This window comes from Brevibacterium aurantiacum (assembly GCF_007558825.1).
Lineage (GTDB): Bacteria > Actinomycetota > Actinomycetes > Actinomycetales > Brevibacteriaceae > Brevibacterium > Brevibacterium aurantiacum_A.
Genome location: NZ_VLTK01000001.1, coordinates 228,160 through 285,830 on the forward strand (window position 1 = coordinate 228,160; position 57,671 = coordinate 285,830).

General features: G+C 63.6%; 50 protein-coding genes and 1 tRNA gene (2 of these 51 only partly in view). 19 read left to right on the plus strand and 32 right to left on the minus strand.

Annotated elements, in window-relative coordinates:
* From FO013_RS01130 to FO013_RS01195, 14 genes are all read right to left on the minus strand, one after another.
* On the minus strand, nt 1-137 hold the 5' portion of the coding sequence (locus tag FO013_RS01130; protein ID WP_143920638.1) for an ATP-binding cassette domain-containing protein. It extends 1,519 nt beyond the left edge of the window; 137 of the gene's 1,656 nt are visible here — the first part of the coding sequence; the start codon lies at nt 135-137; its stop codon lies beyond the left edge, outside the window.
* Complete coding sequence (locus tag FO013_RS01135) at nt 137-1,108, minus strand: ABC transporter permease (RefSeq protein ID WP_260847903.1); 972 nt, start codon at nt 1,106-1,108, stop codon at nt 137-139. Before FO013_RS01135 ends, FO013_RS01130 begins: the two co-directional genes overlap by 1 nt.
* On the minus strand, nt 1,108-2,187 hold the full coding sequence (locus FO013_RS01140) for an ABC transporter permease (RefSeq protein ID WP_143920639.1): 1,080 nt from the start codon (nt 2,185-2,187) through the stop codon (nt 1,108-1,110). The genes FO013_RS01135 and FO013_RS01140 overlap by 1 nt, the downstream gene beginning before the upstream one ends.
* Before the next feature lie 132 nt (nt 2,188-2,319).
* Nucleotides 2,320-4,143: an ABC transporter substrate-binding protein gene (locus FO013_RS01145; protein ID WP_143920640.1), complete on the minus strand. Its 1,824-nt coding sequence runs from the start codon at nt 4,141-4,143 to the stop codon at nt 2,320-2,322.
* Nucleotides 4,144-4,332: 189 nt separating this feature from the next.
* Nucleotides 4,333-5,973: an N-acyl-D-amino-acid deacylase family protein gene (locus tag FO013_RS01150; RefSeq protein ID WP_143920641.1), complete on the minus strand. Its 1,641-nt coding sequence runs from the start codon at nt 5,971-5,973 to the stop codon at nt 4,333-4,335.
* Nucleotides 5,974-5,976: 3 nt separating this feature from the next.
* The gene (locus FO013_RS01155) at nt 5,977-7,437 is read right to left on the minus strand and encodes a Na+/H+ antiporter NhaC family protein (protein WP_143920642.1); all 1,461 of its coding nucleotides are present in this window, start codon (nt 7,435-7,437) and stop codon (nt 5,977-5,979) included.
* The gene (locus FO013_RS01160; protein WP_143920643.1) at nt 7,437-8,867 is read right to left on the minus strand and encodes a type III PLP-dependent enzyme domain-containing protein; all 1,431 of its coding nucleotides are present in this window, start codon (nt 8,865-8,867) and stop codon (nt 7,437-7,439) included. Before FO013_RS01160 ends, FO013_RS01155 begins: the two co-directional genes overlap by 1 nt.
* 166 nt (nt 8,868-9,033) lie before the next feature.
* Nucleotides 9,034-10,704: a PucR family transcriptional regulator gene (locus FO013_RS01165; RefSeq protein ID WP_143920645.1), complete on the minus strand. Its 1,671-nt coding sequence runs from the start codon at nt 10,702-10,704 to the stop codon at nt 9,034-9,036.
* A gap of 201 nt (nt 10,705-10,905) precedes the next feature.
* Nucleotides 10,906-11,601 (minus strand): response regulator, encoded by a 696-nt coding sequence (locus tag FO013_RS01170; RefSeq protein ID WP_143920647.1) that lies wholly within the window; start codon nt 11,599-11,601, stop codon nt 10,906-10,908.
* Entirely contained in the window at nt 11,598-12,896 is a 1,299-nt protein-coding gene (locus FO013_RS01175; RefSeq protein ID WP_143920649.1) for a sensor histidine kinase, read from the minus strand. Before FO013_RS01175 ends, FO013_RS01170 begins: the two co-directional genes overlap by 4 nt.
* A gap of 375 nt (nt 12,897-13,271) precedes the next feature.
* The gene (gabT, locus tag FO013_RS01180) at nt 13,272-14,636 is read right to left on the minus strand and encodes a 4-aminobutyrate--2-oxoglutarate transaminase (protein WP_143920651.1); all 1,365 of its coding nucleotides are present in this window, start codon (nt 14,634-14,636) and stop codon (nt 13,272-13,274) included.
* A 229-nt stretch (nt 14,637-14,865) separates the two neighbouring features.
* Nucleotides 14,866-16,002: a CAF17-like 4Fe-4S cluster assembly/insertion protein YgfZ gene (ygfZ, locus tag FO013_RS01185; protein WP_143920653.1), complete on the minus strand. Its 1,137-nt coding sequence runs from the start codon at nt 16,000-16,002 to the stop codon at nt 14,866-14,868.
* A 1-nt stretch (nt 16,003) separates the two neighbouring features.
* A complete protein-coding gene (locus FO013_RS01190; protein WP_143920655.1) occupies nt 16,004-16,603 on the minus strand; it encodes a nitrobindin family protein in 600 nt (199 codons plus the stop codon).
* 250 nt (nt 16,604-16,853) lie between these two features.
* Nucleotides 16,854-17,657, minus strand: a complete 804-nt coding sequence (locus tag FO013_RS01195; protein ID WP_260847904.1) for an ammonia permease — start codon at nt 17,655-17,657, stop codon at nt 16,854-16,856.
* A gap of 187 nt (nt 17,658-17,844) precedes the next feature.
* On the opposite strand from FO013_RS01195, the gene FO013_RS01200 reads away from it, so the two are divergent.
* From FO013_RS01200 to FO013_RS01220, 5 genes are all read left to right on the plus strand, one after another.
* Nucleotides 17,845-18,660: a class I SAM-dependent methyltransferase gene (locus FO013_RS01200; RefSeq protein WP_186292950.1), complete on the plus strand. Its 816-nt coding sequence runs from the start codon at nt 17,845-17,847 to the stop codon at nt 18,658-18,660.
* Between the two features lie 197 nt (nt 18,661-18,857).
* The gene (locus FO013_RS01205) at nt 18,858-19,826 is read left to right on the plus strand and encodes a winged helix-turn-helix domain-containing protein (RefSeq protein ID WP_143920993.1); all 969 of its coding nucleotides are present in this window, start codon (nt 18,858-18,860) and stop codon (nt 19,824-19,826) included.
* Nucleotides 19,823-20,791 carry a mycothiol synthase gene (gene mshD, locus FO013_RS01210; RefSeq protein WP_143920659.1) on the plus strand — a complete coding sequence of 323 codons (969 nt, stop codon included), beginning with the start codon at nt 19,823-19,825 and terminating at the stop codon, nt 20,789-20,791. The genes FO013_RS01205 and mshD overlap by 4 nt, the downstream gene beginning before the upstream one ends.
* 4 nt (nt 20,792-20,795) lie before the next feature.
* Nucleotides 20,796-22,940 carry an RNA degradosome polyphosphate kinase gene (locus FO013_RS01215; protein WP_143920661.1) on the plus strand — a complete coding sequence of 715 codons (2,145 nt, stop codon included), beginning with the start codon at nt 20,796-20,798 and terminating at the stop codon, nt 22,938-22,940.
* On the plus strand, nt 22,937-23,911 hold the full coding sequence (locus FO013_RS01220; RefSeq protein WP_143920662.1) for an NUDIX hydrolase: 975 nt from the start codon (nt 22,937-22,939) through the stop codon (nt 23,909-23,911). Before FO013_RS01215 ends, FO013_RS01220 begins: the two co-directional genes overlap by 4 nt.
* Here FO013_RS01220 and FO013_RS01225 read toward each other — a convergent pair.
* The gene (locus FO013_RS01225) at nt 23,908-24,774 is read right to left on the minus strand and encodes a class I SAM-dependent methyltransferase (RefSeq protein WP_143920663.1); all 867 of its coding nucleotides are present in this window, start codon (nt 24,772-24,774) and stop codon (nt 23,908-23,910) included. The genes FO013_RS01220 and FO013_RS01225 overlap by 4 nt on opposite strands.
* A gap of 380 nt (nt 24,775-25,154) precedes the next feature.
* On the opposite strand from FO013_RS01225, the gene pstS reads away from it, so the two are divergent.
* The 6 genes from pstS (at nt 25,155) to FO013_RS01255 (ending at nt 32,184) form a co-directional block, all read left to right on the plus strand.
* Nucleotides 25,155-26,255: a phosphate ABC transporter substrate-binding protein PstS gene (gene pstS / locus FO013_RS01230; RefSeq protein WP_143920664.1), complete on the plus strand. Its 1,101-nt coding sequence runs from the start codon at nt 25,155-25,157 to the stop codon at nt 26,253-26,255.
* A 236-nt stretch (nt 26,256-26,491) separates the two neighbouring features.
* Nucleotides 26,492-27,382 (plus strand): phosphate ABC transporter permease subunit PstC, encoded by an 891-nt coding sequence (gene pstC, locus FO013_RS01235; protein ID WP_125188734.1) that lies wholly within the window; start codon nt 26,492-26,494, stop codon nt 27,380-27,382.
* Nucleotides 27,383-27,384: 2 nt separating this feature from the next.
* The gene (pstA, locus tag FO013_RS01240) at nt 27,385-28,524 is read left to right on the plus strand and encodes a phosphate ABC transporter permease PstA (RefSeq protein ID WP_143920665.1); all 1,140 of its coding nucleotides are present in this window, start codon (nt 27,385-27,387) and stop codon (nt 28,522-28,524) included.
* A gap of 64 nt (nt 28,525-28,588) precedes the next feature.
* The gene (gene pstB, locus FO013_RS01245) at nt 28,589-29,368 is read left to right on the plus strand and encodes a phosphate ABC transporter ATP-binding protein PstB (RefSeq protein WP_143920666.1); all 780 of its coding nucleotides are present in this window, start codon (nt 28,589-28,591) and stop codon (nt 29,366-29,368) included.
* Between the two features lie 545 nt (nt 29,369-29,913).
* A complete protein-coding gene (locus FO013_RS01250; protein WP_186292951.1) occupies nt 29,914-30,471 on the plus strand; it encodes a PadR family transcriptional regulator in 558 nt (185 codons plus the stop codon).
* 63 nt (nt 30,472-30,534) lie between these two features.
* Entirely contained in the window at nt 30,535-32,184 is a 1,650-nt protein-coding gene (locus FO013_RS01255) for an ABC1 kinase family protein (RefSeq protein WP_143920995.1), read from the plus strand.
* 49 nt (nt 32,185-32,233) lie between these two features.
* Here FO013_RS01255 and FO013_RS01260 read toward each other — a convergent pair whose 3' ends face one another.
* The 3 genes from FO013_RS01260 to FO013_RS01270 form a co-directional block, all read right to left on the minus strand.
* Entirely contained in the window at nt 32,234-33,346 is a 1,113-nt protein-coding gene (locus tag FO013_RS01260) for a hypothetical protein (RefSeq protein WP_143920667.1), read from the minus strand.
* Nucleotides 33,347-33,428: 82 nt separating this feature from the next.
* A complete protein-coding gene (locus tag FO013_RS01265; protein WP_143920668.1) occupies nt 33,429-34,067 on the minus strand; it encodes a response regulator transcription factor in 639 nt (212 codons plus the stop codon).
* Nucleotides 34,064-35,401: a sensor histidine kinase gene (locus tag FO013_RS01270; RefSeq protein ID WP_186292952.1), complete on the minus strand. Its 1,338-nt coding sequence runs from the start codon at nt 35,399-35,401 to the stop codon at nt 34,064-34,066. The genes FO013_RS01265 and FO013_RS01270 overlap by 4 nt, the downstream gene beginning before the upstream one ends.
* A gap of 106 nt (nt 35,402-35,507) precedes the next feature.
* Here FO013_RS01270 and FO013_RS01275 point away from each other — a divergent pair, with 106 nt between their 5' ends.
* Nucleotides 35,508-35,969 carry a DUF4383 domain-containing protein gene (locus FO013_RS01275; RefSeq protein WP_143920671.1) on the plus strand — a complete coding sequence of 154 codons (462 nt, stop codon included), beginning with the start codon at nt 35,508-35,510 and terminating at the stop codon, nt 35,967-35,969.
* 4 nt (nt 35,970-35,973) lie between these two features.
* Here FO013_RS01275 and FO013_RS01280 read toward each other — a convergent pair whose 3' ends face one another.
* From FO013_RS01280 to FO013_RS01290, 3 genes are all read right to left on the minus strand, one after another.
* The gene (locus FO013_RS01280) at nt 35,974-36,984 is read right to left on the minus strand and encodes an inorganic phosphate transporter (RefSeq protein ID WP_143920672.1); all 1,011 of its coding nucleotides are present in this window, start codon (nt 36,982-36,984) and stop codon (nt 35,974-35,976) included.
* A gap of 3 nt (nt 36,985-36,987) precedes the next feature.
* Nucleotides 36,988-37,653: a DUF47 domain-containing protein gene (locus FO013_RS01285; protein ID WP_235344617.1), complete on the minus strand. Its 666-nt coding sequence runs from the start codon at nt 37,651-37,653 to the stop codon at nt 36,988-36,990.
* A gap of 278 nt (nt 37,654-37,931) precedes the next feature.
* A complete protein-coding gene (locus tag FO013_RS01290; RefSeq protein ID WP_260847905.1) occupies nt 37,932-38,447 on the minus strand; it encodes a hypothetical protein in 516 nt (171 codons plus the stop codon).
* 267 nt (nt 38,448-38,714) lie between these two features.
* On the opposite strand from FO013_RS01290, the gene FO013_RS01295 reads away from it, so the two are divergent.
* Entirely contained in the window at nt 38,715-39,653 is a 939-nt protein-coding gene (locus FO013_RS01295; RefSeq protein ID WP_260847906.1) for a hypothetical protein, read from the plus strand.
* Nucleotides 39,654-39,778: 125 nt separating this feature from the next.
* Nucleotides 39,779-39,851, plus strand: a tRNA-Lys gene (locus FO013_RS01300).
* 59 nt (nt 39,852-39,910) lie between these two features.
* On the opposite strand, the gene FO013_RS01305 is transcribed toward FO013_RS01300, so the two are convergent.
* Entirely contained in the window at nt 39,911-40,750 is an 840-nt protein-coding gene (locus FO013_RS01305; protein WP_143920675.1) for a helix-turn-helix transcriptional regulator, read from the minus strand.
* A 101-nt stretch (nt 40,751-40,851) separates the two neighbouring features.
* Here FO013_RS01305 and FO013_RS01310 point away from each other — a divergent pair, with 101 nt between their 5' ends.
* A complete protein-coding gene (locus tag FO013_RS01310; protein WP_222103559.1) occupies nt 40,852-41,853 on the plus strand; it encodes an aldo/keto reductase in 1,002 nt (333 codons plus the stop codon).
* Between the two features lie 310 nt (nt 41,854-42,163).
* On the opposite strand, the gene FO013_RS01315 is transcribed toward FO013_RS01310, so the two are convergent.
* Nucleotides 42,164-42,415 carry a PspC domain-containing protein gene (locus tag FO013_RS01315; protein ID WP_143920677.1) on the minus strand — a complete coding sequence of 84 codons (252 nt, stop codon included), beginning with the start codon at nt 42,413-42,415 and terminating at the stop codon, nt 42,164-42,166.
* Nucleotides 42,416-42,874: 459 nt separating this feature from the next.
* On the opposite strand from FO013_RS01315, the gene FO013_RS01320 reads away from it, so the two are divergent.
* Nucleotides 42,875-44,197, plus strand: a complete 1,323-nt coding sequence (locus FO013_RS01320; protein ID WP_143920679.1) for a PH domain-containing protein — start codon at nt 42,875-42,877, stop codon at nt 44,195-44,197.
* Here the strand turns inward: FO013_RS01320 and FO013_RS01325 are convergent.
* Both FO013_RS01325 and FO013_RS01330 read right to left on the minus strand, forming a co-directional pair.
* Complete coding sequence (locus FO013_RS01325; RefSeq protein ID WP_143920681.1) at nt 44,194-45,489, minus strand: FAD-dependent oxidoreductase; 1,296 nt, start codon at nt 45,487-45,489, stop codon at nt 44,194-44,196. The two genes, FO013_RS01320 and FO013_RS01325, sit on opposite strands and share 4 nt — an antisense overlap.
* Nucleotides 45,490-45,660: 171 nt before the next feature.
* A complete protein-coding gene (locus tag FO013_RS01330; protein ID WP_186292953.1) occupies nt 45,661-47,427 on the minus strand; it encodes a glycosyltransferase family 2 protein in 1,767 nt (588 codons plus the stop codon).
* A gap of 110 nt (nt 47,428-47,537) precedes the next feature.
* Between FO013_RS01330 and FO013_RS01335 the strand changes: the two genes are divergently transcribed.
* The gene (locus tag FO013_RS01335; RefSeq protein ID WP_186292954.1) at nt 47,538-47,993 is read left to right on the plus strand and encodes a GNAT family N-acetyltransferase; all 456 of its coding nucleotides are present in this window, start codon (nt 47,538-47,540) and stop codon (nt 47,991-47,993) included.
* A gap of 74 nt (nt 47,994-48,067) precedes the next feature.
* Here FO013_RS01335 and FO013_RS01340 read toward each other — a convergent pair whose 3' ends face one another.
* Genes FO013_RS01340 through FO013_RS01360 form a run of 5 tightly spaced genes read right to left on the minus strand, consistent with a single transcriptional unit; the run spans nt 48,068 to nt 53,561 of the window.
* A complete protein-coding gene (locus FO013_RS01340; protein ID WP_143920683.1) occupies nt 48,068-49,045 on the minus strand; it encodes a BadF/BadG/BcrA/BcrD ATPase family protein in 978 nt (325 codons plus the stop codon).
* Nucleotides 49,042-50,052: an N-acetylmuramic acid 6-phosphate etherase gene (gene murQ / locus FO013_RS01345; protein ID WP_143920685.1), complete on the minus strand. Its 1,011-nt coding sequence runs from the start codon at nt 50,050-50,052 to the stop codon at nt 49,042-49,044. Before murQ ends, FO013_RS01340 begins: the two co-directional genes overlap by 4 nt.
* On the minus strand, nt 50,052-51,557 hold the full coding sequence (locus FO013_RS01350; RefSeq protein WP_143920687.1) for a sodium:solute symporter: 1,506 nt from the start codon (nt 51,555-51,557) through the stop codon (nt 50,052-50,054). Before FO013_RS01350 ends, murQ begins: the two co-directional genes overlap by 1 nt.
* Nucleotides 51,558-51,606: 49 nt before the next feature.
* A complete protein-coding gene (locus tag FO013_RS01355; protein WP_143920689.1) occupies nt 51,607-52,791 on the minus strand; it encodes an anhydro-N-acetylmuramic acid kinase in 1,185 nt (394 codons plus the stop codon).
* The gene (locus FO013_RS01360) at nt 52,788-53,561 is read right to left on the minus strand and encodes a GntR family transcriptional regulator (RefSeq protein WP_143920691.1); all 774 of its coding nucleotides are present in this window, start codon (nt 53,559-53,561) and stop codon (nt 52,788-52,790) included. Before FO013_RS01360 ends, FO013_RS01355 begins: the two co-directional genes overlap by 4 nt.
* Before the next feature lie 149 nt (nt 53,562-53,710).
* Between FO013_RS01360 and FO013_RS01365 the strand changes: the two genes are divergently transcribed.
* Both FO013_RS01365 and mgrA read left to right on the plus strand, forming a co-directional pair.
* Nucleotides 53,711-54,373, plus strand: a complete 663-nt coding sequence (locus FO013_RS01365; RefSeq protein ID WP_143920693.1) for a VOC family protein — start codon at nt 53,711-53,713, stop codon at nt 54,371-54,373.
* A 171-nt stretch (nt 54,374-54,544) separates the two neighbouring features.
* Nucleotides 54,545-55,585, plus strand: coding sequence for an L-glyceraldehyde 3-phosphate reductase (gene mgrA / locus FO013_RS01370; RefSeq protein WP_143920695.1), 1,041 nt, complete (start codon nt 54,545-54,547; stop codon nt 55,583-55,585).
* A gap of 27 nt (nt 55,586-55,612) precedes the next feature.
* Here the strand turns inward: mgrA and FO013_RS01375 are convergent, their stop codons facing one another.
* Nucleotides 55,613-56,638: a phosphotransferase gene (locus FO013_RS01375; RefSeq protein ID WP_143920697.1), complete on the minus strand. Its 1,026-nt coding sequence runs from the start codon at nt 56,636-56,638 to the stop codon at nt 55,613-55,615.
* Nucleotides 56,638-57,671: the 3' portion of a phosphotransferase gene (locus tag FO013_RS01380; protein WP_143920699.1), read on the minus strand. The gene runs 214 nt beyond the window's last position; the window shows 1,034 of its 1,248 coding nt (coding positions 215-1,248); the start codon falls outside the window, past its right edge; the stop codon is at nt 56,638-56,640. The genes FO013_RS01375 and FO013_RS01380 overlap by 1 nt, the downstream gene beginning before the upstream one ends.

A 57,671-nucleotide genomic window follows, 5' to 3' on the forward strand; every position in this document is an offset into this window, starting at 1 on the left:
GAGCCGGACTCCCCTGCGATGCCGAGAGTGGCACCGGTGGGCAGGTCGAGGCTGATGTCGCTGACGGCGGTGACGTCGCCGCGAGCCGAGGCCGAACGGTAGGTGATCGAGACCTTGTCAAAGCTGAGGTCGGTCATCAGCGGCTCCTCAGGGCTGGGTTGATGATGGCTTCGAACGCGCGCCCGACCATCGTGAAGGCGAGCACCACGAGCAGAATCGCGATGCCGGGTGTGAGCACGTACCACCAGTAGCCCGAGGTCGCGGCGGAGATGTCCATCGAGTTCTTCAGAATCGTTCCCCACGATTCCTTGCTCGTGTCCCCCAGGCCCAGGAAGGACAGGGTCGATTCGGCGATGATCGCGCTGCCGACCGTCAGGGTCGTGTTCGCCAGCACCAGCGGCATCACCGCGGGCAGCATGTGCTTGAACAGAATGTGGCCATGTCCGGCGCCGAGGATGCGCGCCCTTTCTATGTAGAGCCGAGACTCAACGCTCAAGGTCTGGGAGCGCACGATGCGTGCCGTCGATGCCCAGGAGGTCAGGCCGATCGCGATGACGATCGTGAAGACGCCCCGTTCGAGGACGGAGGACAAGACGATCGCCAGCAGCAGGGAGGGCAGGACGATGAAGAAGTCGATGATGCGCATGACGATTGCGCCGAAGAGTCCGGAGAAGTGTCCGGCCGCCAGACCCATCACGGTGCCGATGACCATCGACATCACCGTGGCGGCGACGCCGACGAGGATGGACACTCGGGCGCCCCAGAGGATGCGGACCCAGAGTTCGCGGCCCAGATCGTCGGTGCCCAGCGGGTGGTCGAGGCTCGGCGGGGCGTAGCGGGGCACATCGAGCTGCTTCGTCACATCGAGCATCGAGGCGGGGGCGATGAGCGGGGCGAAGATCGCGATGAGGATGAAGAATACGAGCACGATCGCGCCGACCATCGCAGGGATGTCGGAGCGGAACAGGGACCAGTTCTTCTTGGCGTTGTTCAATCGGCGTTCGCGGACGAGTTTCGCGCCGTCGATGACGGGAGGCTGCGTCGCCGAGGTGGTGCGTGGGTTCGGTTCGGGGGCGTTCGCCTCGGCGGTGGTGTCGTTCTCAGTCATCAGGCCCTCCTGACTCGTGGATCCAGGAACCGGTAGACGATGTCGGCTGCCAGATTCATGACGATGATGATGGCCGAGAACACGACGAAGGTGCCCTGCAGCAGCGGCAGGTCCGGCCCGCTGATCGCTTCGAACGTCAGCTTGCCCAGGCCCGGCCAGGAGAACACTGCCTCGACGGTGACCGCACCGGCGATGAGTCCGCCGATGTGCATGAACACGACGGTGACCGTGGGCAGCAGAGCGTTGGGTACGGCGTGTTTCCTGCGCACTTCGTCCTCGGTCAGGCCCTTGGCCCGAGCTGTGGTCAGGTAGTCTTCGCTCATCTCTTCGATGAGGGAGGCGCGCATGACCATGAGGAACTGTGCGTAGACGACGGCCACCATGGTGATGACCGGCAGGATCAGGTGCTTGACGATGTCGATGATGCCCGCGAATGACCAGGGGTCCAGTCCGGGCGTGATCATGCCGCCGGTGGGCAGCCACTGCAGGGTGCCGCCGAAGATCATGAGGAGAATGAGACCCAGCCAGAATGTCGGCACCGACCAGAACACGAGCGAGGTTGAGGAGGCGATCTTGTCGAAGAGCGAATTGCGGCGCCAGGCCGAGAGCTGGCCCAGCCACAGGCCCAGTCCGATGGCGATGACGGCGGCCGTGGCCGTGAGCAGGAGCGTGGGTCCCAAGTACTCGCCGATGAGCGCGGCGACGGGTTTGCGGTAGACGTAGCTTTCGCCGAAGTCGCCGGTGAAGATGCCGACCAGGTAGTCCCAGAATTGGACGATGACCGGTTTGTCGAGACCGTACTGGCTGCGCAGCTCGGCGATCTGTGCCGGGCTCATCGGGCGTTCCTTGGCGATCTTGAGGACCGGGTCGCCGGGCAGCATACGGAAGGCGAAGAAGCCGAGGACGATGACAAGGATCATCGAGGTCAGTGCGCCGCCGAGTTTGCGCAGGAGATAGCTGACGAACGAAGCGCCCTTCGGCAGTTCGTCCATGTCGCGGCCGGGACCTCCGGAGATGCCGGAGCCTCCTGGGTCGGGGCCACCCGCGGGGGTGGGGAGATCGTGCGTCGGTGTTGTCACTGGGAAACTCCTGGTCTCACTGGGGATGCAAGTGGTGCAGGGACCATCGTCGGGTGGGTTGCGATGACGAGGACCATCGTCGGCGAGCGCCGTGGGTACGACACTCGCCGACGATGGTTGTCGGTACCCGGACTATTCGCGATCGTCGGACTTCTTGCGACGGCTGATCAGGAAGCCGCCTCCGCCGATGACCACGATGGCTGCGACGGCGATGCCGATCCAGCCGCCTGCGCCCATGCCGCCCTCACCTGAAGCGTCCTCCGCACTGGCAGGTTCGACCGAAGAATATCCCCAGTAGCCGACCTGGTTGGCGATGATGCCGCCTTCGGACGGCTGCTTGGTGAAACCGGTGAACCGGTCGGAGCGGAAGGCCTCGAGCTGGTTCGGGTACCACAGCGTGATCGAAGCGGCGTCCTCGTAATGCTGAGCCAGCGCCTGGTGGACCAGGTCGGCGCGTTTGCCCTCATCGAGTTCGACGTGCTGCTTCTGATAGAGCTTGTCGAAGTCCTTGTTGCAGTACCCGTCCTGGCTGGTGCCGCCGTTGCCGTCGGCGTCGGGGCGCGAATCACAGGTGTTGATGAACAACTGGTAGTCGGGGTCCGGGCCGAGCGACCATCCCGAGAAGTACATGTCGTAGTCACCCTTGGTGGTGCGCTCGGACACGGTGTCGACGTCGCTGGCCTCGTTCTTGAGACTGATGCCGATGTCCTTCATCCACGGTTTGAGGAACTTCGCCGTGTTCTGTTCGACTGTGGCGTCGGAGTCGGTGAGGAAGCGCAGCTGAAGCTTCTCGCCGTCCTTCTCGCGGATGCCGTCGGATCCTTCCTTCCAACCTGCGTCATCGAGAAGCTTCTTCGCCTTCTCGACGTCGAAGCCGGAGACCGCCGGATCGTCTTTGGGAAGCGCCCACGTCTCATACACGGATGGCACGAAGCTCGTGGCAGGCTGCCCGTAGTCCTGCAGCACCTGATCACGCAGGGTGTCGATGTCGATGCCTGCACGGATGGCCTGACGGACCTTCTTGTCCTTCAGCGCCTCATTGCCGGTGCCGAATTCCTTGTCCTTGGCGTCGGCCAGTCCGGAGTTGATGGAGATTCCCTGGAACCTGCGCCCGTTGCCCACATTGGTCTCGACGTTGTCAGCACCTTCGATGGCCTTGAACTGCTCGGGAGTCAGTCCGGTGATGAAGTCGACCTCACCGGAGCGGATCGCCTGCACCTGGGCGTCGGAATTCGTGTAGTAGCGGTATTGGATCTCGTCGAGCTTGGGCTCACCGCGCCAGAAGTTGGGGTTGGCCTTGAGCGTGACGGACTTGTTCGCCTCGTAGCTCTCGAGCTGGAAGGGCCCCGAGCCCACGGTCTTCTCATCGTTCTTGAACTCGCCGGGCTTGTCGACCTTCGACCAGATGTGCTCGGGAACGACCGGAATCTCCTGGCCCGGGTTGTTCGCCTGCGGGTTCTTCAGAGTGATGACCACGGTCTGGTCGTCCGGGGTTTCGACCTTGTCGAAGTTCTCGACGAGGGCGCCATTGGCGACCGACAGCTCCTCCTTCTCCATCATCTGGTTGTATGTCCAGGAGACGTCCTCTGCTGTCAGCGGTTCTCCATCGGACCACTTCATATCGGGACGCATCTTGTACGTCCAGACCTTGCCCTCGGAATCGGTGTCCCATTCGGTGGCGAGACCTTCCGAGACCTGCGTGTCTTCGGCACTGTTGCCGACGAGGTTCTCGTACATATATTTGAACGTATTCGTCGGCATCAGATAGAACGAGGTGAACGGATTGAACGAGTCGATGAAGCCGTCGGTGGCGATCCGCAGGACCTTGGCATCGTCGGCGGCCTCTGTGGTCTCTGCTTGAGCAGGGGCGGCGGCCATAGAGCCGAGGAGTGCCATTGCCGCAAGACCGGCAAGGCACGTTCCCAGCCTCCTGCGCAGCTTGTGTTGAGCGAACATCGTTGTCCTTCTTCTCGATTTGGTGATTCAGTTATCAGTCGTTGCAGGTGAGAGCCTGCTCACACTTCATCTTAAGTTCTCGGATCGTCAATTCGGGGCAAGCGCGCCCTGACGTTTCGCGCCATTGTCACCTCCAAGCATCCACGTTGATAAACGTCTCGGGCTTCCTGCGTCCTCGCCGCTGGGAAATCATCCCTTCCGCAGAACTCGACCAAATCTGCGATTGTCTATCGAGCCGTCCTCGACTGCTGCATTTCCATGGATGAGAACTGTCGATACCCCCGTCGCAAGTTGCCAAGGGTCGTCATATGTTGCGTTCTGGCGGATCGTGTCGGGATCGAAGATGACGATATCGGCGATTCGTCCGACTTCGACAATGCCTCTGTCAGTGAAGTCCAGTCGCTCGGCGGGTTGACTGGTCATTTTCCGAACTGCTTCCTCCAGCGAGATGAGTCCGTCTTCACGTACGTACTTGCCCAATACATGAGCAAACGTTCCGAAGGATCGAGGATGCGGTTTGCCTGTTCCCGTCGCACTCATCGTCCAGCCGTCGCTTGCAACCGATACCAGTGGATGGGCCAGCACCGACGCGACGTCATCCGGAGACATCGCGTGGTTGACGATTCCGACGGATGCGTCGTGCGCGACCAGTACTCGCATCGCGGCCTCCTCCGCACTGCAGCCTTCCTGGCGGCCGATCTCAGCTAAGGATTTTCCGATCGTCCAATAGTATTCGGCACCGGTCGAGCCAGGCTCGCCCAGCGAAGCGATCACCACTCCTTCGGGGTCGATATCTCGGCCGAAACGCGAGGCCATGTCTCGTCCGATGCTGAGACGCTGCTGCGGATCAACGAGCCGCTCGAGGAGCGCCTTCTTGCCACCGTCCAACGCATAGCCAGGCAGTCTAGAGGTCAATCGAGTGCTCGAGGCAGTGTACGGATAGACATCGGCTTTGATGTCCAGCCCACGTTGCCGGGCCTTTTCGATCAGCCTCAGAGCCTCGACGGTCAGACCGTAGTTCTCGGGGCCCATGGACTTAAGATGTGAGACCTCGAGCTTGGCTCCAGCGCGGTCCGCCGTCTCAATCGCTTCTCCCACAGCCTCCAACAGCATGTTCGACTCGTTCCGCATGTGTGTCGAATAGAGCAGACCGCGCTTAGCTGACTCGGTGACAAGCGCCTCGACTTCCGCGGGACGTGCGTACGAACCAGGGGCGTAGATCAAGCCGCTTGAGAAACCGAAGACTCCCGCGTCAGCCGCGCGAGCAACTTGCTCGGTCATCTCTTTCAGCTGTGCATCATTGGGAGCCTCGTCAACTGGTCCCATGACGTAGTTGCGGATGCTCGACAATCCCACCTGCAAGGCGAGGTTGATTCCAGGCACAAGAGAGGACACTTCATCCGCGTACCCTTGGGCGTCGCTCCACTCACCGGAGAGGACTGCATCCAGGTGGGCGTTATCCTGCTGAACTGCATCTACCGAGCGGGCCGGGAATGGCGAAGACCCGCAATTGCCGACGAGCGCAGTCGTCACTCCTTGCGCGAGCTGGGTCTCAGCCGCAGGAGACGACATGATCGAAAAGTCTGCATGAGAATGAAGATCGATGAATCCGGGAGAGAGCACCTGGCCTCTGGCGTCGAGCACTCGTCGTGCCCGTTTCGACTCGACATCCGACTTCGCGACAGATCGGTGGCGGTCGTCATCCATCTCGTGGTCGAGTCCCTGCTCAACTAGGGTAATCCGGCCGGCCTCTATGCCCACTTGGCCGGGGAAGCCGGGCCGCCCCGTTCCGTCGACGATTCGTGCGTTGGTGATCAGAAGGTCGAGCATTTCCTACCTGGTTTCGACGAAGAGAATGATGAAATACAGGACACAGGCGGGGACCAGCAGCATCCAACCTGTGATGAGCATGTTGCGCAGATTGGTCGACCGGGCCAGCCCCATCACACCGATCATGTTCCCGTTCGGGAAGGGGCCGTATGTATCAGCCTTCGATGCGAACAAGAGGACAACGACCCACGAACCCGCGGTGACACCTAAGGTGGCCCCCAGATCGCCGAACACCTTATCGAGCAATACGACCTGTGCGGCGGTCGCACCCGGAACTCCGACCCATCCCAACAGAGCGATGATGACTGTGAATACGAACGGAGAAGCTGACTGAAGTTGGGAGCCGAAGAGGTCCATCACAACATCGAACGGCGCCAGAAGATCGATCACGATGAACAACGCGGCCAGAAGCCAGAAGAGGAGGAAGATGCTGATCACCTGCGAGCACCCTCGGTAGATCGTCGAGACGATGTCCTGAGGACGCATTCGATTCGCGACAGCGGTGGCAATGCCCAAGACTGGAAGAGCCAACAGAGGGAAGGTGGTGCCGGCGGAAGTGACAGCGGCGAAGACGACCGATATGGCAAGCAGCACCAGGAAGACTGCGGTGGGAAGTCTCGAACTCGATGACACCGTTTCGGCCCCACCGACTTCTTCGGCAGAGTAGAAATCTCCCTTCTTCGCAGTCCACCGTTGCATCAGCGAAACGATCGGGATCCCGAGAGCCAAAGACAGCAGTGCGATTGGTCCGGCACCATAGAGAATGTATTGACCATAGTTGACCTCGGCAGCCTCCATAATGGCCACGTTCGAGCCTGCGAATGGAGCGATAGCGAGGCCAGCACACCCTCCGATGAAGAGCATCGACGCAGTGGCCGATTTCGTGAAGCCCAATCGCGCGGTGATCGGCAGCAGTATCGGAGCCGCAATGGCGATCGCACCAGCGAGGGTGCCAAGAGATGCCACCAGGATGAGACATGAGATCATCACTCCGAAGACGACGGCATTCCTGCCGCTGCGGCCGAAGACGTGCATGACAGATGACACGATGCTCTGAGCAACCCCGGTCACTTTGAGCACTTCCCCGACTCCGGCGCCGAGCATGATGATGAGGCCAATGATCGTGATCTGATCGGCCAGGGAGTCGCCCAGCAGTGTGCCGATTTCAAGGACACCCATCTTGCCGATGATGAGCCCCGCAACCACTGAGACGACGGTGGCGACGACAATGTCCATGCCGAGGATCGCCAGGACCGCGTACAGGACGATGGGTAGCAGCCCCCACAGGGTGGGACCGTCCGAGACGAAGGCCGCCACTATGGCCAATACGATGCCGAGTCCGGCAAGAGACCATATCAGGCGAGAACGCCGGGGAGACAACGAAATCTCATAGGCGTTGGAAGATTCCTTCTTGTCGGAACGGAGTGAAGTGGCTTCATTGCTCGCTTCGTTGCTGTCGGCCATCAAACCCCCAAGCTCTGTGTCTGCCAATCGCTGCCCGCAGCCTCGGCGAGGACCTCTGCGATGGTCTGTCCGCGCCGAATGAGCGAGAACTCAACCTCTCCCTCGCCGAGGTGGCGGTGGGCACCGGCGCTCACGTCGGGCCGTACCCGGTACCCGAAGATCGGGACCCGCGGGAGCAGGTTGTAGGAGAACGGATTGGAGAAGTAATAGGCGCCGGTATCGGGCACGGCGACGATGTCGCCGGCGTCGAGGCGCGGCAGCATTCGGTCGCGGGCCAGGAGGTCACCGGCGAAGCAGGCGGGGCCGGCGACATCGGTCGGTACCGCCTCGGCGGATTTGGGACTGCCGTCGGGGTTGAAGGGCAGGATCCGCAGCGGCCAGTCTGCGGGAGCGTAGGCCGTGCGGGTCGCGACCTGGACACCCGCGTGGGTCATGGCGATGCGCCGACCGCCGGTGACCTTCGCATACTCGACATAGGTGAGGATGGTGCCGGCCTTGGCCAAGAGGGCTCGCCCGAATTCGGTGATGATGTCGAAGTCGAACAGGCCCGGGACCTGTGCTTCGAGCACGGCCCGGTATTCGGCGAAGGTCGGAGTGATGTCCTCGCCTGCGAAGTTCACGGGCAGTCCTCCGCCGATGTCGATCCGGGTGACCTGGCGGTCGCGTCCGTGAGTCTGCGCGGCGCGAGCATTGATCTCCTGCGCCAGTTCGACGACCGCTTCGACACCTGCTGCGGCCTGGTCGAGGCTGATGCCCTGGGAGCCCGAATGGACGTGGATCTGGTTGAGCCAGGGACGTGCAAGATAAGCCTCGATGAGTGCCTCGCGAGCCCCGGGGTCGGCCAGTCCGATGCCGAATTTCGAGGTCTGCGTGGCGGTGGACAGCGCACCGATCGTGCCCGTCCCTGACTGCGGATTGACCCGAACCCCCACCCTCGCCGAGGTGGTCCCGGTGGAGCCGCCCACCGTCGCCGAGGTGGTTTGTCCGTCGAGTAGCCCGTCGAGTCGCTCGAGCTCGGTGAAGTTGTCGATGTTCATCGAAACCCCGAATTCGACGGCGCGCTTGAGCTCGCTCATGGTCTTCGCCGGGGAGTCGAAGACGATGTTCTCCGGCGCGAATCCGGCGCTCAGAGCCAGCTCGAGTTCTCCCGGACTGGCGACCTCGCAGCCAGAGCCGGCCTCGGCGTAATAGCGCAGCAGGGGCTGCAGGGGCACGGCTTTGCAGGCCACGGCGTGGAGGACGTCATTGTCTCCGGCGAAGGCAGATGTCAGATGCTCATATGCTGTTTCGATCTGGTCTAAGTCGATGAGTCCGATCACCGGTGTCGAATCGTCGAGCTGCGGGACCTGGCCCACCGTGCTGTTCGCGACTGCCTTGATAGCTTGGTCCCGGCTGACCAGGACCGATGGCCCCGACTGGTTGCTGTGCATACTGTCCTTCGTTCGTGGTGTGCTGCCACTGTAGAACGCGAGCACCAGGACGAACGGACAATAATCTGCCAAACTTTGCTGTTGACCTTTGTGAGAATCGCACAGCCGCCCGCCTTGGCGATCATTGGACGACTGCTGAACGCGGGGAGTCGATGTCAGTCTCGACTCAGGCTCGCTCTCGGTCGAAGACGAGCACCGCGAGCTCAAGCCACAGACGTCCGGACCGATCGGCTGTCGACAGTCCGGTGATCTCTTCGATCCGGCTGAGACGATGCCGCAGCGAATTCGTGTGGACGTGCAGACGACGGGAGGCCTCGGCGGAATTGCCGACCGTGGCAAAGTACACCCGCAGGGTCTCGAGCAGCTGCCCCTGGTGCTTTGCATCATGCTCGGCAAGCAGTCGGGCAGGCTCGGTGATGCGAGGCCCTACGGAGCGCAGGGCATCAGCAGCCTCGAGTCCGACGAGTTCGGCCGCGACGTCCTCGGCTGTCGCACCGCGGACCATGCTTTGGTCGTCGGCGCAGGTGGCACCCGCAGACTCGTTGCCCGCAGACTGGTTGCCCGCGGGCATACTGCCTGCAGATGTGGTCGCGCCGCTCTTCGACCGTGTCAGCAGCGCATCGAGGACGTACACTGCCTCGGTCCACGATCGATGCACAAGGTCGAGACGTTCGACCCCGACGCCCACCCCGAAGTGCAGCGGCTGGCTCGGAGACAGGGACCGCTGCAGAGCCGAGGCGACATGAGACCTGATATCGGCGGCTTCCATCCCTTCGCTCATGTGCACGAGCACGGCCAGATGACCGTCCGACCCTACGTGGGCGAGCACGGCGTCGGCGAAGGCGGCCCGCAGATGAAACCTCAGCACGGGCTCTCGGTCGGGGGCCACCTCGGCGAAGGCCAGCGTTGCATAATGCCCGGAGAATGGCAGCGCGAGCAGGGTCGCGGCCGGCCCGAGGTCCGGCGAGCCACCGAGGATCGACCCGAGGGCTTCACGACGGATCCGCTTCTCGAACGGGGAACGTCGCAGGGTCCGCAGCATGACCGGCAGTGCGGCTCGGGCAGCATCGCGGAGGACATCGCGCAGTGACGCGGGATCCACCGAATCCGGGTAGGCAGCCCAGATGGTGCCGAGCAGCTCGCCCTCGCTGCGCAGTGCGATCACCGAACGGGCAGGAGAGGCGCCCGCGGCTCGTCTCTCGACGACATCAGTCGAGCGGCGGACGACGTCGAGGAATCCGGACTCCTCAAGCTCAGCGATCCGCCATTGAGGAATCGCGCCCGAGAGGATCGTCTCCCGTCGAATGTCATCGATCTCATCGCCGAGGTTGGAGTGCGCGAGCACACGCGACGCCGGGTCCTCGATCGTGATCGACGCACCCGTCATCTCCGCGATGACCGCGGCCAGCGCGCTGAGATCATCGACGTCGGGCCAAGCCAGGGCGCTCGCGGCACCCTCGTTGAGCTGTCGCAGATGAACGAGGACCTCGGACCAGGTCACGCCCGTGGACCGCTCGAGCAGAATGGGCAGCGCTGAGGCAGATGTCCCCTCACCGAGGTGGGTGTGCGTTCCCGGCGGCACAATGAGTGCCGCGGCACCCGCAAATCGTGAGCGGATCGCGTTGAGTCCGGCCACGCTGTCTACGGCTTCGGTGACGAGGACGACGGCCCCCGCGAGTCCAGCAGGAGACCCGAGAGCAGCAGCCGAGCTTCGCAGGTCGAGGTCGAGTTCGATGCGAGTCACCTCGACGTCGATTTCGGTCTGAGTCAGGGGAAGCAGAAACCCCGCGGTCTCCTGCAACAGGCGGGAGACGCGTAGGGCGTTCGTTTCACTCATACACCCACTGTAGTCAACAGTGCACCCACACACCTCGTGACCCGGTCGTCTGCCGAACCCGCGGGCCGGTCATCTGCCGAACCCGCTTGCGCTTCAGACATTCCGCAGTTGGACGGGATCGATCGCCGAAGAAATCGAATCGACGAACTCCGGGAAGTTCGTGAGCGAGTCCTCGCGCCTCACTCCTTCGGACGAGCTTCGTCATTCCGGAACGTAGAACTTGTGCTGGATGGCACGGATGACGACCTGCGCCAGATTCTTCGCATCCAGTTTGATGCGCAGGTTTCTGGCGTGGGACTTCACTGTATAGACGCTGACGACCTGTTGTTCGGCGATCTCCGAGTAGTCCATCCCCTCACAGATCTGCCGGAGCAGGAGCTTCTCACTCGGAGTCAGAGCCGGCACCGTTCTCGAACCATCAGCGGCGATGTCGCCGCTGATCATGATGTCCTCTGCCAAGGATCGCAGCAGGGCCGGAGACTCGCCTGCGACTGCCGCTCGCGCGACGCGAACGAGTTCGGCGTCGGTGGCGGACTTGTTCACCGCCGCTATCGCACCGGCCTCGAGAGCACGTGTGATTCCCGGCCCGGGCGAGACAGTGGTCAGCACAACGATCGTCGCCTCTGGGTCGAGACACATGATCTCGCGGGCCGCATCGACTCCGCTCATCCCCGGATGCATGTTGACATCCATCAGGACGAGATCCGGGCGATGACGATCGAACGCTTCGACGGCGTCTTCACCGGAGTGCTGAGGTTCGAGAACCGAGAACCCTCCGTCGTCGAGCAGAGCTGCCGCCACGGCCCTCGTCGTCCACGAATCGTCGTCGACGACGAGCACGACGATGCGCTCGTCTGCTGGTGAGCTGTCGATCTCCGACCCGGCCGAGCCGCTCATACTCTCTGGCTCTTCGTTGCTGACGCGTGGCGCTCGGCATTCGCTTCAAGAACTGCGGAGGACGCGGCAGCGGTGAAATCGTCGCGGACACAGACAGCGTCGGCCTCGTCCCCATCGGCCGAGTCGTTGAATCGCAGCGGTTGGGAGACTTCGACGACGACGCGGCCCTGGGGATTCGATCCCGTGGTGCATGACCCGCCCAGGGCCTGAGCGCGCCGACTGAGAGATCGAGGTGGACGCGTCAGCGACGTCGCTGCCTCGTTCTCCGTGCGGAATCGCAGGACGGCCGCGTCAGATCCCTCACGATCCACGTTGACGGTCAGACTCGACTCGGTTCCCGGCAGGGAGTGTCGGATGACGTTCGTCGCCAGTTCTCGCATGATTGCGGTGAAATGTGCGCCCAGTACCGGGGATGCGTATCGGGGAAGGGTGCCGACAGTGAGCGTCAACGCCACACCGCCGGCGGCACTGCCGTTCTCAATGGACGTGGCCAGTGCTTTCGCCTCGGCCTGCAGCCGAATCCTGGGCTGCAGCTCGTCTCCGTCGCTGAGTTGCGTGACGAGCTGCCGCAGGCGCTTCGACGCCTCGGTGTTGACCAGGGAGAGCTCGGCGAGCTGACGGTTGGTGCCGAGATCTCGCGACCCTCTGGCCAGTGCTTTGATGATTGCGCCCTCTGTTGCGAGTGAGTTCGAGATGGTGTCGTGCATATCGCTGGTGAAGCGTGCACGCAACGATTCCACCGCCTGTTGGTGTTCCACGGCGGCTCGCTCCCGGCGATGGATCTCGCGTTGGATCCTCAGCTCGACGATTCCAGCAGCCAAGCCGATCAGCGAGTACGTGACCCAGCCGTACCCGAAGTCGATGAACCCTGCAATGCCACCGTCGTAGGCTGCCAGCTCGGTGCAGGTGATGAGATAGGCGAGCAGTCCCACGGTGGCGATGGCTGAGCCGACCCATCGCCGCTGGCTGAACAGCACCGCCGTGGCGAAGATGAGCGACTCGGGGAACATGTTCTCCAGGTCGGGGTAGGGCACGACGAAGACGAGGCTCAGCCCGGTCGAGACGAACACCGTCGCCAAAGGGAAGAACGGGGAGAGGATGAGCAGAGCATAGGCACAGACGAGCAGGACCATGTAGCGAGGCTCTGCGATCTCGAACGATCCGGGAATCAGCACGGTCAGCCCCATGATGAGGGCGAGGAGCCGCATGGGCAGATCCACGAAGCGCGGTCCGCGGAATACGAGCCACAATCTGTTGAGCGCACTCATGGTGCCGTCGTCTGCCGCTGATGCCATGGAACCTATTGTGCTATACCCGCGTCCCTGCCGAAGCAGTCGGATCTCATACTTACGTGCGATGCCCGATTGCGGCAAGCAGGATAGCGTTGCAACGGCACTCCCCGCAGCAGCACACCCCTCGTGAAAACCCGGACCATCCCCATGGAAGCGGTGACTTCATCCCGTCCCCATGGAAGTAGTGACATCACCCCACCCTCATGGAACCGGTGACATCACCCCGCCCCCTTGGACCTGGCGATATCACCGCGGCTGAGCGCCACTCCCACCCGGCTCCACAACGGCCGACGGCGGCGTATCGACCTCACATGAGGTCGATACGCCGCCGTCAGAACCCGCAGACTCCGCCCTGCGAGCGGGGCCGGATTCGAGCTGTCAGGCCACGGAAGCGGCGACAGCCTCTTCGATGACGTCGAAGGCGTCGCCCAGGAGTTCATCGGAGATCGTCAGCGGGGGCAGGAAGCGCAGGATGTTGCCGAAGGTTCCCGTAGTGAGCACGAGGACCCCGTTCTTCGCGCAGTAGTCGGCGATCTTCTTGACCAGGTCCGGGTTCGGATCGATCGAGTCGTGCTGGACGAATTCGGCAGCGATCATGGCGCCGCGGCCGCGGATGTCACCGACCTCCGGGTGCTTGCTCTGGAGCTTAGTGAGGCGGTCGGTGACGACCTCGCCGATGTGAGCGGCGTTCTCAACGAGTCCGTCCTCCTCGTAGGAGGCGATGGCGCCGAGCGCTGCCGCACAGGCAACAGGGTTGCCGCCGTAGGTCCCGCCGAGGCGACCCGGTCCGACCGAGTCCATGATCTCCGCGCGGCCGGTCACGGCCGAGAGCGGCAGACCGCCGGCGATGCCCTTCGCGGTGGTGATGATATCGGGGACGATGTCTTCCCACTCGGAGGCGAACATCTTGCCAGTGCGGGCGAAGCCAGCCTGAACCTCGTCGGCGACGAAGACGATGCCCTTCTCCTTCGCGAACTCAACCAGCGCAGGCAGGAAGCCCTCGGCTGGGACGATGAAGCCGCCCTCACCCTGGATGGGCTCGATGACGATCGCAGCGACACTTTCGGCGCCGATCTGCTTCTCGATCATGGTGATGACGCGCTTGGCCGCTTCCTCGCCGCTGACCTTGGTGCCTGCAGCATCGTTGTCGCGGTAAGGGTAGGACATGGGTGCGCGGTAGACCTCACCGGCGAACGGGCCGAAACCGGCCTTGTAGGGGGTGGCCTTCGCAGTCATCGACATGGTCAGGTTGGTACGGCCGTGGTAGGCGTGGTCGAAGACGACGACGGCGTCGCGGCCAGTGTGGACACGGGCGATCTTGACGGCGTTCTCGACAGCCTCGGCGCCGGAGTTGAGCAGGATGGAGCGCTTCTCATGATCGCCCGGGGTCAGACGGTTGAGCGCCTCGGCGACCTCGACGTAACCCTCGTACGGGTTGACCATGAAGCAGGTGTGGGTGAAGGACTGGAGCTGCTCGGTGGCGGCCTTGACCACGCGGGGGTTCGAGTTGCCCGCCGTCGTCACGGCGATGCCGGCTCCCAGGTCGATGATCTGGTTGCCATCGACGTCTTTGAGGATTCCGCCACCGGCGGCCACCACATAGGCGGGCAGGCTCGAGCCGACTCCGGGTGCCACTGCCGACTTGCGTCGTTCCTCGATCTCACGGGACTTCGGCCCGGGGATCTCGGTGACGAGTTTACGTTCCTGCGGCAGAGCTTCGCCGCCAATTTCCAAAGCTGTCATAACGAGAAGATTAGAGCCTTTCGACGGTTCTTGTCACTTACCGTCCGCAGGCTGGTCAGATCACGCCTGCCGCAGATCCAGGCGGTACGAAATCCGTTGCCATCGGTACGACTCGAAAACCGTGCAGAATACGCTCACAAGGCGTTTCAAGTCGGGCCTGAGAGTCGGGCCTGAGGGCCGCCGATGCGGATTCGCTCGCCGATTCCACTGCTTCCGCCGAGGGCGGAAATCAGCGTTGCTGATTCCGCATGTCGGTGTCCTTATTGCGTCCCGGAAGTTCGATGTCGTGTTCGCGCACGGGCGCAACGATCGTCTCCTGGGCCCCGGCCACACGGGGTGCGTCATCGCCCAGATCGAAGCTGAGTTCAGCCTCGGCGGAGAGATTGCGCTTGACCACGGCCAGGCCGATCGGCCCGAGTTCCCAGTGCAGTGCAACCGAGGTCAGTTGGCCCACAGACCGTTCGGACCCTCGGACCTCGGCGAGCACCTCGGCGCCGGCCTCAGGTTGGATGTGCCCGGATCCGTCGAGATGGACGAAGACGAGCCTGCGAGGCGGCTGGCCCAGGTTGTGCACGCGGGCCACGGCCTCCTGGCCGCGGTAGCAGCCCTTGGCCAGGTGCACCGAGGTGCGCAGCAGATCGAGTTCGCCGACGAGCGACTTGTGGTCGATCTCGTTCGTGCCCGGACGCCAGGCGGCGATCCGCACGGCTTCCCAGGCGTCGAACCCGGCCATGGTGAATTCGCTCGCCGAGGTGGTCTGCAGATCTGCGCGGGCGATAATGCCGATGACGAACTGAGTCTCGAGCCCGGGGTGGTCCTCCCCTGCCACCTCGAGTCCGAGATCGACCTCGGCGTACGAGGCCGAACCGGTCCCGATGTGCGGCCAGGGATCGGACCACAGCTGGGTCACGGGCAAGCTGTCGGGGAGCTTCACGACGGCGCCGATGCATTGGAACTCATCGCTGACGTCGTCGATCGTCACCCGCATCATGAAGACCATCTTGCGGAGGAATTCGAGAGTCTCGTCGGTGCGCAGCTCACTGATCGCCCACAGCGATTCGCCGTCGTCGACGAGTTTCAGCCAGCCTTCGATGCGACCGTTCGGGTCAAGGACGAGAGTCTCTGTGGACACGCCCGGCGCCAGGGTGTCGAGCTTCTGCGTGGTGATGGAGTTCAGCCAGGTGAGGCGATCGGCTCCGCTCAGACGCAGGATTCGCAGGTGGGGCAGATCGACGATCGCGCCCTTTTCGAGCAGTGCCCGCTGCTCGCGCAGCGGCGAACCGTAGTGGGCCGGGGTGTGCTCGAGCTCTTCGCCGCCGAATACCGCGGTGGAGCTCAGTGGGCGATTCAGCGATGAGGCAGTCATATCAGGCAATCTTCTTCAGTCGGGCTGAGGAGTGTGTGGCGAGCTCGTGGCCCAGTGCGGCCATGTCCCAGGCCCACATGAGCTCCCCGCCGACGAGGCCGTACATACGGGTCGAGGCCGTGTACTCCTTCGCGGTCTTGGTCCGGGCGACGACATCGGTGGAGAGGTCGATGCGCGGCCCCTTGACGTGGCCTGCGTAGAGTTCCATCACGCCATGCGGGTGGACGATCTCGGCTTCGATCTCGAATCCGTCATCATTCGTGCGCAGAGTATCGACGGCGGCCGCCGAGGTGAAGCTGGGCTCTTCGGTGGGCACGAGCATCCCCGGGCCCACGTCACCGGCATCGCGCGGACGCACCAGCTGCCAGATCCCTGTCTCCAGAGTCAGCGTCGATTCCAATTCGCCGTCCTCGGTCAGCAGCCACGCATGCGCGGTGTACTGCAGGAACGGTGTTCCCGGGTGGGCGGTGAATTCGACGCGCTGCCCGAACTGCTTCTCGGGGGTGTCCGCGTAGCCGACGACTCCGACGCCTTCCCACGAACCGATCAGCCAGGACAGGGGAACGAGCTCGGGGTGAACCGAGGAATCAAGTTCGATCATGGAGTTCAGCGATTGTCTTTGAACAGCGCCGTGACGACCTTGACTCCGACGCCCAGGGCGCCGAGTGCGGCAATGCCGACGAGACTGGAGAAGACGATTTCGAGAGCGACAAGGTTATCCATGCTCCCAGTCTACATTTCCCATCTGCGGTATGCGCACTCAGTCCGAGCTCTGAGCACGGCTTCAGCACGAACCTGAGCACGGTATCAATGCGGAGTCGCGCTCACCGTGTCGGACATCATAGCCGAGGTCAGAAGGCGATGCGCTCCAGGGAATAGACGACGACACCGCCGAGGGCGATGGGAGCGGCCCCGAGCGCGAGCTGAACGGCAAAGCTGCGGGCCTTCTCCACGTTCTTCTTCAACTCGATGTTCTGGGAGAGTTCAAGGCTCACAGCCTGGTATTGGGTATAGGCGATGAGCCCGAGCATACGATCGACGCCGGCGACCAACAGTCCCATGATGCCGCCGAGGACGAGCGATACAGGCACGCTGATGGCGTCCTTGAAGATGAGGACCGACAGGATTCCGGCGACCGCGACCGGCATCGCGATCGCCAGCGGTGACGTGTAGATCGCGGGCCAGGGCAGGGCTGTCATGCAACCTGCGACGATGAGCGAGACGAGACCGACGACGATGGCTTCCTTGTCGCCGGGGACGGTGATCGCCGCGACCCAGGTGCTTGCGGACAGGACGATGACCACGCCCGCAACTTGGGCTGAGACGTTGGCAACGGCATCTGAGGCACCCATTCCGCGGGTGAGATTCTGCACGAAGGTCCAGAGCAGGCCGAGGCCGGCCAGAACGGGAAGCCAGTCAAGATAGGGTGCTGTGTCATCGCGGAACGCCGCGAGCAGTCCGGCCAGGCCGAAGAGGCCGAGCATGATCGACGTCGCGCGAGGCTGCGGTGAGTCCGTCAGTCGCGGCCAGCCGTAGGCGACACCGAAGACGATGAGCCCGGTCGCCAGCAGGAACAAGGTGTAGCCCCAGTACACGGAGGCACTGAGGGCCAGCGCCAAGGCCAGCGCGACAACTACTCGAATCCATCTGATCACAGCACTATCGTGCCTTATTCGCCCGAGGCGACGCGATTTGGGCCAATGTCGGCGATCCCCGCCGACGTCACCAACGACGCTCACCGTCCGTCCTTGCGGGCATCTGCTGAGTCACAGCCGACCCTGTTCACTCCTGACACAGCGACCTACGCTGATGCGAACCTGCTCACTTCTGATGGAGAGACTCATGGCCAATGTGCTGACAACACGCAACTGCACCGCCGACCAATGCGACCTCAGCGACGGAATTGGAACCGATCTGGGCACACAGCAGCTCACCCTCCTATCCGCACTCCTCGACCCGACGACGCGTACAGTACTGAGGTCGCTGCAGCCGAAGGAGAACGCAAGGTATCTGGAGGTCGGAGCCGGAAACGGCTCCATCGCCGAAATGATGGCAGCAGGTTTCGGCGGCAGCGTCCTGGCTGTCGACAAGGACGTGACGAACCTGGTTGCGTCGCCGGGTGTCGACGTCGTCCATCACGATGTCCTCAACGGCGTCCCCATCGGGCCGTTCGATCTCATCCATGCGCGCCTGGTCCTCGCCCACCTGCCTGCCCGGAGACGGGTCTTCGCCCAGCTCGTCGAGCAGTTGGCTCCCGGTGGATGGCTCGTCATCGCAGATGTCGGTGTCGCCGCGGAACTGCTCGTGGCACCTGAGGAATCCGACCGCGCGATATGGCGGAGGTACACCCACGCGGCCTATCAGCGGTTCAGACCTGAAGTCGACTGCGACTACGGCTGGGCAGACCGGGCCGAGGTCGAGATGTTCGGAGCCGGGCTCGCGGATGTCGCCGCGCAGCACCTCGTCCCCCTCGCCCGCGGCGGTGGACCCTGGACGAGCTACCATCTGAACCTCAGCCTGCAGAATGAGGATGGTCTTCTCGCCACCGGCCTCCGTCGTGAAGACCTGGACCGCTACCGCACCATGCTGACCGACCCCGAGTTCCGTGCGCGCTTCTTCTCACTGACGTATACGACAGGACGCAAGCCGACCGCATGACCCGCAACCTTCCCTTCTCCTGTGACCTGTTCTCTCCTGTCACCCGTTGACCCTTCCCTGTGACCTCTTGCCCTCCCCCAGGTAACGGAGAAGCAGCTGGGCAGGCACCGGAGAAGCACAGCTGGGCACCCTCGGTATACTTTCCCCAGGCTGCTACTTCAGCGGCCGAGCCGAGTCCGAGGAGGTGGATGGACCACATGCGAATCCTGCACATCTGCCCTGCACCTCGCCTCGACTCCCCCATTGCCCCAGAGTCCCTGCAGTATCTCGGCCACCAGATCGAACGCCTCAGCCTCGATCAGCTGAGCCGGGCAGACTCCAACTCGCTCACTGCCGACATCGTCGTCGCCGACGCCTGCCTTGACCTGTCCTTGGCACCTGCCATCGCCGAGGCGGTGGCGCAGACGCGCATCGCAGCTCCGATCATCGTCGTGCTCAGCGAAGGCGGACTGGCCACCGCCTCGGCGAAATGGAATGTGGCCGACATCGTCCTCACCACTGCCGGCCCCGCCGAGGTGGAGGCCCGCCTGCGCCTGGCACGTGATCACCACCTGGCGCAGGCCTCACACGGCGCCACCTCGTGGGGAGGCGGGGCCGGTGTGAGCGCAACCGCCTCGACAGCCACCACCGGAGGATCGCGGCCCGACCGCCCATCTTGGAACACCAGCGGCCCCTGGACGAGCGAGGGCGAGCCCATGATCGTCGTCAGCGGCGCACTGCGCATCGACGAGACCGCGTTCACCGCGCACCTGGGCGAGCGCAGCCTCGACCTGACCTATCGCGAATTCGCCCTGCTGAAGTTCTTCGCGATGCACCCCGAACGTGTCTTCACCCGCGACGAGATCCTGCTCGCGGTGTGGGGCGATGACTACTTCGGAGGGACCCGCACCGTCGATGTGCATGTCCGCCGAGTGCGTGCGAAACTCGGCAAAGACTTCGAGAACGCCATCCACACCGTCCGCTACGTCGGCTACCGCTTCAGCCCCGACTCCGCGGCCGCACACGGCGACGGTGATGAGGCAGAGTCGGACACCGAAGAAACGCCAGACACCGACGCAGCGGTGGGACCCGACGAAGCGACGGCCACTGACGAGGCCGCGGAGCACGAACAGTCAGATCACGAACAGTCAGAAGCAGAGTCGAACGAGGAGGACATGAAGGTATGAGAATCGATGCCAGCGGAGCCGTGACCGGAACCCCGATCACCACCCTCGCCGAGGCGGAGCTGACCTTCCTCGACCGCGTGGCAGCATCCGATGGGTCCGCCGAGATCTCCGGCGGACTTCTGGCCATCGCCACCGGCGAGGACGAATCTCATTCCGCGCAGACAGAGTCGAGCGTATGGCGAATCTATGCCGACGATTCAGCAGACTCGAACGTCGACGCCGGCGCTCTCATCGGCTTCGGCATCCGCGCGCTCCAGGGCGATCGTCATGCGGCCGAATTCCTCATCGACCCCGATCACCGCGGTCAGGGACTGGGCGAAGAGCTGCTGTCGACGATCCTTCAGGAAGAGCCCGACTCCTGGTGCTGGTCACACGGCGACCACCCAGGCGCACAGGCACTGGCGGAGAAGCACAACCTCGGTCGCGACCGCGTTCTCTATCAGATGCGCACCGATCCGGGTCTCTCACTCGATGACCTGCCGCAGACCTCGGCGCCGGAAGGTGTCACGATCCGCTCCTTCACCACCGGTGATGAGGACGGTTGGCGGCGAGTCAACAACGCGGCCTTCGACTGGCACCCAGAGCAGGGGTCGCAGACGGCTGAGGACTTCGCCGAGATCATCCAGGCACCCGACTTCGACCAGGATTCGGTGGTCCTCGCCATCCGGGATGATCAGGTCATCGGATTCCACCAGACCAAGCTCACGGACTTCGGCGCTGAGGGCCGCCTCGGCGAGGTCTATGTCGTCGGGGTCGACCCGAGCATCCATGCCAAGGGTGTGGGCAAGGCGCTGACGATCGAGGGCATGCGCCGGATGGTCGCCGCCGGTGCGAGTGTGATCGAACTCTACGTCGAATCCGACAATGCCCCGGCGCTAGGGTTGTACGAGCGGCTGGGATTCCATGTCGCGGTGGCGCACGTGTCCTACGCGCCGGCTTCCTCGACCGAACGCAATCAGGAGTAGAGCGATGTACGACATCACTGCAGTCGGAGCGGAACTGGGTCTGCCCGATCCAGAGGATCGATTCCTCGACCGGGAACTCAGCTGGCTGGCGTTCAACGAGCGTGTCCTCGATCTTGCCACCGACCCTGATATGCCGCTGCTGGAAAGGGTCCGATTCCTCTCCATCTTCGCAACCAACCTCGACGAGTTCTTCATGGTCCGCGTCGCCGGCCTCAAACGCCGCATCAACACCGGTTTGGCTGTGCCCAGCGTCACCGGCCGGATGCCGCTGCAGGTCATGCACGCGATCGGCGTCCGGGCACATGACCTTATGACCCGCCACGCCGCCCTGCTCAAGGACGACATCGGTCCCCGCCTCGATGCGGAGTCGATCACGAAGGTCCAGGTGGACGAGCTCACCGAGGACGAACGCGCCAGAGTCGACGAGTTCTTCGCCGGCCACGTCTTCCCCGTCCTCACCCCACTCGCGGTGGACCCGGCCCACCCGTTCCCCTACATCTCCGGACTCTCACTCAACCTCGGCGTCCTGCTGCGCTACCAGGATTCCGGCAAGGAGCTCTTCGCCCGGGTCAAGGTGCCGCCGCGCCTGCCCCGATTCTTCAATGTCGCCACGGCCACGGATCGCCCCGCCGGCCGCGACGTCCCCGCGCGCTTCGTCGCGCTCGAAGACATCATCGCCGAACACCTCGACACGCTCTTCGAGGGCATGGAGATCATCCACCACTCGACCTTCCGCGTCACCCGCAATGAGGACCTCGAGGTCGAGGAGGACGATGCGGAGAACCTCCTCAAAGCCCTGGAGAAGGAACTCCTGCGCCGCCGCTTCGGCCCCGCCGTGAGGTTGGAGATCACGGAGAACATCCATCCGCGGGTCCGTGAGATGCTCAAGGACGAACTCGGCATCGACGAGAACGAGATCTACCAGCTGCCCACCCCTCTCGACCTCTCCGGCATGTCAGACATCGCCGACGTTCCTCGCGATGACCTGCACTTTCGGAAAATGGTCCCGCAGATGAATAAGGACCTGTCGCTGCGTGAATCCAGCGACCAGGTCGACGTCTTCGCGGCAGTTTCGAACCGCGACATCCTGCTCCACCATCCCTACGACTCGTTCTCCACGAGCGTGCAGGCGTTTCTGGAGCAGGCGGCAGCGGACAAGAACGTGCTCGCCATCAAGCAGACCCTCTACCGCACTTCCGGCGACTCCCCGATCATCGATGCCCTCGTCGACGCCGCACAGGCAGGCATCCAGGTGCTCGCGGTCGTGGAGATCAAGGCCCGCTTCGACGAGGAGGCCAACATCACGTGGGCGCGCAAACTCGAACGCGCCGGCGTCCACGTCGTCTACGGAATCGTCGGGCTCAAGACCCACGCGAAGCTCTCCCTCGTCGTCCGCCAGGAGGCTGAGGGCCTGACCCGATACTGCCACGTCGGCACCGGCAACTATCACCCGAAGACAGCGCGAGGCTACGAGGACTTCGGGCTGCTGACCAAGGACAAGAGCGTCGCCGATGACCTGACGAAGCTGTTCAACCAGCTCTCGGGCTACGCGCCCCTGGCCGAATACTCGCGCCTGCTCGTCGCCCCCACCCGGGTCCGTTCGGGGTTGACCGAACTCATCGACAAGGAGATCGCCATCGCCGAGGCGGGTGGTGCCGGCATGGTCCGGATCAAGGTCAATTCGATCGTCGACGAGGCGATCATCGATGCCCTCTACATGGCATCCCGGGCCGGAGTCCAGGTCGAGGTCTTCGTCCGCGGAATCTGCGCCCTGCGACCAGGCATCCCCGGCGTGAGTGAGAACATCACAGTGCGGTCCGTGCTCGGCCGCTTCCTCGAGCATTCGCGGACCTTCGTCTTCGGCAACGGCGGCGATCCTCTCGTCTACATCGGTTCAGCTGACATGATGCACCGCAATCTCGACCGCCGCGTCGAAACCCTCGTCGAGCTCGTCGCTCCGAATCACAAAGCGGAGATCATCGAACTCTTCGACCTCGCCTTCGCCGACACCACCTCGGCGTTCGTGCTCGCCGCTGACGGCAAATGGGCGCGCAGCACCCACGATGATGAAGGCAACCGGCTCACCGAATACCAGACGGAGCTCATCCGCCGACATCGCAAACGCCGACAGATCGGGGAAGAAGCTTGAGTGCGAAATCGGTCGGTTCCGCGCAGGCGTCCTCACGCGTCACCGCCGATATCCTCGCCGCCGGCGCGCTGTGCTGGCGCAATGGCAGCGAAGGACTCGAAGTTGCTCTCATCCACCGACCCCGCTACAACGACTGGTCCTGGCCCAAGGGCAAGGTGGAATCAGGCGAGACCCTTCCGGAGACGGCGATTCGCGAGGTCAAGGAGGAGACGGGACTCGACATCACCCTCGGAGTCCCTCTGCCCGCGGCGGAATACATGGTCGGCGGAAAGTACCTGAAGAAGGTCTTCTACTGGTCAGCACAGGTCAAGGGCGAGCACACCTTCACGCCGGTGAATCAACGCGAAGTCGACGAGGTGAAGTGGTTTCCCGTCGGCGAAGCGCGAACGAAGCTGAGCTCCTACGCAGATCGCGACCAGCTCGATGCGCTGGAGAAGTTCGATTCGACCAACGCACTGCGCGCCTGGCCTCTGATCCTTGTCCGCCACGGGAAGGCATTTCCCCGAGCGAAGTGGCATGAGACGGAGCATGTGCGCCCGCTGCTGGCTCTGGGGACCCGCCAGGCCATGGCACTGACCGGGCTGCTCTCAGCGTGGGGGACGAAGAGACTGATCTCGAGTCCCTGGAAGCGGTGCATGGCCACGCTCGCTCCGCTGTCCGCGGCGACCGGCAAACCTATTCGAAGGGCTTCGTGCCTGAGCGAGAAGGCGAGCTCTGCGAACCCCGACAAGACCACCCGATTCATCGAGAAGCTGCTGGAGAAGGGCAGGCCGGTCATCTACTGCACCCACCGGCCTGTCCTGCCGCTGGTCCTCGCCGTCTATGCGAAGTACGCCCCACAGCGCATCGCGGAGAAGCTGCCGCGCGAAGACCCCTACCTCAAACCCGGTGAGATCCTCGTCGTCTATGTGCGTCCGGGCGCAGTGCCACGCATCGTCGAATTCGAACGGATCCGCCCGATCGACGCCTAAGGCTGACCCGCAGAAGGGTCCCCACCATCAATGGTGCACGTCGCACCGTAAAGAATCGGTCCGAGAACAATGCCGTCGGCGGCGTCGATCTCCGCGCAGAGCCTTTCGGTGAGCGTAGCGATGTCGATCTCATCGGCGGTCGCGATGCCGAGCTTCCCGATGATCGGCACCAGAGCTTCGACAACATTGGCCCAGCCGAAGGTCGGAAGTTCGTCTCCACCGCCGACAGGCGCGTCCACCGTCAGATGGGGGTCGGGCAGCCCAGCCCGGCGAAACGCTGCGAAGAGATCCGGACCCATCCGCATGTGGACGCCGGAGGTGCCGAAGACTTCGAAGATCCACGATCGCACCTCCGCCCACAGGGGGGTGCTCACACTCGTCCACTGGTGTGTCACATCCAGTTCGTGCATGCAGAGCAGTCCGCCGGGACGAACGTGGTCAGCTGCGCGGCGCAGGACCGCGACCGGATCGGGCAGGTGCATGAGAACAGCTCGGCCGATGACTGCGTCGAATTCCTCGTCGAGGTCGAGATCGCGAAGATCCATTTCGGCGAATTCGACCTGGGGACGCTTCGACAACGCTCGTTGCGCGGCCTCGAGGGCGTTCGCGTCGCGGTCGACTGCCAGCACCCTGCCTTCCTCTCCGACAAGATCAGCAGCGATCGCGGCCACCGATCCGGCGCCCGTGCCGAGATCGAGCACGCGCATTCCCGGGCAGATCTCTGAATCCGCGAGGAATCGCCTCGTGAGCGGATCGAGAACGACCGCCTGATCGCGCAACCGCTGATGCTCGCCTTCGGATTCGCCGAGCAGGTATCGGCTGTTGTGGCCACTGAGGCTTGTGGGGTGAGCTGGGCTGTGCATGATCTCTCCTCGTCGCTGAGTCCATGATCGGTTCTATTCTGCGGATGCCACTGCCGCTGAGGGTGACCGCAGTACGGGCTGTGAAGACCACAGTATTGAACGGCCATCTGGGCGACAAGAAGTCGACGAACCTCAGCCCGCGGCCCCGCGAAAGCAGGCCGATTCAGCCCTGCGAAATCGAGACAACGTCGTCCCGACAAGCATCCTTTCATGAATTCGCAGGTTCCTGTGATGGAGCACTCACCCGGACCTGAAGCCTTCAGGATCCATTCACCCTCCATTCACTTAGCGACTCCCAGGGCTTTACACACGATACTTAGCGTGGAACACGAAAGATCGAGCAATCTCGAACAGTGTTCTCATACTCGAAAGGCATCTTCGTGAAGCTGAAGCACCTGGCACCATCCGCTGCAATCCTCGCAGCCGGCGCACTCACCCTGTCGGCCTGCGGCGGAACCTCTGCCACTGGAGAAGAAGCAAGCGGCGGCGGCAGTGACCTGCAGGGCACACTGACCGGAATCGGCGCCTCATCGCAGAAGGCCGCGATGGACGCATGGACCGCTGACTTCGCCTCAGAGAACTCCGGCGTGACCGTCAACTACTCCCCTGACGGTTCAGGTGCGGGCCGTGAGCAGTTCCTGGCCGGAAACGCTCAGTTCGCCGGCTCAGACGCTCACCTCGATGACGACGAAGCCAAGCAGGGCAAAGAGGTCTGCGGCGCCGACGGGGCCTACGAGTTCCCTGTCTACATCTCCCCCATCGCAGTGACCTTCAACGTCAAGGGCGTCGATGAACTCAACCTCGCACCCTCGACGATCGCCAAGATCTTCAAGGGCGAGATCAGCAAGTGGAACGACAAGGCCATCAAGGCAGACAATCCTGATGCCAAGCTTCCTGACACGAAGATCACCGCCGTCCACCGCGCCGATGACTCCGGCACCACCGAGAACTTCGCCGAGTACCTCAAGGCCACGGCCGAGAAGGACTGGGACGCTGAGGTCAGCGGGGACTTCCCCAAGGACTTCGGTGGCGAAGCCGCACAGGGCACCGACGGTGTCGTGCAGACCGTTTCTGACACAGATGGAGCCATCGGCTACGCAGACGCCTCAGCCGTCGGATCACTGAGCAAGGCCAAGGTGAAGGTCGGCGACGAATACGTCGAGCTCTCCGCCGATGCGGCATCCAAGGTCGTCGACGCCTCCGACAAGGTCAAGGGCCGCGGCGAAGGCGACCTCGCCTTCGACCTGGCTCGCGACACCACTGAATCGGGCGCCTACCCGATCGTCCTCGTCTCCTACCACGTCGTCTGCTCGTCCTACAAGGACCAGGAGACCGTTGACATGGTCAAGGCTTGGGAGAAGTTCGTCGTATCCGAAGAAGGACAGAAGTCGGCAGCGGATTCCGCCGGCTCTGCACCACTGTCCGACGATCTGCGTTCGCAGATCGAGACCGTCATCGATTCGATCAAGGTTGAAGGCTGATTCTTGGTCACTGACCTGCAGAATTGATATGTCGAAGAGCGGCGCAGCGACCCTGCGCCGCTCTTCGGTGCCTAGGGACCCGTCCACCGGATCCACCGCAAGTTTCATGAGGAGCACTTGTGCCGACCAGCACACAGACCACAGTGTCCGGCCCTGCCGGAGCACCTGAGCCGGACTCACATCCCGAGTCCAGCACGGGCCAGAGACCCAAAGCCGTCGTTCGTCCCGGTGACCGAATCTTCTCGGCAGCGACGCTCATCGCCGGAATCCTGATCCTGCTCATCCTGGCAGGAGTCGCCCTGTTCCTTCTGGCGCAGTCCAAGGACACCATCGAGGCTCAGGTCAATGATCCGAGCTCGATCACCGGCGGCAACGGATTCTTCTCCTACGTCTGGCCGCTTGTCATCGGCACACTGATCTCCTCCGCCATCGCCCTGATCGTGGCCACGCCGTTCGCACTGGGCATCGCACTGTTCACCACGCACATGGCACCACGGAAGCTGGCGCCAACCCTCGGCTACGTCATCGACCTGCTCGCTGCGATCCCCTCGGTCGTCTACGGCCTCTGGGGAATCGCCCTCGCCGGCAGCCTCACAGATTTCTACCTGTGGCTGTCGAAGTGGTTCGGGTGGATCCCGATCTTCGCCCCCGATGCCAACGGCGATGTGTCGAACACCGGCCGCACACTGCTGACGGCCTCTCTCGTGCTCTCCATCATGATCCTGCCGATCATCACCTCCCTGACCCGGGAGATCTTCCTGCAGACTCCCCGCCTGCAGGAAGAAGCTGCGCTGGCGCTCGGCGCCACACGGTGGGAGATGATCCGCATGTCGGTGCTGCCGTTCGGAAAGTCGGGCATCGCCTCGGCGACCATGCTCGGTCTCGGCCGTGCACTCGGCGAAACCATGGCCGTGGCCATGATCCTCTCCCCCGGTCTGCTCACCGCCTCCCTGGTGGTCAGCGGCAACCAGACCATCGCGTCTGAAATCGCGCAGAACTTCCCCGAAGCCGCCGGACTGCGACTTTCCGAGCTGATCACAGTCGGCCTCGTCCTCTTCGTCATCACCCTACTGGTGAATATGGGCGCACGTGCAATTGTTGCCAAGACCTCGGTGAAGGGCAGTTGAGAATGTTGACTACTACGAACAATTCGACGACCACGTCCCGCACCCTGACCTCGAAGCAGCTGCCCAAGGCCACACCATGGGTGGTTGCAATCGCCTCGATCATCGTCGCGATCATCATCAGCTTCATCGCCTTCGGCGGGTTCAACATCCCAGTCGTCGCGGTCCTCGCCGGACTCATCAACGTGGTGGCCGTGTTCGCGATCTCTGCGTCCTACGAGGGCCGCCGCAAGGCCACCGACAGGGTGGCCACCACCGTCGTGACATCCTCATTTATCCTCGCCTGTGTTCCCCTCATATCACTGCTCTGGATGACCATCTCCAAGGGCGGAGCCGCTATCAGCTTCGACCTCCTCTCCCGCACGATGCTCGGCATGAAGGGAGTGCTCGACCAGCAGTACGTCGCCGGTGAAGCAACAATCGCCGGTGGCTTCTACCACGCGATCGTCGGCACCGTGCTGATCACGGCCATGGCCTGCATCATCTCGATCCCCATCGGTGTGCTGACCGCGATCTACCTTGTCGAGTATGCCGAGAAGAACAGACTGGGCAAGGCCATCACCTTCCTCGTCGACGTGATGACCGGCATCCCCTCGATCGTCGCCGGACTCTTCGCCTTCGCGCTGTTCTCCACCATCGCAGGGTTCATCATGCCGGACGCGGCAGGCATTGCGAAGACAGGCTTCACCGCCGCAGTAGCACTGTCGGTGCTCATGATTCCGATCGTCGTGCGCAACACGGAGGAGATCCTGCGCCTGGTCCCGATGGATCTGCGAGAGGCGTCCTACGCACTGGGCGTGCCGAAGTGGAAGACGATCGTCAAAATCGTTCTGCCCACCTCGGTGTCGGGCATCCTCTCCGGCATCACCATCGCGATCGCCCGCGTCATCGGCGAGACCGCACCGATCATGGTCACCGCCGGATTCGCCAAGGCTCTCAACTGGAACCTCTTCTCCGGTTGGATGTCGACACTGCCGACCTTCATCTACGATTCGCAGCTGCGACCGGTCTCTCCCGGCGATGCCGCCCTGGCCAGCTCCGAGCGAGCCTGGGCAGCAGCTCTCGTCCTCGTCGCCCTGGTCATGCTCCTCAACCTCTTGGCCCGCGTCATTGCGAAGGTGCTGGCTCCGAAGGCAGGACGCTGATGAAGCGCTGAGACCCCGACTCACGTCATACTTGTTCCAGACATTCCACAGATAGGGAAACACATTGTCCAAGCAGATCGACATCAAGGATCTCGACATCTTCTACGGCGATTTCCGCGCCGTCGATGGTGTCCAGATGCAGATCAAGCCCCGCTCGGTCACGGCCCTCATCGGCCCCTCGGGCTGCGGTAAGTCCACAGTGCTGCGCACACTCAACCGGATGCACGAAGTGATTCCGGGCGCCAGCGTCTCCGGTCAGGTCCTCATGGACGGCAATGACATCTACGGAGCAGGGGTCGACCCGGTCAACGTACGCCGTGAGGTCGGCATGGTCTTCCAGCGTGCGAATCCGTTCCCCACGATGAGCATCAAGGAGAACGTGCTGGCAGGTGTGCGTCTCAACAGCCGCCGCATGACCAAGTCAGAGGCCGATGACCTCACCGAGCGTGCGCTGCGCGGCGCCAACCTCTGGAACGAGGTCAAGGACCGCCTCAGCCTGCCCGGTTCGGGACTCTCCGGCGGTCAGCAGCAGCGCCTGTGCATCGCCCGCGCGATCGCCGTTGAGCCCGAGGTCCTGCTCATGGACGAACCGTGCTCCGCACTGGATCCGATCTCCACACTGGCCATCGAGGATCTGATCAACGACCTCAAGGACCAGTACACGGTCGTCATCGTCACTCACAACATGCAGCAGGCCGCGCGTGTGTCCGACAAGACCGCGTTCTTCAACATCGCGGGCACCGGCAAGCCGGGTAAGCTCATCGAGTTCAACGAGACCTCGACGATCTTCTCCAACCCCGAGAAGGAAGAGACCGAGAACTACATCTCCGGCCGCTTCGGATGATCTGAGGAGCCTACGGCTGCGGCTCGCCGAAGTTGGCCGCAGCTGCGTATGCATCCGCAACTCGGTGATGAGCGGCCGCGAACGAAAGTGTGGCCGCAGGTGGCCGCAGTCCTCAGCGAGAATGTGCAACGGTTGGTAAGTTCGTCGCGATCCAAGCTCTTGGATCGCGACGAACTTACCAACCGTTGCCTGTATTCACGACCTACGGTGACCCATCGGTGTGTCACCCCTCGAAGCGTCACCCCGTTCAGTATCGCCATCGGTGTGTCACCCCTGTTCAGAGTCTCCCCGTTCACAGTCGCCATCGGTGTGTCACCCCTGTTCAGAGTCTCCCAGCTCACAGTCGCCCTCGGTGTGCCACCGCTCATTGACGACTGCATTCGAAGAGGTCCCGTCCTGTCACACACTGACGGTGAGCAGTCCGCATCGGCCTGAGCGTGGTCTGAGAGTTACCTCCGCAATCGACAGAAGGACCTTCCCAGCAACCCATCGCCGATATATCGTTATATATCGTCAAGACGATTCGATCAGACCTGGAGGTCATCATGAACGAGCCATTCAATCACGGAGGTTTCTCTCGTCGAAACGGCGATTGGGGCGGGGCGAATATCTGGGAAGCGGTGGAGCAGCTGCGCTCGTCCTTCAACCCCAAACAGCCGTTCCGCATGAACCGCGGAGATGTCCGCGCCGGAATCCTCACGCTGCTGGCCGAAGCGCCGATGCACGGGTACCAGATCATCCAAGAGATCGAAGAGCGCAGCGGCGGCAGCTGGAAGCCCAGCCCGGGATCGGTCTACCCGACGCTGCAGCTGCTCACGGATGAGGGCCTCATCAGCGCGGAGTCCTCAAGCGGGCGCAAGACCTATTCACTCACCGAGGCCGGACGCGAACAGGTCGCATCCGAGCCGGAGTCAAATGCTCCATGGGAATCTGCGAAGAAGCCCGAAGCACCCAGGGCCGCAAACCTGGCCAAGGCCGGCGTCGAGCTGGCACAGGCAGCCGCTCAAGTCGGCAGGTCCGGCAGCAAGGAACAGGTCGCCGAGGCGGTCACCGCGCTCGCGGACACCAAGCGCAGGCTGTATTCGATCCTCGCCGAGGACTGAACAGTGACGGCGCGAACCCTTCGGGCTCGTTCCGGTCGGATCCTCCGCTTCGCCGCGGCCCAGATGGTCATGGCCTGGTGGTTCGAGATGACGCTGCCGCGAGTCGGCCTGGGTCATCTCGCAGCAAGAGGTCGGGTGGAGCGCTGGCGTTCCACGGCCAGGCGATTTCGCACTCTGGCCGTGGAACTCGGCGGTCTGATGATCAAGGTCGGCCAGTTCCTCTCCTCGCGCATGGATGTTCTCCCGCCCGAGATCACCAAAGAGCTGGAGGGCCTGCAGGACGAGGTCGCCCCGGTCCCCGTCGACCAGATCCGCGACCTTGCCGAAGCGCAGTTGGGGATGGCACTCACTGATGCCTTCACCTCCTTCGCACCCCACCCATTGGCCGCGGCATCCCTGGGGCAGGCGCACTCGGCGACCCTGACCCCGGAGATCGCCGCAGAGATCGGTTTCGCCGAGGTGGTTGTCAAGGTCCAGCGTCCGAACATCGCCGATATCGTCGAGGTCGATCTGGGCGCCCTGCGCCGGATCGCCGGATGGCTCTCCCGCGTCCAGTTCATCTCCCGCCGCGTCGACATGCCGGCACTGGTCGAAGAGTTCGCCCATGTCAGCCTCGAAGAGATCGACTATCTCCACGAAGCTGCGAACGCTGAGACCTTCGCCATGGACGCGGCTGAGTCGGCCGGGGTGCAGGCTCCGCGGATCGTCTGGGAACAGACCACACCACAGGTGCTGACCATGGAGGACGTCACGGCGATCAAGGCCAACGACGTCGCTGCGCTGCGTCGAGCCGGGATCGACCCTCACGAGGTTGCGACGACCTTCGCGCACACGATGTTCGATCAGCTCTTCCGGACCGGGTTCTTCCACGCCGACCCCCACCCCGGCAACATCTTCGTGACACCTGCCCGCTCGGGGACAACCTCGGCGGGGGCAGGATGGCATCTGACCTTCATCGACTTCGGGATGATGGGGCACGTGCCGGAGAATCTGCGCGCAGGCCTGCGGGAGCTCTTCATCGCCGTGGCGATGCGGGACTCCCGCCGCCTCGTCGCCAGCGTCGGACTCATCGGCGTTCTGCTCGACGGCGCGGACACGGAAGAGCTCGAACGCTCTCTCACAGGACTCTTCGCACGGTTCGGAGGCATGGGCTTCGCCCAGCTGCGCGACGTCGATGAGAAGGAGCTGCGAGCCTTCTCCACGGATTTCGAGTCGGTGGTGCGGGATCTGCCCGTGCAGCTGCCGGAGAACCTCTTCCTCATCATTCGCTCGCTGTCCATGGTCTCGGGTCTGTGCAGTTCCCTCAATCCCTCATTCAACATCTGGGAGGTCGTCGAACCCTATGCGAGCGAGCTGATCGAGGAAGAGAAGGGCGGCGCCGCCGGCACCGTGGCGAAGGAGGCAATCAACCTTGTGCGCCTGACGCTCGGCCTGCCGGGGCGCCTCGACGCCCTGGTCCAGAGGCTCGAGGACGGTGAACTCTCGGTGGCCACGCCCAAGCTGGACCGTCGGGTCGCGGGCCTCGAACTTCTGGCCCGCGGGGTGATCTCGGCCGTGCTGTTCACAGGATTCGTCATCGGCGGTGCAGTGCTGCTGTCCATGACGACACTGGGTGGCGTCCTGATGCTCATCGCCTCAGTGCCGGCGCTCATCCACAGCCTGGTCACTCTGCTTCGACACAGGACGCTCAGCCGCCGACACCGCCGCAGGTGAGAGCACACGGTCATGCGACCCCACCAGCAGGGCACGCTGAATCGACCTGTCACTGCCGCCGAAAGGCGCGGGCATCAAGTCGCCTGGCACGGTAGGCATAGGTGGCCCAACCGAGTGCCAGAGCCCACAGCGGGAATAGGAGAGTCGGGCCGATCGTCACCCAGTTGCCGATGATGCTGACACCGTTGAACAGAACCGAATGGATCATGCCCATGCCTCCGGTGAACATCGCCAATGTGACGATGCCGGCGGGTATCGTCGCGAGGAGGATAGGCACACGTCGTCCTGCCAGCGGCCCCGTCCAACGCGGAAATCTCTCTCCCCATCTGTGCACCAGCCCCAGGGTCAGCAGCGCTCCGACCAGTCCGGCAATCGCCAAGGCGAGACCCGAATGCCACATCCCGGCCTGGAGGCCTTCGGAATAGAACTCGGGGCTGAGCCCGAACGGGATGCCCAGTGCCCACAGAATACGAGTGGATGCATAGATGACGGGAATCGCCACGGCCACGCCGACGGCGATTTTGGCACTGACCTGGACGGGCTGGCGACCTTCGGCAACCTTCGCAGTGGTCACCCCCGCGGCGAAGGCATCGCCGACAGAGGCATCGCCGACAGGGGCATCCACGGCCGCACCATCGGCTCCTGCCCGGCTGCGTCGCTGACGGCCCTCCAACGATGCCCATACCGCTGCCCACAGCCCCGGGCCGAGCAGCATGAACCCCTGCCAGAGCACGGCGACGGGGATCGGCGGGAACTGCAGGCTCAACGTGTAGCCGAGGTATGCCAACACCAAGGTGTCGGTGAAGACCACGGTAGTGACGAGGGTGAGGAAGACCGCGAAGGTTCCAACTGCTGCGACGGCTCTGCCGCGCAGCCGTGGCAGGGTCAGGAGGGTCGATGCGAGAGTCAGACTCAGCAGCGCACAGAATCCGACCAGTGCGGCTCCAGCAGGGATGGAGAGATAGTCCAAGAGTGTGTTGTATTCGCCCGGTTCCGCATGACCGAACGGAGAGACGAGTAGTCCGCTCCCCCACAGCACGGAGATGACCAGCATGGTCATTGACCAGACCGCGCTCAGGCCGAGCATAGTGACACCGACATTGAGTACCCGCGTCGGTTGAGATGGATGGGCTGACTGGGCATAGCTCTGTGTTGGCTTCATGCTTCAACACTCGTGCCGAAGCCATCCTGACAGACTCCCCCGAACGGGTGAACGGCATCACTCACAGGGTGAAGCATGCCCCTCAGAGGGTGATGAAACCCGATTCGAAGGCTCTGATGACGGCTTGGGTCCGGTCCCTGGCGCCGAGCTTGCCGAGCAGCGAGCTGACATAGGTCTTGACCGTCTCACTGCCGAGGAACAGCTCACCGGCGATCTCCACATTGCTCAGACCGCGCGCCATGAGTGAGAGCACCTCCTGCTCGCGACTGCTCAGCTGGGCAACACTGGCCAGGTCTTCGCGCCTCCCCGCCTGAGCTGCCATCTCACGAACCTTCTGCGGATACAGGAGCACTTCCCCACCGGCCACGACGTACACGGCGCGGATGAGTTCCTCCGGCCGGGCCCGCTTGAGCACGAAGCCATCGGCACCGGCACGAAGCGCTTCGAAGACGTAGTCGTCGCTGTCGAAAGTGGTCAGAATGAGCACACGAGGAGGGTCCTGCCGTGCCACGAGCAATCGAGTCGCTTCGAGTCCGCTGAGCTGCGGCATGCGCACATCCATGATGACGATATCGGGCTGTGTGCGCTGGACGAGGTCGATGGCGTCGGCACCGTCGCCGGCCTCACCGACCACGTCGAGTCCGGTGTCCGAGTCGATGATCGCCGCGAGCCCGGCACGAACCAACGGCTCATCGTCGATGAGGACCACCCTGATGCTCATGTCTGCCTTTCCTTGTTCGCAACTCGTACAGTGCCGCTGGTGGTCGCTGTGCCAGTGTCTGTCGCAGTGCAGCTGTCTGTCGGCAGCACGGCCTCAAGCGTCCATGAGCCAGCATCAGCAGTCCACCGAACTTCCCCACCGAAGAGCTCAACGCGCTCTTTGATCCCCTGCAGACCCCGACCTGTACCCGCATTGCTCCTCGCACCACTGGTATTCACCACGCAGGCGTTGCTCACCGTCAGCGTCACGAATCCCGCGTCGACGCTGATCGACACCGAGGCCCCCGGGACTGAGGCGTGGCGAAGCGAGTTCGTCAGAGCCTCCCGCACGATCCGATGCAGCTCGTGCGCCACGGCTGACGGCAATGAGCCCATGTCGCCGCTGATTCTCAGCTGGGTCGGGTGCCCCACTGATCTCGCTTCCTCGGCCAGGATCTCGAAATCCTCGATCGTTCGCCGAGGTGGTTGTGCCGTTTCCGCACTGTTGACGGCGTCATCGTCTGCCTCCGGATCGGCCTCCGTGCGGAGCAGCGTGAGAACGTAGTCCAACTCGGCCACCGCCTCACGTCCGGTGCGGGCGATTTCGTCAACGGCCGCCTCGGCGATGGTGGGGTCTGTCTGCAGTGCGCGCTTGGCGACTGCCGCCTGCATCGTCGTCACGGTCAGTGCGTGGCCGATCGAGTCATGGACCTCGCGGGCAAGCACCGTGCGGCGGAACCGGCGGGCCCGCTCGCGGCCAGCGAGCTCCGCGCGGTCAGCCGCCGACGAGCCGAGGAGAATGAGTGCATAGTTCGGCAGGAAGTATCCCTCCACGACGATGATCGCGATGCACATCAGCAGGATTCCCAGAGCGAGGGCCTGGATCAGCCCTGCGGGCAGCACGGTGGCCGCGAGGCTCGTCTCGGTTCCGATCAGACCGTTGGAGAGTTCATGAGCCTGTCGGGGGTCAGCGGCTAGAACCATGGCGGCGGGGATGAGGACGATGATCGTGAGCAGGAGCAGTGCGCCGGCGAAGGTGTGACCGAAGTAGAACAGGGCACCGCGCAGTCGATCGGCCGTTCGGGGCCGCCTCGGCGGGGTGGGGATGCTCAGTTCGAGCAGCTGCTCGGCCAGTGTGCGTTCGAGGGCGCGGATGACGGAGAGAAATGCTGGAATGCACAGCAGCGCGAAAGCGACGATTCCGACGACGATGATGGTCAGCGAATCGGCGCGGTTGCCGACCTGGTTCAAGGCAGTCACGATCCAGATCACGACCGCCGCGTAGGGCACGGCGATGACGCCGCCGATCAGCAGGACCAGCAGCCTGCGCCACAACCTTGACACGCGAGCCTTCACCGTCACCAGACTACCGTCGCGGCAGAAAAGCCTCGACCGAACCCATCCACGACACAATCGGCTCCGAATCAGCTGATGTACGACGAGAGTCTTCGAAAGGATCGTCATGAGCACTCACACAGTTTCATCATCAGCTCACACCGCCCGCACCAGCGTCCAGATCGTCTCAGGCATCTTCGGGGCCGTGTTCCTCCTGGTGGGCATCTTGGGCTTCGTCCCGGGCATCACCAAGGACCTGGACACGATGATGTTCGCCGGGCATCATTCACAAGCCGCGCTGCTCGGGATCTTCCAGGTCTCAGTGCTGCACAACATCGTCCATCTGCTCTTCGGCATCGTCGGCCTGCTGGGGCTCAAGTCACGCCGACTGGCCAAGACCTACCTCATCGTCGGAGGCATCATCTATGCCGTGCTGTGGATCTACGGCCTCGTCGTTCCGATGGAGTCCATGGGCAACTTCGTTCCGCTCAACACCGCTGACAATTGGCTCCACTTCGTCCTCGCAGCAGCCATGATCACGACAGGGATCGTCTTCGGCCGGAAGGCTCACACTGCTCCACAGCGGTGACGTCTCAGCCGGTGAAGACCCTGACCACCAGGCCGATGCAGATCGCCAACGCCGCGGCAGCGGGAATGGTCAGCACCCAGACCCCAGCGATCGGAACGATGAAGCGGGCGCGGGCGCGACCTTGGCGTCCGGCGAACTGGGTTCCGAGGATGGCAGATCCGAGGATGAAGGTCAGCGACACCGGCACCCGCATGATGAGCGCCGCCGTGTACATGAGCACCGTGGCGGTGGCATCTGCTGTCGCGGACTTCAGCGGGTCGAGACCGGCCATGCGAACCGACAGTGTGCGGACAACTCGCCACCCGCTCAGGCCGGTGCCGATCGCCAGCGCTCCGGCGATGATCAGCCGCACCGGCCAGGAGATCTCGACGACGGAGAGCTCGGTGTACGGGTTGGCGTCCACGGCGAGGAGCCCGACCATGACCAGGGCCGCGATCTTCTGTGCGTCCTGAACGCCGTGGACCAGAGACAGCGAGGCGGTGAGCACCGAGTCGACCATGCGCGCACCGCGGAAGAGCGGTTTGGGCGGTGAAGCGGCAAAGGTCTTCGACAGCAGAGCCGTCAGGCCCCAAGAGAGCACGAATCCGAGGATCGGCGAGATCACGAGGGGCAGGATCACCGAGTTGACCGCCTCGGTGGAGTTGACTGAGAACCCCAGCACGATCCCAGCACCCAGGAGACCGCCGATGAGGCAGTGCGTGGAGGACACAGGCAGCGCGAGGTAGTAGGTGAAGAGACTCCACGCCGTTGCGGCGACGAAGGCGATGATCAGAGAGGTGAGGATGACCTCGGGGTCTCCGTCGAAGTGGACGATCTGGTTGGCCACGACTGAGGCGATTCCCTCACCCAGGAGTGCGCCGATGAAGTTGAAGACGACGGCCAGGCCCAGGGCCCACCGTGCGTTGATGGAGCGTCCGACGACGGCATTGCCGATCGTCAGCGCAGCATCATGGAAACCGTTCGAACCGGCGAAGATCACCGCGGTGACGATGACTCCCGCCAAGAGCAGCTCCACGGACTACGACTCCTTGATCGCGATGGCGGCGACGACCTTGCCCAGCTCGGTGAAGCCGTATGCGGCACGCACGAAGGCCTGCCCCAACTGGGAGACCGCGGCCATGTACGTCAGGCCGCGCTTCGAGTTCGGCACGGCGTCAGACATCCGCCATTGCAGGGCCTCAACTTGGTAGGTGAGGCGGTTGATGGAGTCGACGTAGTCCCACTGATCGAGTTTGCCCGGCAGCCGAGTGACCATCCGCGAGGTGTGGTCGGTCTGGTTGGACAGGACCGCGAGGGTTTCGAGGACACCGGAGGGCAGTTCGTCGAAGGCTTCCGAGGCGAGGACGAATCCGGCACCGTGGAGAAGGTGGCAGATGTCTCGCATGTGATGACCGAGCAGGTAGAGGTCATTGCGGTCGAACGGGGTGATGTAGTTCTCGCGCAGAGCACGAAGCACGGCGCCCATATCTTCATCGGCTTGATCGCCGATCTCGCGGAGACGGTCTGCGACCTGCCGTCGTTCGCTGACTTCGATGCCGGAGAGTTCGGCAAGCACCAGGTTGCATTGCCGCATCTGCCCGACCAGATCGGACAGGCGTTCGTAGAAGACAGTGTCCTGCGGTACCCGCTTGAGCCGCATGCGTTCCTCCTGCCCGGGGCCCGGTCGAGCCGGACGAATGTGCATGTTGCTTCAATTGTATGTGCCGGACGCTGAACCGAGAGCGCCTCTCGGCGGTAGGCCGCTCGAAGCGGCTGAATTTGGAGCCCGGGGCTTCAGATCCAGCGTCCGGTGGCCACGAGGGCCACCCACAACGATACTCGCTCACGCTCATGAGTCCACCGCCGAGGCGGGTGAACGAGAGTTGAAAATCTCACAGTCTGCGCACGTGGCCAAGTTCCATCCGGGAGGTTGAGCCCTCGTGTCAGTTAGGCGGTCGGACCGTCAGTCAGGCAGTGAGACTGTCAGTCGAGTCCGCCGTGACGGTGGGAGATGGCGGCGTCTTTGAGGTCCTTCGCGAACTGGCGCAGCCGCGTGGCGGTCTCGGAGCTGTCGGTGCCTTCGGCGCACATGCCGACGAACGCTGCGGCTCGGAGGAGGGCGATGACGACGTCCCCGCGGAAGGCTCCGGCGAGGATCTCATCGATGGCACGGGCAACCTCGTCGGGGCCTGCGGGAAGCTCGACGCCGGCGAGGATCTCATCGAGTCCGAGGCCGTCGGTCATCCTGCGCTGCCCGGCGGAGAACATGTCGGCGAGCTCACGCGGAGCGGTGAGGATCCATTCGCGCAGTGCGTATAGGCGCCAGAGCGCTCCCGGTGCTGAGACGGCAGGGGCAGCAGACCACATCTCGGCGATGACCTCGAGACCGATGTCGTCGGCCAACTCTACGAACCGCTTCGTTGCGGCCTCATCGCGCCGTCCGCGCGAGTCTCCGAGCAGGAGTGCGGCAGTCGCGTGAGAGGTCTCTGATCTGGTCACTGGGTCATTCGAGGCACTGACCGAATCGAGATCGGCCAAAGGTATCGGGCGGTGAAAGCGTGGCTGTGTCATCGTCAGAGCATTCTAGTCCCCTACTCTGACCGGCGCTCCACCCTGATCACGCTTTCGCCTCCCGCCGGTCAGATCAGGCTTTCGCCTCCCGGTCAGGGTTCATTCGTCAGGTTCACAGTGGCAACTACTAAACTGGTGACAAATTCGGGCCTGCGACCAGCAGGTCACGAGTGCAGACAACGAGGAGGAACTCCCGTGGCAAAATCATCAGTGGCGAAGAAGGGCCTGGACAAGGCAGCGAAATTCGCTGTCAACGAGGACGGGTCCCTCAACCCCCGCGCCCAGTCGATGCTGTCGAAACTTCTGTCGGTCCAGCGCCCGGTGGCCCTTGCCTATGTGCGCAGCCTGCGTCGCCGGAATCCGGATGCGACTCCGGAAGAGCTCATCAAGATCATTCGCCGGCACTACCTCGCGCTGACCACTTCGGGTGGCGCAGCAGTCGGTGCCACCGCTGCAGTCCCCGGACTCGGCACGACAGCCGCACTCGGTGTGGCCACCGCTGAGACCGCCGGATTCCTCGAAGGCACGGCACTGTTCGCGCAGGCGGTCTCGGAGATCCACGGCCTTCCGGTTCAGGACTCCAAACGCGCGAATGCACTGGTGCTGGGGCTCATGCTCGGCAAGGACGGAAAGAACCTCGTCCAGAAGTTCAGCAAGCAGTCCGGCGGATCGGAGTCGATGTTCGGCAACTGGGGCTCTACCGTGACGAAGCAGCTCCCTGCCCCGGTCGTCGATCTGCTGGTGCGGAAGCTGCGCAAGACCTTCATCCGCAAGTTCGCCGCTCGTGCCGGCGGCTCGCTGGTCGGTCGCCTGCTGCCCTTCGGCATCGGCGCGATCATCGGCGGCGTGGTCAACGCTCAGATGGCCCGCAAGGTCGCCAATGAGTCGACCGAGGCCTTCGGTGCCGCGCCTACGATCTTCCCGCTGGAGACCGATCCTGAGTATGTCGCCCCGAAAAAGGATCGCAAGCTGCTGGCAGGCCTGAAGAACGTCGCGGCGCTGCGCGGCGCGATCAAGAACAACAAGGCCATTGAGTCCGATGTCATCGACGAGGCGGCCGATGAGGATCCCACCGCACCGGATGCTCTCCCGCGCACCTACACCGGTGACGAGCACCCTGAACTCGGAAAGTGATCAGCGGGTGAAGCCTGCTGGTTGCCACCGCGAACCAGTTTGAGTATTCGGGCTCCTTACCTCTAATATTATTGAGTCTCCAACAACTCCGGTGTGACGCTTGTCCACGCGGCTGTGTTGGGGCGGGGCCTCTAGCTCAGTTGGTAGAGCAACGGACTTTTAATCCGTGGGTCGTGGGTTCGATCCCCACGGGGCCCACCCGAACGCAAAGCCTCGCGATCCTCTAGAACTAGGGGGAAGCGGGGCTTTTGCTTTTCTCAGTCGGATGAGATCTTCTGAGAACCGACCACTCCGAGCAGCTGCAGCTGTTCTGCCGCGTTCGTGCCCTCCATCGGGAAGAACACAAGCAGAGAGATGTCATCGTCCGGCGTCAGCAGGACTTCACACCGAAGTTCGATCAATCCGAGCTCTGGGTGGACGAAGACCTTGGTGTCCGAGCGGTGGACTGCCACATCGTGACGGTCCCAGAGCTCTTTGAACTCATCGCTGATCGCAATGAGGTCCTCGACGAATCTACTCACGTGAGCCTCGTGTGACCTGCGGGTGTAAGTGGCTCGCAGATCGCTGACGTGCGCTGCAGAGATGCGGCGCCAATGCTCCGGGGGCATCGCCCGAGCGTCGGGGTCGGCGAACCACTCCCAGATGAGATTCCTGCCGCGCCCAGGCTCCCCCGCAAGGCCGTCGAGCAGTATACGACCGAGGGAGTTCTCCCAGACGATTTCGCCGAGGTCGGTGACGACCAGCGCCGGAAGATCGACGAGACGGTTGGCAACAGCAATGAGACCGGGACGCACGTGACCGTCGGAGCTGCGCGGTGGCACCGGGTGGCCTGCGAGATGCAGCATGTGGTCGCGCTGATCACGGTCGCACTGCAACGCTCGAGCCACCGCCGAAACCACTCCGATCGACGGGGTCGACCCACGCCCCTGTTCGAGGCGAGCGTAATAGTCGACCGATACTCCAGCGAGCATGGCAACCTCTTCGCGCCGCAGTCCGGGAGTACGGCGACGGCCCGTGTGGCCAGTCCCCACATCTTCTGGGCGCAGCTGCTCCCGTCGACGGCGAATGAAGTCAGCGAATGCAGAACGATCGGTCATCTCTTGATTGTCCGCCCGATCGGCCGATCTAACCAGGGACAGCCTGTCCCAGGATCGACAGGGCCTCGCCCCCTCGCCACCGCCCTGCCAGGCTTGAGGTCATGAGCACATACAAAGAGAACTCAACCGTCAACACTCGCCGACTCGGAATCCAAGGGCCTCGCGTCACATCTCCCGGACTGGGCGCCATGAGCATGTCGGGAGCCTACGGACCGACACGGGATGAAGAGAGCATCGCAGCCATCCATGAGTATATGGATGCCGGAGGCAATCTCATCGACACCGGAGACTTCTACGGTGCCGGTCACAATGAAATGCTCGTCGGCGCAGCACTTCGAGAGCGCAGCCGTGAGGACGTCGTGATCTCACTGAAATTCGGCGCCGTTCTTGCCCCCGACGGATCGTTCATCGGATTCGACACTCGACCGGACGCAATCCGAAACTCTCTGACCTATTCGCTGAAGCGATTGGGCACGGACCACGTCGACATCTACCGGCCGGCCCGACTCGACCCGAATGTGCCCATCGAGGAGACTGTCGGCGCCATCAGCGAACTCGTCGAAGCCGGATACGTTCGTCACATCGGACTCAGCGAGGTCGGTTCGGAGACCATTCGTCGGGCGGCGGCAGCAGCGCCCATCAGTGACCTGCAGATCGAATACTCGCTGCTGAGCCGCAGCATCGAAGACAATGGGATTCTGGCTGCATGCCGCGAACTCGGCATCGGCATCACGGCGTACGGGGCTTTGGCCAAGGGTCTGCTGGCAGGTTCCACGGGAGGGACTCGCGCGATGTTCCCGCGTTTCCAGGGGGCCAACCTTGTCCACAATCAGCGGATAGTCTCGACTCTCGCGGAATTCGCTGTAGTGCGAGACGTGACGCTCCCCCAGCTGGCGATCGCATGGGTGGCCGCACAGGGTGAGGACATCGTGCCAATCGTCGGGTCTCGTACTGCTCATCAGGTGGCCGCCACCGTTTCCAGCAATGGCGTGCATCTGAGCGTCGATGATCTGGCAGCCTTAGACGCTGCTCTGGCAGACAGCGAGGTCCGGGGCGATCGCTATCCGTCCGAACAGATGATGCTCTTGGACAGCGAGCACTGAGAACACAGCCTCTCGTTCAGCACGGCACGTCTCTCGTCTCGGACCTGGATCATGCGCACAGCGGGGACGGTCTGATGAGCACCCGCCATTCCCCTGTTGAGGACGTCTCTTGACTCTGACGAAGAAGAGCCTTTCGACCTGGCCCTCGGAGTTCGAGTCCGTGCTCTCGACGGCGGCAATCTTCTGCGCGAACTCCGGCTCCCACCATGCGGCGCCGAGGCAGATACGCATGAGCCCGGGACTGCTCGGCCCAGAATTTTACCATCGAGTCAGCGAATCGGGGGTGAAGCTGCCGACACCAAATGTTCACTTACCGTTCAAGGCGGCCACCGAACGCCTGCTCAACTGGAATACTTCCGTCCTGCCATGGGGTGAGGACCCAGGCGACGAGATAGGCGCCGATCCCCAGGACCGGAAGCAGGAACGAGATGAGGACCAGCAGGCGCATCAGCCACACGTTCATCCCGGTCGCCTCGGCGAGACCAGCGGCAATACCGCCGAGAATCCGGTCGGGACCGCGACGGAAACCAACTTTGCGAATGGAATCAAATAGTTTTCTCATACCCTCAACAGTACGCAGATTTCGCTGTCTGCACAGGGGTGCTGACCGTCTAACCGGACTGAGGGAAACCGGAATGGCATCCGGTGGGGGCGCTGGCGGGGCAACGGTCACCTCGGCGCCCCTCTGATTGCAATTCTCGTTATATGAGATGACGATCACAGGTTTTGGGCGCGCCTACTCCGAGGCACCCAGCAAGGGCGGTTACGATTAACGGGTTGTGCAACCAATTGTCCGCATCCGCCTTCCCAGCGACGCGGCAAAGAGGAGTCCATTGTGAAGTGGGTAAAAAAGGCCGTCCTCACGCTCGTCGTCATATTTGTGGCGTTCTATCTGTTCAGTCGGCCAGAAGATTCAGCCGATGCAGTGCGGAACGCGTTCGAGGCAGTGGGAACCGGTGTCGGCTCATTGGTCACTTTCTTCACTACTCTGTCCTCGTAACCGCGCCGGAAGCAGCCTGACGTGTTCAGGGGACTGATCGATCCGAAGGTCGAAAATCACCTCATCGTTGAAGAAGGTGAGCTCATTGTCGACGAAGTACGTCGCCATTTCCTCGCCTTCGTCGCCCCCTCGCTCATCATTGCGCTTGGAGTGGCCGTCGCAGCCATCAGCTTCGCGGTCCCAGTTGACTTCGCCCCGATCCCGCTTGGCATCGGCGCCGCCATTGCCCTGTTCGGTGTCTACCGCGCACTGTTCGTGCATATGGACCGGTTCGTCATCACGAACATGCGAGTGTTCAGAATCCACGGGATCTTCACCCAGCACAAGGCGACGATGCCGATGTCGCGTATTCTCGACATCTCGGTGCACAAACCGCTCATGGGTCGGATCTTCAGATACGGGCATTTCGTCTTCGAGTCTGCCGCCCAGGACCAGGGCCTGCGCGATATCCGTTTTGTCGGACGACCGGACGAAAGGGACCTCACCATCCAGACGGTGATTCAGCGCTCCGGACTGCGCTCAGCCATCAAATCCTTCAACGACAAGAACAACGAGGATGACGCTGAGGAACCGGATACGAACCTGGAGGTAGACGCGGACCTCCAAGCCGATGTCGAGGGTGATTCCGATTCCGACGATGCCTACGGCTACGAATACGACCGCGAAGACGACGTCGAACCACACCCTGAGCCGGCTGTGGTCAACAGTGAACCTCGATTCACTGCAGGTGAGAGAACCGATGGTCACTCGACCGTGCGCGCGGGGGCAGGTCCTGAGGTGGACACCGGAGAGTGGTCGACCATGGAGCTCGATACCGGCCACGGGTTCAGCGAGTCCGAGGAATTCAGAATCGGCAGCGCACTGCCTGCGTTGAACGACCCTGTTGCCAGGGCTGCAAGCTCATGGGAGCTGCGGTGGCCCGAACGCGACCGTATGCAGACGGCGACGGAGCTGATGCGTGCTCACCGACGCCTCATCTCCGACCTCGACGAGAAGCTTCGTCCCTTGGGTCTGACCTATGCCCGGTATGAGGTGCTGCTCCTCCTGTTCTTCGACCAGCAGGGCGCACTCCCTCTTGTCGAGCTCACGGACCAGCTGCAAGTTGAAGGCAGCTCGTCCTTCTCCTCGGTCAGGTGGCTCGAAGACAATGGGCTGATCGAAAGAGTCATGGAGCCCGGTGACGACGGTGAAGTCTTCGCCGAGATCACGCCGCGAGGTCGGGCACTGACCGATCGAGCCAGTCAGATCGTCGCCGATGCCCGCTTCGGTCTGGATTCGATGACCGAAGCAGAGTGTCACCAACTGACCAAACTGCTGGCGCGGCAGCGTCGGTACCGGGACTAGGCTTCCTGCGCGGTCCGGCTCCGACCCTCCGCCCTCCGGTCGATGCCATCGACTGGACGTCGAGCGAACTCCGGAGCGTGCTCGGGGGTAACACCCAAGCCGAGGATGTGCGCCGGAATCACAGTCAGCGCGGGGAACGTCTTCAGCAGCCACAGGATCGGCGCCGGCGGGCGGATGACTCCGCCGTTGTGGACGACCGGCTCGATCATCCGGTGAATGCCGCCCTGCAGCAGCTCGACGGTCTTCGTCGTCAGCAATCGTCGGCGCTGGACCCGCTTGAGATCGCGGGTGGACACACTCCCTGAACGCAGGGCCTCGGCCAGAAGTCGAGCCGTGGCCACGCCATCCTGGACCGCCAGGTTGACGCCGACTCCGCCCAAGGGACTCATGGCATGGACGGAGTCGCCGATGCACAGCAGCCCGTCGATGAACCAGCGTTTGGCTTCGTTGCGGCGCACATCGAGGAGCTTCACGTCATCAAACTGGAGTGCTTCGACATCGTCTGCCAGTGCAGGGAATGTCTCTGCGACCGCACCACGAAGAGACTCGATCCCCCGCTCACGGAAACGTCCGTCCTCGCCCTTCGGGATGAGACGAGCCATCTGGACATGCCCGTCGCGCGGAATCGCGACGAACACATTGCCGCCCTTGGTTCGGGGAGCGATGGATTCGTTCAGCTGCGCCTGGGTGTCGATCCGGAACCACCACACGTCGATCGTGGACCGCAGCTCGCGCATCGACAGCTGCGCCTCGTCCCGGGCCTTCGACCAGCGTCCGTCGGCAGCGACGACGAGTGGCGCGCGCAACTCGGTCTCACCTTCGGGAGTCTGTGCGCGGACGCCGACGACCCTGTCGTCGTCCCAGATCAACGAGGTCATCTCGACCCCCATTCGCAGATCGAAACCGGGTTCAGCCTCCCCCGCCTTCGCCAGCAGATTGAGGAAGTCCCACTGGGGTGCGATCGTCATGAACGGATGCGCTGTGTTCAGTCTGGACAGGTCGCCGAGGATGTAGTCCCGACCGTCGTCGCCGACAAGACTGATATTGGTCACCCTGCGGTGCGTGATCTGCGCGAACTCGTTGTAGAGTCCGAGCTCGTCGAGGAGCCGCAGTGTTGAAGGGTGGATGGTGTCACCACGGAAATCTCTGAAGAAGTCAGTGTGCTTCTCCAGCACCACGACTCTGACGCCGCCGCGCGCCAGGAGCAGCCCGGCGACGATCCCGGCGGGCCCACCTCCGGAGATGATGCAGTCGTATCCGACATCGAACTGGTCGTGCGCGGCGTCTGTCATGACACGCTCCTCAGCATTGTGTTCCTCAGCATTGCGGGCACAGAATCGATGCTAGTCCACGGGCGAGTCGAAAGACATGATGCGGCGAGACTCAGCACCGGTGACTGCGAAGTGTGTTCGGATCACCGGTGACTGCGAAGTTGAGAGCCGATCGCGGCCGAGAGTCGTCTCTCACACCGTTCTGAGGGAAGTGCCGGAGACCTTTTCAGTGACATCGAAGCGTTCACGGTAGCGGCCGGTGAGCAGACGCCATTGTGAGTGCAGCGCTGTTGATGAGTTGAATACGAGCAGAGTCAGCGGATAGAGCAGCCACTGCAGCCAGATGGTCAGACGCCGTATCTGCGGAACATGAACCGGACGAGGCGGCAACAGCGACTTGAAGACGAGGATGGACGCGATGAGGGCGATCATGCTCACCTGCTGCACCAGACCAACCGTCATCGGCATCCGCTCGATGAGGCTGGTGACCTGGCCGGTCTGTGACGCAACGACAAATGGGATCCATCCACCGACGGCGATGATGACGGAGATCGAGGCCAGACTGACATGACCCTCAAGGAGGGAGAAGAAGCGCAGCACTCCGGGCCAGAAAGGTGTCCGAGCATCGCCGGCGAATACCCTCACCCCCACATAGGGCACATCGCTGGCGCCGTAGGACCATCGGCTGAGCTGCTTGAACTGTGCGACCATCGTGTCCCTGAATCCGCCGGCCAGCACTGCGTCCTGATAGATCGGAACATGAATGGGAACGACGCGATAGTCACCCTCGAAATGGAACCAGCTGCGCCAATACTGATGGCCGTCCTCGACGATGGTCCGTGTCGACCAGAATCCCATTTCGATGAGAGCGGTCAGCGGCTGCGTGTGAGAGGCGAAATTGCGCAGCGCGAGAGGACGGACCGTTGTGGTGAGATTCCAGAAGCAGTTCGCGCTCGCGACGACACGAGACGGCGCAGGCGCCTCCCAGATGTTTGTGATGTACAGGCTGATGGGTTGGAACGAGAGGTGGGCGCGATCGGGAGCGAGCGCGTATTCGTATGCGACGGAGTCGAAATACGCCTCATGGGGTGTGTTGTCGCAATCGAGACTGGTGACGAGGACCGACTCCGGATCGATGCCGTTCGCCTGCACCCAACGAGCCAGTCTGTGCCCCGCATAGGTGATGTTCGCTCCCTTTCCTGCAATCTCTCCCGGGATCCCGGCCGGATGTTCGACGAGGACGAACGCTGCGAATCCGTCACCGTACTCGGCCGCCAGACGTCGTGCTGTCGCAGCCATCTGTGGGCCGCCGCGTTCCTCATAGGCGAAGAACACAACGATCTTCGATGGTGAGGTCGAGGTGTGCAGGAGCGATCGGATTCCGTCGGCGACCACCTCATAGGGTTCGTTGTAGGCCGCGACGACAACAGCATGGAGCAGTGTCGAAGGGCGCGCCACCGCGCCCGGGAACTCACGCACACGGGCTATGGACGCGGCATGCTCCTTGGCCTGAAACCCCGTCCAGGGATACGGTCGCGGCGGGAGCCCATCCATCGCCCGTTCGATGTCAAGCAGTCTGGCACCCCAATCAACCCGAGAGCTGCGACGGTAACGCACGAAGCCGCGTGAGACGTCGACCGCACCGCGCATCGCTCGTATCAGCGTAAGACCGACGACGATGAGCACATAGACCGCCCCAGCCATCGCGTTGATGAACGGCAGGACGAAGACCAGTCCGATGGCGGAGAAGCTGACGATCGCCGGCAGTGCTTCGAAGAACCGATAGGCCCGCGTGCGCGGCCCGGTGGGAAGTTCGAGTTCGGCCGATGCCGGATCGGTCGCCGGCAGGGAGTCGACCGACGACGGTGCTTGGCCAGCCGTGGGTGAGGCGGATGCCGATGGTGGTGGAGCCACAGCGGAATAGACGGCTGCCGAGGACGATTCGCGATTCAATCTCACAGAGTCGATCCTGGTTGAGGATCCTGACCAGCGGTTGGTCCTGGGATGCCGGCCAGATGAACATTCGGTGCGCAACAGGGGCTCCCGAACGCCTGCTGTAGCCTCGTCCCATGTCTTTTGTGATTCGACCTCCCGTCATCGACGACGTCGAGGCGGTGGCACAGGTCCATGTTGAGACCTGGCGCGAGACCTATCGCGGACTCATGTCCGATGAGCTGCTCGATTCCCCTGACATGATGGGCAAGCGCAGAAGAATGTGGAGTTCGCTCATCGCGCCTGAGAATCATCCTGACCATACCTCGGCGATCGCCGACCAGGACGGCGTCATAGTCGGAATCGCTTTGTCAGGCCCGTCGGCAGCTGAGGATCGTCCCGGAGAGCGACAGCTGTTCGTCCTCTACGCATATGCCGCTGTCCACGGCTCGGGCATCGGACAACAGCTTCTTGAACGCAGTCGTCGGTCCCGAGGAGCGAACTTCTCTGTGGGTGGCCGACCCGAATCCGCGTGCTCAAGCTTTCTACCGAAGAAACGGCTTCGCCTTCGACGGTGCTGTAGAAACCGATGAATATGACGGAGTGCGTGAACTTCGGATGGTCAGAGAACCGGCAGAGGCTGAGTGCCTCACACGACCGCAGAATTTCACATCCACAGCACGGAGTTCTGGGCGCGAAGCTTGCCTTCTGCAGCCAGAACGCCAAGCCTCACAGATCCGGCCAACGGATCACCGGCGGGCTCCTCGATGATGACGCCGGTATGGAGACGAGAGGCCTCATCCCTGAACCCGGAGACGAGTGCTTCACCAGCCTGAACCAGCCCTCCGGTGAGAGCGATGCGCAGCGGACTGTCGAGGCCCTTCGCTGCGGCGAGAGCACTGCGAGCGGCTTCGACACCAGCCTCACGAAGCAGGCCAGTGGCAACGGCGTCGCCGCAGTCTGAGAGTGCGGCGACCTCGACGGCGAAGTCCGCAAGCATCCCTGCTCGATTGTCGCGAGTGTAGAACTGAGACGGCCAGGTGGCTGGTGAGCCGAAGAGCCGGGTCGCGGACTCGAGCAGTGAGCGCCCACTCGGGTCAACCCCGTCATGGGTGCGCAGCGCGATCTCAAGAGACCGTCTCCCCAGCCAGGCTCCTCCCCCTCGATCTCCGAACAAGTGCCCCCAACCATCGGTTCGAGTCCAATTCGGGGACAAGATTCCGTGCTCATCCGGCCCCGGATGTGCAATCGCGATCGCCCCGGTGCCCAAGACCGTGACCGCGCCTGCCCTTCCTGAGAGCGCTCCGAGGTGGGCTGTGACCGCGTCAATCGCCGCGGCGGCGGGTGCCCCTGCCCTGCCCGAGATCTCGGTGATCGCGGACGCTGGGTCTTCGGCCAACGAGGCAATTCCAGTAGCGCCGATTCCTATACCGGCAATCTGGTCGAGACGTTCGCCCCATGTCTCCTGCGCCGAGGCGATGAGGCCAGAGGCAATGCCGAGAACATTGCTGCCGGCGGCACTGATCTCCACCCCAGGTCCGGTCATGGTGGCAACGACGGTCAGGTCCCGGGTGGCATCGACCTTCGCCAGTGCGACCCGACTGCCGGTGCCGCCGATGTCGATCCCGAGGACGAAGGCGCTCATGTGGCCTCGCGCTCCGAGGCAGTTCCGCCCTCGGCACCTGCGGCGATCGCAGCTTTGACTGACCCGTCATTGTCCGCGAGGTGCTTGGCCGCAGCCGCCGGGGTCACCGAAGTGAAGGAGACGACAAGGGCTGTCTTGAGTTCGCCGCCGCAACGCTCCAAGAGGTCTCGTGCCGTCGCATCTGAGAGGTCCGCGGCTTCGCAGAGAATACGCACGGTCCGCTCCCGGAGTTTATCGTTGGTGGCAACGACGGAGACCATGAGGTTGCGCCAGGTGCGGCCAAGGGTGATCATCAATGCCGTCGAGAAGCCATTGAGCGTCAGCTTCTGTGCTGTGCCGGCTTTGAGGCGGGTTGATCCCGTCACCACCTCGGGCCCGGTGTCGAGCACGATATGGGCAGCAGCCGCCTCGGCTACGGGGGCCTCGGGGTTGTTCGAGATGAGCACGGTGTGCGCGCCCGCCTCATCGGCAGCCTCCAGCGCACCGCGGACATAGGGCGTCGAACCGCTCGCCGCGATTCCAATCGCCACGTCGTCCGGGCCCAGCTCTGCCCCGACTCTGCGTCCGTCATCGACGGAGTCCTCGGCGTTCTCCACCGCATTGACCAGTGCCGCCTGGCCGCCGGCGATGTGTCCGACCACGCGACCTGGTTCGAGATTGAACGTCGGCAGGAGCTCGCTGGCGTCGAGGACTCCCAAGCGACCGGAGGTGCCGGCTCCGAAGTAGTGGACCGCACCGCCTCGGCGCATCCGCTCGGCCGCGATGTCGACGAGTTCCGCCAACTGCGGCAGGGCGTTGGCGACCGCGGTGAGGACGGCTTGGTCCTCGCCGTTCATCACCTTCAGGACGCCGAGGGCGTCGAGCTCGTCGAGTCCCTCGCTGCGGGGATTGCGCTGCTCCGTCGGCGACAGCGGGCGCAGGGGCGACGGCTGCTGGGACCGCGGGCGTGGGGACGGTGACTGCGGAGGCTGAGGCTGCTGGGGCCCCGGCTGCTGGGACTGCGTCATCAGCGGTTGCTGCCTTCCACCTCGGCGACGGTGTTCCGGTTCTGCGTCTTCGGGTGGCGCAGGGACAGGAGCCCGCCGATGCCGACCATGACGATGACGCCGAGCAGCGGGTACCACTGCCAGGCGACCCAGACCTCGCCGGTGACGTACTTCTCCATGACGAAGAAGAAGGCGTTGACAGCGACCGCCAGCGCGAACGTGATGTTCGCATCGACGGCTGTGGCGCGCTTGTTGACGATGCCGAACACGAACGCCCCGAGGAGCCCGCCGTAGGTGATGCCTGCGACGCCCAACGCGAGGATGACGATGTTGCCCTCATCGGATTGGAAGATCGTTGCCGGGAGGATGAAGGCGATTCCCCAGCCGATGGTCGCCCAGCGCCCGACCTTGAAGCCCTCGGCGTCGGTCATCGGCGTCCTCTTCAGCCGTGCGTAGACATCGTTGACCGTCGAGGAGGACAGTGCCGACAGCGACGAGGACAGGGTCGACATCGCCGCTGCGAGGATGCCGGCCAGCAGCAGCCCCGAGACGCCGGGTGGCAGACCTTCGATGATGAAGAGCGGGAAGATCTCGTCATCGCGGCTGAGCCCCAGGTCCGCAGGCAGGGCGTGGTCGTAATAGGCCCACAGTGCCAGGCCGACGGCGAGGAAGACCGCGAACTGAACGAAGACGACGATGCCCGAGACGATGAGTGCCTTCTGCGCCTCGACCTTGGACCTGCAGGACAGGAGGCGCTGGACGACGAGCTGGTCCGAGCCGTGCGAGGCCATGGCGAAGACCGCGCCGCCGAGCAGCGAGGGAATGAACGAGGCGTCTGCGGAGATCGGATTGCCTTCGAAGATGAACATATTGAGCTTGCCCGCCTCGGCGGCATCGGCCACCCATCCGCCGCCGAAGGTCGCGGTGATGACGATGATGGTGAGGAGACCGCCGACGACGTAGAGGCACATCTGAGCCACGTCGACCCAGACCACGGCCTTGATGCCGCCGATGAAGGTGTAGGCGATCGTCACCAGCGAGAGGACGACGATGATGACGAAGTAGTTCGTGTGGATGCCCAGACCGTCGAGGATCACCTTGACCGGAATGGCTGCGGCGAGGACCCTGATGCCGTCGGCCAGGAGACGGGTGAACAGGAAGGTAACACCCGCGGTCGTCTGGGTCGAGGTGCCGAAGCGTTTGCCAAGGTAGGCGTACGCGGTGAGCATCTCACCGTCGTAGTATCTCGGGAGCATGAAGAAGGCGACGATGACTCGGCCGAGGATGTAGCCCAGCCCCAGCTGCAGGTAGTTGATGTCGCCGAGGTAGCTCATGACCGGGATGCCGATCACCGTCAGCGCGCTGGTCTCGGTGGCGACCACGGACAGACACACCGCCCACCACGGTATGTTCCGGCCACCCAGGAAGTAGCCCTGGAGGTCCTTCTGCTTTCCGCTGAGCTTCAGACCCAACCATGCCGTGGCGGCAAGGTAGGCGATGATCACCAGAAGGTCGATGATCTGCATGGTGTGTCTCCTTCGTACAAGGGGTGTGCGTTGCTTCGAGAGGTGTGCTTCAGTGCAGGATTCTCAGACGAGTGGGTCTTCGATGCAGCGGTTCCGGCAGCCGCAGTGAGCTTTTGCCCGGGCTCAGTCTCCCAGCGATGCTCGGGCGCCCGGCACCGGTGAGGCTCGGTTCTGTTCCGGCCAGCCCGTTCCAGGTCAGCCATCCCAGAAGTGCCATGAGGAGTGCTTCTTTGCCGCCCTCGGGGAGGCCGAATTCCTCATCGGTGCTGGTCAGAGTGACGTCATCGCCGAGCTCGGCGCGCAGGCGATGCATCAGCGTGGGATTCCGCGTTCCGCCACCGGAGGCGATGACCCGGGTGATGCCGTGTCCTCGACAGGCCTCGGCGACCGTGCGTGCGGTCAGTTGAGTGACAGTGGCGATGGCATCATGCTCGCCGAGGTGGGCCCTGGTGGCGAGGAAACCGTCGAGGTAGTCGGTGTGGAAGAGTTCCTTGCCCGTCGACTTCGGCGCCGGAAGCCGGTAGTACGGATCGGCCAGCAGCTCGGTGAGCAGCTCCTCGTCGACGCGGCCCCGTGCTGCCAGCGTGCCGTCACGGTCGAAGGTGTCTTCTCCGCCGCTGATCCTGCCGGCAAGGATATCGATGAGGGCATTGGCGGGACCGGTGTCGAAGGCGAGCGGATCGCTCTCGGGCGCGAGGACTGTGATGTTGGCGATCCCGCCGAGGTTGAGCACCGCGGTCGGTGTTTCGACGTCACCGGCAAGGAGTCCGTCGAGGATTCCGACGAGCGGGGCACCCTGGCCACCGGCGGCGACGTCGCGGGCACGGACGTCGGAGAGTACGGGTGAACCGGTGGCCTCGGCGATCCAGGCGGGCTGGCCGATCTGCAGGGTCGAGGTGACGGCCCCGTCGGTGATGTCGTGGCGCACCGTCTGCCCGTGGGAGACGACGAGATCGCAGTCGACTCCGGCTTCGGCGCATACCTGCTGCAGTGCCTCGGCACTGAACCGTCCCAGGCGAGCATCGACGCTGGAGACCAGGGACAGGGGAACGTCGCGGGGTTCGAGGAGGCGTAGGATGTCGGCCCGCAGCTCGCGATCGAATTCGAGCTCCTGGCTGGCCAGGATGCGGACTCTCAGGTCTGCCTCGGTGCTCTGCGGATCGTAGGCGAATTCGGCGAGGAGAACGTCGAGGGCGTCGGCGGAGGTGCCTGTCATGAGGCCGGCGATGATCATGAGAGGCCCCCTAGAGGCTGTTCGACTGCGGACCGCGCTGCCTTCGACTGCGAAGCCGCGGCGAGCTGCTGGTCGGGCAGGGTGAGTTCGGTGCGGATCTTGTAGCGGTCGCCGCGGTAGACCGAGCGGACGAATTCGAAGGGAATGTCCTCGGCCCCGCGCGAGGTGCGCTCGAAGAGCAGCGCCGGGGACTGTTCGGGGACGCCGAGAACCTGCGCCTCATCGGCGTCGAGGAGGGTCGGTTCGATGGTCTGCACGCTGTGGTTGAGAGCGATGCCGAAGCGCGAGCGCAGCAGTTCGTAGAACGAACTGTTCTCAAGGTCTTCAGCGCACAGTCCGGGAACGAGGGCAGAGGGGATATGGAGCTCTTCGAGCGCGAGCGGCTCTTCGTCGGCCAGACGCAGACGCAGGATCGTGATGACCTCGGCGGTTTCGACGATGTGCAGCCTGCGCCCGATGTGGGCTCCGGCCTTCGTCACGTCGAAGGAGAGCACACGAGATCCGGGGCGCATGCCGCGAGCGAGCATGTCTTCGGTGAAGGAACTCGCGGCCAGGGGCTGATCGAGCTTGGGGCCGAGGGCGAAGACACCAGCACCGTGGCGGCGGCGGACCACGCCCTTGGCGACCAGTTCGTCGATGGCTCGGCGCAGGGTCATACGCGAGATGCCCAGCGCCTCGGCGAGCTGGCGTTCGGGTGGGAACTGCTCGCCGGCGGCCATTGACTCAAGGCGGTCGAGGAGCTGATCCCGAATCGAATGGAATTTAGTCACGTGACCATTGAGGCATAGGACACACGAGAAAATCAAGACCACTGGTCTGACTTTATCCGTGGCGTAACTTCGGAAAGAGGTTCGTGAGACGCTGATGTCGGAACCGTCGACCACTTCACAGGCACCGGTCCGGGTCCTAGCATGATTGCATGACTGCATACACCGGACAGAAGCTGCTCGACACTCTCGATGCGCACGGTCTCGCCGATTGGCAGGGACTGCCGGACTGCCTCGGCGCCCGCTTCCTCACCGGCGACTTCGCGACCGGGCTGGACCTCGTCGCACGCATCGGTGCTGCCGCAGAGGAAGCGAACCACCACCCGGACGTCACTCTGACCTTTCCTCATGTCGATATCCGCCTGACCAGTCACGACACCGGAGCCGTGACCGAACGCGATCTCAGGCTCGCGGCGCAGATCAGCGAGCTCGCCGCCTCGGCGGGGGTGCATGCGGATCCGAAGGTACCCGCACTGCTCGAGCTCGGCATGGACACAGCGAACCCAGATGCCATCGCCCCGTTCTGGGCCGCCCTGCTCACCGGCGATGCGAGCAATGTCTCCGGCTGCGATGTCATCGACCCCGCCGGGCAGATGCCGTTGCTGTGGTTCCAGGACTGCGAAGAGCACGCACTGCCGCATCAGCGCCTGCACGTCGACGTCTCGGTCCCCGGTGCGGTCGCACCCGAGCGCATCCGCGCGGCCGTCGCGGCCGGTGGCACGGTCGTCGACGAGTCCCGGGCGCCGTCGTTCACCGTCCTTGCCGATTCCGACGGCAATCGCGCATGCGTCTGCACTCTGGAAAATCGTCCTTAGCCTCTGCCGGAGACCGTCACCGAGGCGTAGCACTGGCCGGTGCACTGTGCCTGCCGGACCTGCCGGGCCAGCGAGTCCTGCCGGGCCTGCCGGGCCTGCCGGCGAATCGTTCCTCGTTCTCGCATAAGCTGAGCTCAGCATCTCGAGTCTTTTCACGCCGTAGGAGGCACCGTGTATCAAGCAGCCGATGACCGCTATGAATCGATGACCTATCGCCGGGTCGGCCGATCCGGCCTGGTTCTTCCCGCTCTGTCGTTGGGGCTGTGGCACAACTTCGGCGATGACGTCGCCTTCCAGAATCAGCGCGACATCGTGCGTCGGGCCTTCGATCTGGGGATCACCCATTTCGACCTCGCGAACAACTACGGACCTCCACCCGGCTCGGCCGAGACGAACTTCGGTCGACTGCTGCGCGAGGACCTCCATCCGTATCGTGACGAGCTCGTCATCTCGACCAAGGCCGGCTGGGGGATGCATCCAGGGCCCTACGGTGGTCCGGGCGGGAGCCGGAAGTACCTGCTCGCCAGCCTCGACGCCTCGCTGAAGCGAATGGGCCTGGACTATGTCGACATCTTCTACTCCCACCGCCCCGATGCCTCGACACCGCTGGAGGAGACCATCGGCGCGCTCGACACCGCGGTGCGCTCGGGTCGTGCCCTCTACGCGGGCATCTCCTCGTACTCGGCGGCTGACACCGCCAGGGCCTCGGCGTTGGCGAAGGACCTGGGCACACCGCTGCTCATCCACCAACCCTCCTATTCGATGGTCAACCGCTGGATCGAGTCGGATGATCTGCTCGATACCACTGGGTCCGAGGGCTTGGGCGTCATCGCGTTCTCTCCTCTCGCGCAGGGGCTGCTCACCGACAAGTACCTCGGCGGAGTCCCCGACGACTCACGCGCAGGCAAGGCCACCCCGTCGTTCAAGGACGGGTTCCTCTCCGAGGACAACCTCGAGCGCATCCGCGGACTGAACGAGATCGCGGCGGCGCGCGGCCAGTCGCTGGCACAGATGGCCCTGAGCTGGGCACTGCGCGACGATCGTGTGTCCTCGCTGGTCATCGGGTCCAGCCGTGTCTCGCAGCTCGAGCACAATGTCGCCGCCCTCGACGCGGATCCGCTGAGCACCGAGGAACTGAGGGCAATCGATGAGTTCGCGATCGATTCCGGCGTCGACATCTGGGGAGACGCCCGCCGCAGCACGAAGGACTGAGACCCCCGGCAGCCTGTTGCTGATGAGTTACTCGTGCGCGGCGTCAAGCAGAACGCCTGTCATTGAGCTCCATCGTGGCCGGAACGCGTAGACGCAGGCCAGCCGCACGAGTGCTGAGCGCTCATAAGCGCGCACCCGCCGTGGATCGAGTCCGCTCGCCGAGGTGACGCGGGAGATCTCCCGGATCACCACCTCGGCGTCGTCTGGCGTCCAGATCCGCTGCTGAGTGCGCCACCGTGCGTGGGCGAACAGATTGCCGAGGTCGAGTTCGCGTTCGCCCAGGCAGGCGGTGTCGACGTCGAGCAGTCCTGGCCCTGCGACCGAGTCCCACATGATCTGCTTGTCGTGGAGGTCCCGATGGATCGGCCCCCAGTTCCCTTCGCCTGTCGGGGCGGCACCGGCGTTGAGGAGATCAGCACGCACGTCCGTGATCAGGGAGTCCACCTCGGCAAGCTGTGGTCCGAGGATCTCGTGGGCGCGATCTCGCCACTCCTCGAGCACCTGCACCTCCGATGCTGCCGAATGAACAGGCATCGGGCTCACAGTCTCTTCGGCGGCGAGCGCCCACGCGTCGAGGGCATCAGTCCAGGCTTGCGCCCAGTCAACGCCAAGGCGCCGCGGATCGTGGAGTTCAACACCCGGCAATGTGCTGAGGACAACTGTTGAGTCATCTGATGCAAGGACGTTCGGCAGTGCGAAGCCGTTCCGGAAGGATTCGGCCCGGTCCTGACCGGCGATGATGTCTGCCGCCCGTGCCGACCGCACACATTTGGCGAAGCCTCCCTCTGCCAGTCGGATGACGGCTCTCTTTCCTGGCCGGTGCGATATCAGCTGGTTTCCGGTGGTGGCGAGGAGTCGCTCGAGACCCGGAAGCTTCGGATCTCTGCCCGCAGCGAGCATGTCCACATGTCCGGCACTGAGGAAGCCGGCTCTGATCTCCGAGCCCTTCTGGGCCTCGATGGCGATCCGATTGCGGCTGGTCGGCCAGGCGCGGCGCACTGCCCATGCCTCACCGTCGACAGTGACGACGTCGGAAATGACGCGTGACGTCATCACGAGACCCGGCGCTCGCTTGCGGTCAGCGCCTGCTGCGCAGCGCCGATGGCTTGCAGCGTGGCCTGCTGCCAATCCGGTCGGCACGCCCGCCACGGTTCGAGGGCCGTGACGAGCATGGCCCAAACAGCCCACGCTTCCACGTCGACCTCGGCCGCTCCGGCGCTTCGGTAGCCGTCAAGGAAACCGGTTTCGAGGGTTTCGGCCGCCACATCGGTACGTCGCCGACAGGCGGCCACCCACCTGCCGAGATCCATTCCGACGTGCCCGACCCCGGCCCGATCGAGGTCGATGATGCGAGATTCCGAATGGCCGACGAGCACCTGGTCGGGACTGAGGTCACCGTGAATAGCGCGAGCACCCAGGCCGGCTTCAGCGCCGACCCCCGTTCCGCACTCGTTCCCGATCCGATGGTGAAGTCGCCGGACGATGCCATCCGTCGCGCCGCCGACCTCCGGCAGCAGCTGCGACAGCACTGCCGCGGCCGCAGCTGCTTGATCGATCGGCGATGTCGAGAAGCCAGGTGCAACCTCGGCGGGGGTGTGGCGATGGAGTTCTGCGATGATCACTCCCACTTCCTCTGCCACTGCCAGATCGGGGAGGGTCTCGAGGTCACCGGTCCCCCACCACGGGGAGCGCACAGCCGTACCCTTGCTGCCGATGGACTCGACGGGCAGAGTCGGCAGACCCCACCTGGCCCACTGCGCGGCGGTCCCGATCAGGTGCTGCTGGGAACGCGTGCCGATGCGGATGAACTCGAGTTCGCCCGACGGCTGCCCTCTGTGTTTGAGCAGGACGCGCCGGCCCGGGTTGTACCCGATCACCTCGAGGCTGTCTGCGCCGGACAGGCTCTGCATCGCACGGGCGATCTCCTTACCCAGCTTCGAATCGGCCAGCACCGATCCGCTGAGCAGCACGCTGCCCGTAGCACCGGCGGATCTCGGCTCGCTGCATTCGTGAACGACCACCGCCTCGCCTGCGCGGGCGGCCCGCCTGCGGATGTTGGCGAGTTTGTCCGCGCTGGTCACAACCG

Excerpts from the sequence above, each read along its gene's own strand:
- FO013_RS01135 (WP_260847903.1), bottom strand. The coding sequence starts at position 1,108 with ATGACTGAGAACGACACCACCGCCGAGGCGAACGCCCCCGAACCGAAC.
- FO013_RS01145 (WP_143920640.1), bottom strand. The coding sequence starts at position 4,143 with ATGTTCGCTCAACACAAGCTGCGCAGGAGGCTGGGAACGTGCCTTGCC.
- FO013_RS01150 (WP_143920641.1), bottom strand. The coding sequence starts at position 5,973 with ATGCTCGACCTTCTGATCACCAACGCACGAATCGTCGACGGAACGGGG.
- FO013_RS01155 (WP_143920642.1), bottom strand. The coding sequence starts at position 7,437 with ATGGCCGACAGCAACGAAGCGAGCAATGAAGCCACTTCACTCCGTTCC.
- FO013_RS01160 (WP_143920643.1), bottom strand. The coding sequence starts at position 8,867 with ATGCACAGCAACCAGTCGGGGCCATCGGTCCTGGTCAGCCGGGACCAA.
- FO013_RS01165 (WP_143920645.1), bottom strand. The coding sequence starts at position 10,704 with ATGAGTGAAACGAACGCCCTACGCGTCTCCCGCCTGTTGCAGGAGACC.
- FO013_RS01170 (WP_143920647.1), bottom strand. The coding sequence starts at position 11,601 with ATGAGCGGCTCGGCCGGGTCGGAGATCGACAGCTCACCAGCAGACGAG.
- FO013_RS01175 (WP_143920649.1), bottom strand. The coding sequence starts at position 12,896 with ATGGCATCAGCGGCAGACGACGGCACCATGAGTGCGCTCAACAGATTG.
- gabT (WP_143920651.1), bottom strand. The coding sequence starts at position 14,636 with ATGACAGCTTTGGAAATTGGCGGCGAAGCTCTGCCGCAGGAACGTAAA.
- ygfZ (WP_143920653.1), bottom strand. The coding sequence starts at position 16,002 with ATGACTGCCTCATCGCTGAATCGCCCACTGAGCTCCACCGCGGTATTC.
- FO013_RS01190 (WP_143920655.1), bottom strand. The coding sequence starts at position 16,603 with ATGATCGAACTTGATTCCTCGGTTCACCCCGAGCTCGTTCCCCTGTCC.
- FO013_RS01200 (WP_186292950.1), top strand. The coding sequence starts at position 17,845 with ATGGCCAATGTGCTGACAACACGCAACTGCACCGCCGACCAATGCGAC.
- FO013_RS01205 (WP_143920993.1), top strand. The coding sequence starts at position 18,858 with ATGCGAATCCTGCACATCTGCCCTGCACCTCGCCTCGACTCCCCCATT.
- mshD (WP_143920659.1), top strand. The coding sequence starts at position 19,823 with ATGAGAATCGATGCCAGCGGAGCCGTGACCGGAACCCCGATCACCACC.
- FO013_RS01215 (WP_143920661.1), top strand. The coding sequence starts at position 20,796 with ATGTACGACATCACTGCAGTCGGAGCGGAACTGGGTCTGCCCGATCCA.
- FO013_RS01225 (WP_143920663.1), bottom strand. The coding sequence starts at position 24,774 with ATGCACAGCCCAGCTCACCCCACAAGCCTCAGTGGCCACAACAGCCGA.
- pstA (WP_143920665.1), top strand. The coding sequence starts at position 27,385 with ATGTTGACTACTACGAACAATTCGACGACCACGTCCCGCACCCTGACC.
- FO013_RS01250 (WP_186292951.1), top strand. The coding sequence starts at position 29,914 with ATGAACGAGCCATTCAATCACGGAGGTTTCTCTCGTCGAAACGGCGAT.
- FO013_RS01255 (WP_143920995.1), top strand. The coding sequence starts at position 30,535 with ATGGTCATGGCCTGGTGGTTCGAGATGACGCTGCCGCGAGTCGGCCTG.
- FO013_RS01260 (WP_143920667.1), bottom strand. The coding sequence starts at position 33,346 with ATGAAGCCAACACAGAGCTATGCCCAGTCAGCCCATCCATCTCAACCG.
- FO013_RS01265 (WP_143920668.1), bottom strand. The coding sequence starts at position 34,067 with ATGAGCATCAGGGTGGTCCTCATCGACGATGAGCCGTTGGTTCGTGCC.
- FO013_RS01275 (WP_143920671.1), top strand. The coding sequence starts at position 35,508 with ATGAGCACTCACACAGTTTCATCATCAGCTCACACCGCCCGCACCAGC.
- FO013_RS01285 (WP_235344617.1), bottom strand. The coding sequence starts at position 37,653 with ATGCACATTCGTCCGGCTCGACCGGGCCCCGGGCAGGAGGAACGCATG.
- FO013_RS01305 (WP_143920675.1), bottom strand. The coding sequence starts at position 40,750 with ATGACCGATCGTTCTGCATTCGCTGACTTCATTCGCCGTCGACGGGAG.
- FO013_RS01310 (WP_222103559.1), top strand. The coding sequence starts at position 40,852 with ATGAGCACATACAAAGAGAACTCAACCGTCAACACTCGCCGACTCGGA.
- FO013_RS01315 (WP_143920677.1), bottom strand. The coding sequence starts at position 42,415 with ATGAGAAAACTATTTGATTCCATTCGCAAAGTTGGTTTCCGTCGCGGT.
- FO013_RS01325 (WP_143920681.1), bottom strand. The coding sequence starts at position 45,489 with ATGACAGACGCCGCGCACGACCAGTTCGATGTCGGATACGACTGCATC.
- FO013_RS01335 (WP_186292954.1), top strand. The coding sequence starts at position 47,538 with ATGTCTTTTGTGATTCGACCTCCCGTCATCGACGACGTCGAGGCGGTG.
- FO013_RS01340 (WP_143920683.1), bottom strand. The coding sequence starts at position 49,045 with ATGAGCGCCTTCGTCCTCGGGATCGACATCGGCGGCACCGGCAGTCGG.
- murQ (WP_143920685.1), bottom strand. The coding sequence starts at position 50,052 with ATGACGCAGTCCCAGCAGCCGGGGCCCCAGCAGCCTCAGCCTCCGCAG.
- FO013_RS01350 (WP_143920687.1), bottom strand. The coding sequence starts at position 51,557 with ATGCAGATCATCGACCTTCTGGTGATCATCGCCTACCTTGCCGCCACG.
- FO013_RS01355 (WP_143920689.1), bottom strand. The coding sequence starts at position 52,791 with ATGATCATCGCCGGCCTCATGACAGGCACCTCCGCCGACGCCCTCGAC.
- FO013_RS01365 (WP_143920693.1), top strand. The coding sequence starts at position 53,711 with ATGACTGCATACACCGGACAGAAGCTGCTCGACACTCTCGATGCGCAC.
- FO013_RS01375 (WP_143920697.1), bottom strand. The coding sequence starts at position 56,638 with ATGACGTCACGCGTCATTTCCGACGTCGTCACTGTCGACGGTGAGGCA.